Annotated in this window: 55 protein-coding genes (1 of these 55 running past the window's edge); 38 read left to right on the top strand and 17 right to left on the bottom strand. The window is 62.5% G+C overall.

The genetic code is table 11. The annotated features are described in order from the left end of the window. Positions 1-180 precede the first annotated feature (180 nt). Positions 181-1,638 carry a sigma-54 dependent transcriptional regulator gene (locus tag HF955_RS03550; RefSeq protein ID WP_291077948.1) on the top strand — a complete coding sequence of 486 codons (1,458 nt, stop codon included), beginning with the start codon at positions 181-183 and terminating at the stop codon, positions 1,636-1,638. Positions 1,639-1,704: 66 nt separating this feature from the next. Here HF955_RS03550 and HF955_RS03545 read toward each other — a convergent pair whose 3' ends face one another. Both HF955_RS03545 and HF955_RS03540 read right to left on the bottom strand, forming a co-directional pair. Then, positions 1,705-2,685: a bifunctional helix-turn-helix transcriptional regulator/GNAT family N-acetyltransferase gene (locus HF955_RS03545; RefSeq protein ID WP_291077946.1), complete on the bottom strand. Its 981-nt coding sequence runs from the start codon at positions 2,683-2,685 to the stop codon at positions 1,705-1,707. Between the two features lie 84 nt (positions 2,686-2,769). Beyond that, on the bottom strand, positions 2,770-3,669 hold the full coding sequence (locus tag HF955_RS03540; RefSeq protein WP_036263044.1) for a hydrogen peroxide-inducible genes activator: 900 nt from the start codon (positions 3,667-3,669) through the stop codon (positions 2,770-2,772). 122 nt (positions 3,670-3,791) lie between these two features. Here HF955_RS03540 and HF955_RS03535 point away from each other — a divergent pair, with 122 nt between their 5' ends. From HF955_RS03535 to murG, 12 genes are all read left to right on the top strand, one after another. Beyond that, positions 3,792-4,352 carry a peroxiredoxin gene (locus tag HF955_RS03535; RefSeq protein WP_027839552.1) on the top strand — a complete coding sequence of 187 codons (561 nt, stop codon included), beginning with the start codon at positions 3,792-3,794 and terminating at the stop codon, positions 4,350-4,352. A gap of 222 nt (positions 4,353-4,574) precedes the next feature. After that, positions 4,575-5,117: a carboxymuconolactone decarboxylase family protein gene (locus HF955_RS03530; protein ID WP_027839551.1), complete on the top strand. Its 543-nt coding sequence runs from the start codon at positions 4,575-4,577 to the stop codon at positions 5,115-5,117. Positions 5,118-5,537: 420 nt separating this feature from the next. Further along, positions 5,538-6,050: a hypothetical protein gene (locus tag HF955_RS03525; protein WP_253065420.1), complete on the top strand. Its 513-nt coding sequence runs from the start codon at positions 5,538-5,540 to the stop codon at positions 6,048-6,050. Beyond that, positions 6,050-7,078 (top strand): 16S rRNA (cytosine(1402)-N(4))-methyltransferase RsmH, encoded by a 1,029-nt coding sequence (gene rsmH, locus HF955_RS03520; protein WP_291077923.1) that lies wholly within the window; start codon positions 6,050-6,052, stop codon positions 7,076-7,078. The genes HF955_RS03525 and rsmH overlap by 1 nt, the downstream gene beginning before the upstream one ends. Beyond that, positions 7,075-7,422 carry a septum formation initiator family protein gene (locus HF955_RS03515; protein ID WP_036263042.1) on the top strand — a complete coding sequence of 116 codons (348 nt, stop codon included), beginning with the start codon at positions 7,075-7,077 and terminating at the stop codon, positions 7,420-7,422. The genes rsmH and HF955_RS03515 overlap by 4 nt, the downstream gene beginning before the upstream one ends. Continuing rightward, complete coding sequence (locus tag HF955_RS03510; RefSeq protein ID WP_291077920.1) at positions 7,419-9,047, top strand: penicillin-binding protein 2; 1,629 nt, start codon at positions 7,419-7,421, stop codon at positions 9,045-9,047. The genes HF955_RS03515 and HF955_RS03510 overlap by 4 nt, the downstream gene beginning before the upstream one ends. Further along, entirely contained in the window at positions 9,044-10,483 is a 1,440-nt protein-coding gene (locus HF955_RS03505) for a UDP-N-acetylmuramoyl-L-alanyl-D-glutamate--2,6-diaminopimelate ligase (protein WP_291077918.1), read from the top strand. Before HF955_RS03510 ends, HF955_RS03505 begins: the two co-directional genes overlap by 4 nt. Beyond that, complete coding sequence (gene murF, locus HF955_RS03500; protein WP_291077916.1) at positions 10,480-11,913, top strand: UDP-N-acetylmuramoyl-tripeptide--D-alanyl-D-alanine ligase; 1,434 nt, start codon at positions 10,480-10,482, stop codon at positions 11,911-11,913. Before HF955_RS03505 ends, murF begins: the two co-directional genes overlap by 4 nt. After that, the gene (gene mraY / locus HF955_RS03495; protein ID WP_291077914.1) at positions 11,913-13,106 is read left to right on the top strand and encodes a phospho-N-acetylmuramoyl-pentapeptide-transferase; all 1,194 of its coding nucleotides are present in this window, start codon (positions 11,913-11,915) and stop codon (positions 13,104-13,106) included. Before murF ends, mraY begins: the two co-directional genes overlap by 1 nt. A gap of 10 nt (positions 13,107-13,116) precedes the next feature. Continuing rightward, on the top strand, positions 13,117-14,532 hold the full coding sequence (gene murD, locus HF955_RS03490) for a UDP-N-acetylmuramoyl-L-alanine--D-glutamate ligase (RefSeq protein ID WP_291077912.1): 1,416 nt from the start codon (positions 13,117-13,119) through the stop codon (positions 14,530-14,532). After that, entirely contained in the window at positions 14,529-15,680 is a 1,152-nt protein-coding gene (locus HF955_RS03485) for an FtsW/RodA/SpoVE family cell cycle protein (RefSeq protein ID WP_027839544.1), read from the top strand. The genes murD and HF955_RS03485 overlap by 4 nt, the downstream gene beginning before the upstream one ends. Beyond that, positions 15,673-16,770 carry an undecaprenyldiphospho-muramoylpentapeptide beta-N-acetylglucosaminyltransferase gene (gene murG / locus HF955_RS03480; RefSeq protein ID WP_291077910.1) on the top strand — a complete coding sequence of 366 codons (1,098 nt, stop codon included), beginning with the start codon at positions 15,673-15,675 and terminating at the stop codon, positions 16,768-16,770. Before HF955_RS03485 ends, murG begins: the two co-directional genes overlap by 8 nt. Here the strand turns inward: murG and HF955_RS03475 are convergent. Beyond that, entirely contained in the window at positions 16,767-17,255 is a 489-nt protein-coding gene (locus tag HF955_RS03475; RefSeq protein WP_291077908.1) for a DUF3291 domain-containing protein, read from the bottom strand. The genes murG and HF955_RS03475 overlap by 4 nt on opposite strands. Before the next feature lie 190 nt (positions 17,256-17,445). On the opposite strand from HF955_RS03475, the gene murC reads away from it, so the two are divergent. Both murC and HF955_RS03465 read left to right on the top strand, forming a co-directional pair. Beyond that, positions 17,446-18,870 carry a UDP-N-acetylmuramate--L-alanine ligase gene (gene murC, locus HF955_RS03470; RefSeq protein WP_291077906.1) on the top strand — a complete coding sequence of 475 codons (1,425 nt, stop codon included), beginning with the start codon at positions 17,446-17,448 and terminating at the stop codon, positions 18,868-18,870. Positions 18,871-18,962: 92 nt separating this feature from the next. Then, positions 18,963-20,465: an MFS transporter gene (locus HF955_RS03465; RefSeq protein WP_291077905.1), complete on the top strand. Its 1,503-nt coding sequence runs from the start codon at positions 18,963-18,965 to the stop codon at positions 20,463-20,465. Positions 20,466-20,479: 14 nt separating this feature from the next. Here the strand turns inward: HF955_RS03465 and HF955_RS03460 are convergent, their stop codons facing one another. The 3 genes from HF955_RS03460 to HF955_RS03450 form a co-directional block, all read right to left on the bottom strand. Next, complete coding sequence (locus HF955_RS03460; protein ID WP_291077903.1) at positions 20,480-21,082, bottom strand: TadE/TadG family type IV pilus assembly protein; 603 nt, start codon at positions 21,080-21,082, stop codon at positions 20,480-20,482. Positions 21,083-21,087: 5 nt separating this feature from the next. Then, positions 21,088-21,651, bottom strand: coding sequence for a TadE/TadG family type IV pilus assembly protein (locus tag HF955_RS03455; protein WP_291077901.1), 564 nt, complete (start codon positions 21,649-21,651; stop codon positions 21,088-21,090). Between the two features lie 126 nt (positions 21,652-21,777). After that, entirely contained in the window at positions 21,778-22,221 is a 444-nt protein-coding gene (locus HF955_RS03450) for a pilus assembly protein N-terminal domain-containing protein (RefSeq protein WP_291077900.1), read from the bottom strand. Positions 22,222-22,526: 305 nt separating this feature from the next. Here HF955_RS03450 and HF955_RS03445 point away from each other — a divergent pair, with 305 nt between their 5' ends. The 9 genes from HF955_RS03445 (at position 22,527) to HF955_RS03405 (ending at position 31,563) form a co-directional block, all read left to right on the top strand. Continuing rightward, positions 22,527-22,688, top strand: coding sequence for a Flp family type IVb pilin (locus tag HF955_RS03445; RefSeq protein ID WP_291077899.1), 162 nt, complete (start codon positions 22,527-22,529; stop codon positions 22,686-22,688). Between the two features lie 144 nt (positions 22,689-22,832). Further along, positions 22,833-23,348: a prepilin peptidase gene (locus HF955_RS03440; protein ID WP_291077897.1), complete on the top strand. Its 516-nt coding sequence runs from the start codon at positions 22,833-22,835 to the stop codon at positions 23,346-23,348. Between the two features lie 100 nt (positions 23,349-23,448). After that, positions 23,449-24,288 (top strand): Flp pilus assembly protein CpaB, encoded by an 840-nt coding sequence (cpaB, locus tag HF955_RS03435; protein ID WP_291077895.1) that lies wholly within the window; start codon positions 23,449-23,451, stop codon positions 24,286-24,288. Positions 24,289-24,290: 2 nt separating this feature from the next. Next, positions 24,291-25,856 carry a type II and III secretion system protein family protein gene (locus HF955_RS03430; protein WP_291077893.1) on the top strand — a complete coding sequence of 522 codons (1,566 nt, stop codon included), beginning with the start codon at positions 24,291-24,293 and terminating at the stop codon, positions 25,854-25,856. 10 nt (positions 25,857-25,866) lie between these two features. After that, positions 25,867-26,577, top strand: a complete 711-nt coding sequence (locus HF955_RS03425; RefSeq protein ID WP_291077891.1) for a CpaD family pilus assembly protein — start codon at positions 25,867-25,869, stop codon at positions 26,575-26,577. 26 nt (positions 26,578-26,603) lie between these two features. Further along, on the top strand, positions 26,604-27,980 hold the full coding sequence (locus HF955_RS03420; protein ID WP_291077890.1) for an AAA family ATPase: 1,377 nt from the start codon (positions 26,604-26,606) through the stop codon (positions 27,978-27,980). A gap of 19 nt (positions 27,981-27,999) precedes the next feature. Then, on the top strand, positions 28,000-29,505 hold the full coding sequence (locus HF955_RS03415; RefSeq protein ID WP_291077888.1) for a CpaF family protein: 1,506 nt from the start codon (positions 28,000-28,002) through the stop codon (positions 29,503-29,505). A 3-nt stretch (positions 29,506-29,508) separates the two neighbouring features. Continuing rightward, the gene (locus tag HF955_RS03410; protein ID WP_291077887.1) at positions 29,509-30,537 is read left to right on the top strand and encodes a type II secretion system F family protein; all 1,029 of its coding nucleotides are present in this window, start codon (positions 29,509-29,511) and stop codon (positions 30,535-30,537) included. Between the two features lie 9 nt (positions 30,538-30,546). Next, positions 30,547-31,563 carry a type II secretion system F family protein gene (locus HF955_RS03405; protein ID WP_291077885.1) on the top strand — a complete coding sequence of 339 codons (1,017 nt, stop codon included), beginning with the start codon at positions 30,547-30,549 and terminating at the stop codon, positions 31,561-31,563. A gap of 68 nt (positions 31,564-31,631) precedes the next feature. Here the strand turns inward: HF955_RS03405 and HF955_RS03400 are convergent, their stop codons facing one another. Beyond that, a complete protein-coding gene (locus HF955_RS03400) occupies positions 31,632-32,588 on the bottom strand; it encodes a tetratricopeptide repeat protein (RefSeq protein WP_291077883.1) in 957 nt (318 codons plus the stop codon). A gap of 101 nt (positions 32,589-32,689) precedes the next feature. Here HF955_RS03400 and HF955_RS03395 point away from each other — a divergent pair, with 101 nt between their 5' ends. Both HF955_RS03395 and HF955_RS03390 read left to right on the top strand, forming a co-directional pair. Next, a complete protein-coding gene (locus HF955_RS03395; RefSeq protein WP_291077881.1) occupies positions 32,690-34,075 on the top strand; it encodes a M17 family metallopeptidase in 1,386 nt (461 codons plus the stop codon). 14 nt (positions 34,076-34,089) lie between these two features. Further along, the gene (locus tag HF955_RS03390) at positions 34,090-35,019 is read left to right on the top strand and encodes an alpha/beta hydrolase (protein WP_291077879.1); all 930 of its coding nucleotides are present in this window, start codon (positions 34,090-34,092) and stop codon (positions 35,017-35,019) included. Here HF955_RS03390 and HF955_RS03385 read toward each other — a convergent pair. Then, a complete protein-coding gene (locus HF955_RS03385) occupies positions 35,009-35,686 on the bottom strand; it encodes a tetratricopeptide repeat protein (RefSeq protein WP_291077877.1) in 678 nt (225 codons plus the stop codon). The genes HF955_RS03390 and HF955_RS03385 overlap by 11 nt on opposite strands. 61 nt (positions 35,687-35,747) lie before the next feature. Here HF955_RS03385 and HF955_RS03380 point away from each other — a divergent pair, with 61 nt between their 5' ends. After that, on the top strand, positions 35,748-36,602 hold the full coding sequence (locus HF955_RS03380; protein WP_291077875.1) for an SDR family oxidoreductase: 855 nt from the start codon (positions 35,748-35,750) through the stop codon (positions 36,600-36,602). A 67-nt stretch (positions 36,603-36,669) separates the two neighbouring features. Here HF955_RS03380 and HF955_RS03375 read toward each other — a convergent pair whose 3' ends face one another. Continuing rightward, complete coding sequence (locus HF955_RS03375; protein ID WP_291077873.1) at positions 36,670-37,248, bottom strand: type 1 glutamine amidotransferase domain-containing protein; 579 nt, start codon at positions 37,246-37,248, stop codon at positions 36,670-36,672. Between the two features lie 135 nt (positions 37,249-37,383). After that, the gene (locus HF955_RS03370; RefSeq protein WP_291077871.1) at positions 37,384-38,142 is read right to left on the bottom strand and encodes an alpha/beta hydrolase; all 759 of its coding nucleotides are present in this window, start codon (positions 38,140-38,142) and stop codon (positions 37,384-37,386) included. A 56-nt stretch (positions 38,143-38,198) separates the two neighbouring features. Here HF955_RS03370 and HF955_RS03365 point away from each other — a divergent pair, with 56 nt between their 5' ends. From HF955_RS03365 to infC, 3 genes are all read left to right on the top strand, one after another. Then, positions 38,199-39,359: a glycosyltransferase family 4 protein gene (locus tag HF955_RS03365; RefSeq protein ID WP_291077869.1), complete on the top strand. Its 1,161-nt coding sequence runs from the start codon at positions 38,199-38,201 to the stop codon at positions 39,357-39,359. 18 nt (positions 39,360-39,377) lie between these two features. Continuing rightward, positions 39,378-40,412, top strand: coding sequence for a glycosyltransferase family 9 protein (locus tag HF955_RS03360; protein WP_291077867.1), 1,035 nt, complete (start codon positions 39,378-39,380; stop codon positions 40,410-40,412). 97 nt (positions 40,413-40,509) lie between these two features. Further along, positions 40,510-41,049 carry a translation initiation factor IF-3 gene (gene infC / locus HF955_RS03355; protein ID WP_291079299.1) on the top strand — a complete coding sequence of 180 codons (540 nt, stop codon included), beginning with the start codon at positions 40,510-40,512 and terminating at the stop codon, positions 41,047-41,049. A gap of 78 nt (positions 41,050-41,127) precedes the next feature. Here the strand turns inward: infC and HF955_RS03350 are convergent, their stop codons facing one another. Both HF955_RS03350 and HF955_RS03345 read right to left on the bottom strand, forming a co-directional pair. Then, a complete protein-coding gene (locus HF955_RS03350) occupies positions 41,128-42,639 on the bottom strand; it encodes a peptidase S10 (RefSeq protein WP_291077865.1) in 1,512 nt (503 codons plus the stop codon). 102 nt (positions 42,640-42,741) lie between these two features. Then, entirely contained in the window at positions 42,742-42,939 is a 198-nt protein-coding gene (locus tag HF955_RS03345) for a hypothetical protein (protein ID WP_291077863.1), read from the bottom strand. 89 nt (positions 42,940-43,028) lie between these two features. On the opposite strand from HF955_RS03345, the gene rpmI reads away from it, so the two are divergent. The 6 genes from rpmI (at position 43,029) to HF955_RS03315 (ending at position 48,717) form a co-directional block, all read left to right on the top strand. Then, positions 43,029-43,232, top strand: coding sequence for a 50S ribosomal protein L35 (rpmI, locus tag HF955_RS03340; RefSeq protein WP_027839518.1), 204 nt, complete (start codon positions 43,029-43,031; stop codon positions 43,230-43,232). A 37-nt stretch (positions 43,233-43,269) separates the two neighbouring features. Then, complete coding sequence (gene rplT / locus HF955_RS03335) at positions 43,270-43,632, top strand: 50S ribosomal protein L20 (RefSeq protein WP_027839517.1); 363 nt, start codon at positions 43,270-43,272, stop codon at positions 43,630-43,632. Between the two features lie 124 nt (positions 43,633-43,756). After that, complete coding sequence (gene pheS / locus HF955_RS03330) at positions 43,757-44,833, top strand: phenylalanine--tRNA ligase subunit alpha (RefSeq protein ID WP_291077859.1); 1,077 nt, start codon at positions 43,757-43,759, stop codon at positions 44,831-44,833. Between the two features lie 10 nt (positions 44,834-44,843). After that, positions 44,844-45,464 carry a hypothetical protein gene (locus tag HF955_RS03325; protein ID WP_291077857.1) on the top strand — a complete coding sequence of 207 codons (621 nt, stop codon included), beginning with the start codon at positions 44,844-44,846 and terminating at the stop codon, positions 45,462-45,464. A gap of 3 nt (positions 45,465-45,467) precedes the next feature. Then, entirely contained in the window at positions 45,468-47,861 is a 2,394-nt protein-coding gene (gene pheT, locus HF955_RS03320) for a phenylalanine--tRNA ligase subunit beta (protein ID WP_291077855.1), read from the top strand. Positions 47,862-47,892: 31 nt separating this feature from the next. Beyond that, complete coding sequence (locus HF955_RS03315) at positions 47,893-48,717, top strand: ion transporter (RefSeq protein WP_291077853.1); 825 nt, start codon at positions 47,893-47,895, stop codon at positions 48,715-48,717. Positions 48,718-48,733: 16 nt separating this feature from the next. Here HF955_RS03315 and bfr read toward each other — a convergent pair whose 3' ends face one another. The 4 genes from bfr to HF955_RS03295 form a co-directional block, all read right to left on the bottom strand. Continuing rightward, a complete protein-coding gene (gene bfr / locus HF955_RS03310) occupies positions 48,734-49,225 on the bottom strand; it encodes a bacterioferritin (protein ID WP_291077851.1) in 492 nt (163 codons plus the stop codon). A 229-nt stretch (positions 49,226-49,454) separates the two neighbouring features. Further along, positions 49,455-49,655 (bottom strand): (2Fe-2S)-binding protein, encoded by a 201-nt coding sequence (locus HF955_RS03305; protein ID WP_027839511.1) that lies wholly within the window; start codon positions 49,653-49,655, stop codon positions 49,455-49,457. 122 nt (positions 49,656-49,777) lie between these two features. Further along, on the bottom strand, positions 49,778-50,005 hold the full coding sequence (locus HF955_RS03300) for a helix-turn-helix transcriptional regulator (protein ID WP_027839510.1): 228 nt from the start codon (positions 50,003-50,005) through the stop codon (positions 49,778-49,780). 2 nt (positions 50,006-50,007) lie between these two features. Further along, positions 50,008-50,430 (bottom strand): hypothetical protein, encoded by a 423-nt coding sequence (locus HF955_RS03295; RefSeq protein WP_291077847.1) that lies wholly within the window; start codon positions 50,428-50,430, stop codon positions 50,008-50,010. Positions 50,431-51,578: 1,148 nt separating this feature from the next. Here HF955_RS03295 and HF955_RS03290 point away from each other — a divergent pair. After that, positions 51,579-53,171, top strand: coding sequence for a lysine--tRNA ligase (locus HF955_RS03290; protein WP_291077845.1), 1,593 nt, complete (start codon positions 51,579-51,581; stop codon positions 53,169-53,171). Between the two features lie 212 nt (positions 53,172-53,383). Then, the gene (locus HF955_RS03285; protein ID WP_027839506.1) at positions 53,384-53,722 is read left to right on the top strand and encodes a hypothetical protein; all 339 of its coding nucleotides are present in this window, start codon (positions 53,384-53,386) and stop codon (positions 53,720-53,722) included. A gap of 4 nt (positions 53,723-53,726) precedes the next feature. Here HF955_RS03285 and HF955_RS03280 read toward each other — a convergent pair whose 3' ends face one another. Further along, positions 53,727-56,718, bottom strand: partial view of an indolepyruvate ferredoxin oxidoreductase family protein gene (locus tag HF955_RS03280; protein ID WP_291077843.1) — the 3' portion only. 470 nt of this gene lie beyond the right edge of the window; 2,992 of the gene's 3,462 nt are visible here — the last part of the coding sequence; its start codon lies off the right edge, out of view; the stop codon is at positions 53,727-53,729.

The following is a 56,718-nucleotide window of genomic DNA, read 5'->3' as shown; positions in this document are numbered from 1 at the left end:
GCGCTGGAATGGATCGGATTTGCGTCAAATTTCACGCTTCGCTTCAACGGGACTTCCACCCTGATGTGTCAGAACGGGGCGTAACGATACGGCACGAACCTGTTCCGGTTTGTGTCAGGTGCGGCATTCAAGGGGGCGACCCGTCAGGGCGGCCCGGGGCATGGAAGGGTAGTGGTAGACATGGCCAAGACGGTTCTGGTGATTGATGATGATCCGACGCAGCGCCGCCTGCTGCAGGCGGCGGTCGAGAAGGCCGGCTTTGCCTGCCGGACGGCGCCGGATGGCGAGGCTGGCCTGGCGCTGGCATCCGACCCGAAAGACGGCATTGATGTCGTATTGCTTGACCTGACCATGCCCGGCCTGTCCGGCATGGACACGCTGGAGCGGCTGGCCGCGAAACGCGCAGACCTGCCGGTGATTATGCTGACCGCAACCAGCGGCATCGACACGATTGTCCAGTCCATGCGCCGCGGCGCGGTGGATTTCATCGTGAAGCCCGCCAATCCGGAACGCGTGGTTGTGTCGATCCAGAATGCCCTGAAGCTGCAAACCCTGTCGGGTGAGGTGAAGCGCCTGTCCCGCAAGGCGGAAGGCGGCATGAGCTTTGACGACATGATCGCCAGCGCCGCGCCGATGCGCCAGGTGGTGCGTCTGGCCGAACGGGCCGCGAGTTCCGACATTCCGGTTCTGATCCTGGGCGAAAGCGGCGTCGGCAAGGAAGTGGTCGCGCGTTGCATCCAGGGCGCCTCCGGCCGGGCCGGAAAGCCGTTCGTGACCGTCAATTGCGGCGCGATCCCGGAGAACCTGGTCGAATCCATCCTGTTCGGTCACGAGAAGGGCGCGTTCACCGGTGCCGTGTCGAAGGCGCTCGGCAAGTTTGTCGAGGCCGATGGCGGCACGCTGTTCCTGGACGAAGTCGGCGAATTGCCGCTGGACGCACAGGTCAAACTGCTCCGGGCCCTGCAGGAAGGGGAGGTGGACGCTGTCGGCTCCCGCCGTCCGACCAAGGTGGATGTGCGCATCATTTCCGCGACCAATCGGGACCTGTCGCAACAAGTGACCGAGGGCACGTTCCGGGAAGACCTGTTCTATCGCCTGAACGTGTATCCGATCGACATGCCGAGCCTGCGCGAGCGCCGGGATGACATTCCGGCCCTGGTCGAGCATTTCGTCAGCCGGTTCAATGCCAGCGAAGGCGCGAAAGTGGCCGGCGTGGCCGACGACACGATGAAGATGCTGTATGCCTATGACTGGCCGGGCAATGTGCGCCAGCTGGAGAATGCCGTCTTCCGCGCCGTTGTGCTGTGCGATGGCGACCAGCTGCGCCCGCAGGATTTTCCGCAGATTTCCGGTCAGATGCCGGATGTTGCCAGCCTGCCGGCCTCGCCGCTGGCCGCGGTGGCGACGGCCGCCGAGACGGCCGAGGTGACAGGCAGCGGCCCGGTGGCCATCCAGGACGAGGCCGGCGAGCTGCGTACGCTGAGCGATATCGAACGCGATATCCTTCAGTATGCGATTGATTTCTACGAGGGCCATATGAGTGAAGTGTCGCGCCGGCTGGGGATCGGCCGCTCGACGCTGTACCGCAAGGTCCGCGAATACGATCTCGACGTGCGCCACGAGCGCGAGGCGAGCTAGGCCAAGGTCGAAAGGGAGACGCCGGCAAAGACCGGCAGGAAAACCCCGCCGGATGGCGGGGTTTTTTTATTGCGGGGAGGCCGGCATCGCATACGACATCGTCACGTCGCAGCGTTCATAGCGGTGGCCGTAGCGGCGCATGCTGTCATCATCGTGCCGGAACCCGTATTTCTCATAGAGGCGGATGGCGGCGGCGCATTTGGAATTGGTCAGCAGGAAGAGGTCCTGCACCTGCATCTGGCGGGCACGCTTCAGGATCTGGCGCATCAGGAAATCGCCGGCCCGGCGGCCGCGGGCCGATTTCAGCACGCCCATCTTGGTAAGTTCCACGCCGCCATCGGCCATCGGCATCAGGGCGCAGGTGCCGATGATGCCAAGCTCCGGATCGCGCACGAAGAGGATCGTCCCGCCCTTGTCGATGACCCTGGCGCGTGGATTCTCGATCATCGCAATGTCTTCGGCTTCCAGCCGGAACATCTCTTCCACCCATTCGCGGGAGATGCGGTCGAAATGCGGGGCGAGGGCGTCGGTGAACTCCACAATCTCGAGCCCTGCGGGATTGGCCACCTGTTCGATCCGCGCCGAAAGCGGCTGGTCTGCCAGACGGGACTCCACAAGCTGTATCTCGGCCAGAAGGTCATGATCCGGATAGAGGCAGAGCTGCTCGGCGGCCTTGCGCACGGCGGGCCAGAAACTGGCGCGCATCTCGGCGATAAGGGCTTCGCCAGAAGGGGTCAGGCAGATCTCCTTGCGGCGATTGTCCCCCTCAACCGGCCGGGTGGCGGTCAGCCCCATCTCCTGCAGCGCATTGTGGATGCGGGTGATGGCAGGCTGGCTGACGCCGGTGGCCTCGACGGCGGCGGACACGCTGAGCGGGCCATGCGCCTCCAGCGCGGCGATCAGGGGAAAATGGGTCGTTTGGATGGGGTAGGCGCGCGCATCGAACACGCTGACGGCTTCGGCCTGCAGCCGGTCGGCGAGGCGTTTGAGGCGGCTGGCGAGGCCGAGATAGCCGACATCGGCGAGAATGTCCGGGGGCATGGGCATATCCATAATTTGTTATATAACGCGTTATGTATAAGCGCATTCGTCCCGTCAAGGCGGAAACGGACCGGCCCGGCGGGTAAGGGGCTAGTGGCGGGTGGCGGCCTTGACGATTTCGCCGATCTTGCGGGCGTCGGCCTCGCGGGGGCTGCCGGTGCGCCAGGCGATGCCGATCTGTCGGCCGACAACGGGCCGGACGAATTCCCGCACGGCCACATCCGGCCCGATATTGAGGCCATTGTCGGTGGCCAGCTTGGGCAGGAGCGACACGCCGAGGCCGCCGGCAATCATGTTGACCAGCGTGCCGAGCGAGGTGGCGGCGACCTGGTCGGTGGATTTGCCGGTGCTCATCCGGCAGATGGACAGGGCATGATCACGCAGGCAGTGGCCATCTTCCAGCAGGAGCAGGTTTTCGCCGGCCAGGTCTTCCGGGGCGAGGCCGTTCTTCTTCGCCAGCGGATGGGCGGCCGGGGCGGCGAACAGGAATTCGTCGTCGAACAGGGGCAGCATCTCGATGCCGGGCACATCCCAGGGCAGGGCGATGAGGGCGGCATCCAGGGTGCGCGAGCGCAGCTGGTCGATCAGGCGGGGGGTTTTTTCCTCGTGCAGGTACAGTTTGAGCTGGGGGTATTGCTCGCTGAGGGCGCGGACGGTGGCCGGCAGCACGAACGGGGCGATGGTGGGGATTGCGCCGAGATGGAACGGGCCGGTCAGCAGCGCGCCGGCGCTCTGCACCGCCTGGACGAGCGAATGGGCGTCATTGATCAGCGCATTGGCGCGTGACACGGCGAGTTCACCGGCATGTGTCAGCTTGGCGCCGCGCGGTTCGCGTTCGGCCAGTTTGACGCCGAGAAGCTCTTCCAGCTCCTTGATTCCGGCCGACAGGGTGGGCTGGGTGACACAGCATGACTCGGCGGCCCGGGAGAAGGATCCGGTCTCTCCAAGTGCTACCAGATACTGCAGTTGGCGAAGGGTGGGGATAATCATAGACTGCATCTATAACGGGAATGGAAATTATCAATTTTCCTTTTTGCCGCAACTGCGTAAAGGCACGCCATCCGGGCCCACCGTCCCGGCAGCAACCAAACCCCCTACCCAGGAGATTCACTATGCTTGGCATTGGCGAAAAGCTTCCCGATTTCACCGTTACCGGCGTGAAGCCGAAATTCATGCAGCATGAGCAGAACGGCGAAAGCGCGTTTGAGCCCATCACCCAGGATTCCTTCGAGGGTAAGTGGAAAATCATCTTCTTCTATCCGAAGGATTTCACCTTCGTCTGCCCGACCGAGATTGCCGAATTTGCTCGTCTGGCCGGCGATTTTGAAGATCGCGACGCGGTTGTGCTCGGGGGCTCCACCGACAATGAGTTCGTGAAGCTGGCCTGGCGCCGCGACCATGCCGACCTAGCCGAGCTGCCGATCTGGCAATTCGCCGATACGCGCGGCGAGCTGGTTGACGGTCTGGGCGTGCGCGAGCCGTCCGAAGGCGTGGCCTATCGCGCCACTTTCGTGGTCGACCCGCACAATGTGATCCAGCACGTTTATGTCACCAATCTGAATGTGGGCCGCAGCCCGGCCGACACGCTGCGCGTGCTCGATGCCCTGCAAACCGACGAGCTGTGCCCGTGCAATCGTCCGGTGGGTGGAGAAACTTTGGAACCCGCAGCCTAGTTCGCGCATATACCCTGCGCACGCTGATACTCCTGGGAAGATGTCCTTCTCCCTCCCCCACCCAAAAGGGCGTCTTTCCATCAGCGCGGCAAACCAGTCCGGCAGGCCTTTCGTCCACCCAGTTCCGCGGACGTTGGCACTCCCCCCCCTCTAGCCTCAGGGCCTGCCGGACCATTTGCATCCCCGCACATTCACTCAATGAACCCGGAAGGATGAGGATTCATGTCCATCGAATCCCTGAAATCTTCGCTGCCTGACTATGCGAAGGATCTGAAGCTCAATCTCGGCTCCCTGATGAACGAGACGCTGCTGAGCGACCAACAGAAATATGGCTGTTTCCTTGCCTGCGCCCATGCCGTCGGCGAGCCGCAGACGCTGAAGGCGCTGGACGCCGAAGCGGCCGGCAAGCTGAGCCCGGAAGCCGTGCGCGCGGCAAAGGCGGCGAGCGCGATCATGGGCATGAACAATGTCTATTACCGCTCGATCCACCTGGTCAGCAATGAGACCTACCGGACGATCCCGGCCAAGCTGCGCATGAACGTCATCGGCGCGCCGGGCATCGACAAGGCAGATTTCGAGCTGTTCTCCCTCGGCGTGTCGGCCGTGAATGGCTGTGGCATGTGCCTGGACGCGCATGAGGCCGAGCTGCGCAAGCATGGCCTGTCCACCGAGCAGATCCAGGCCGCCATCCGCATTGGCGCCGTGGTGAATGCCGTGGCGCGCGTGTTGGCCGCCGAGGCGGTCACGGCGTCGGAGCCGGCCTGATCCGGCGCGTCCACTGCAATTCCTCTGCAAGGGCCCCGAAGCATTGCTTCGGGGCTTTTTCTTGTCTGTCCAAGCATTCGCAAATCGATGCGCCGCCGAAACGAGCAGAACAGGTGCGCTTTTGAAAGCATCTGTGGAAATCGTGAAAAAATGACATCTGGTCTCTTGGCCGCGAGGGGGCGCCGGGCAGGGCAGGGCAGCGGCCTGATTCAGAACGGAAAATTGACGCGTGCCCATTCCATCCCAATCGGGTGTTCCGGAATGTTCCCGAAAGATTTCCAACATGTTCCGTGGGGCGCGCTGTGTGAATATTGGGATTCATCCACAGCGCCCATTGAGGCCCATACTGTCCCATGATACTCCACGTTAAGACATGGTTTACCCATGTGGGGTTGAGGCATTTCAAGTCAGGGTCTGCGGGTGTTCGTTTCCACCTATGAAAGCGCTATTGATGCAAAGGGCCGGGTATCCATTCCTGCACCCTTTCGCGCGGCGTTGGGTGGCGGAAACCGGATTTTCCTGTGGCTGGCACTCGACGGATCGGGCTGTCTGGAAGGCGGCGGCGAGGCCCTGATGGCCATGTACCGCGCAACGCTGACGCGGCTGGCGCCCCACTCCCCTGCACGCAAGGCCCTGGTGACCCGTATCATCGCCGGATCTGCTGACCTGAAAATGGATGATACCGGCCGCATCAAGCTGACCGACGAGCTGCTGAAGGCCGCCAATCTGACCGACCGCGTGAAGTTTGCCGGCAATATGGACAGTTTCCAGATCTGGAACCCGGATCGCCATGCCGAGCACTTCGACGCGATGGCGGCGGAAGCCGCGAAGGAAGACACGCTGGAAGCGCTGGGCCAGGCCTATTCCGAAGTGTTGCAGCAGCAGGCCGGCGGCAATGCCGCGCTGAAACTGGTGGACGGAGGGGAGGGCTGATGCCTGAGAACGCGTCCCTGCCACTGGAGGCCGATCCCGGACACAAGCCGGTCATGCTGGATGAAGTGCTGGAGTGGCTGGCGCCCCGCGATGGCGACATCCTTGTGGATGGCACATTTGGCGGGGGCGGTTACAGCCGCGCGATCCTGGCGGCGGCGGAGTGCACCCTGCTGGGCATTGACCGCGATCTAGACGCCATTGCACGGGCCGAAGCCATGGCCGCGCAGACGGAACGGCTCGTTCCGTTGCTGGGACGGTTTGGAGACATGGACGAAATCGTCCGTGCAGCCGGATATGAGCAAGTCGACGGCGTGGTGCTGGATATCGGCGTGTCCAGCTTCCAGATCGACCAAGCCGAACGCGGCTTTTCCTTCATGAAACACGGGCCGCTGGACATGCGCATGGGCGCCGCCGGGCCGAGCGCCGCGGATGTCGTCAACCGGATGGCTGAACGGGACCTGGCAAATGTCATCTTTCGCCTTGGCGAGGAGAAGCAGTCCCGCCGGATCGCGCGGGCGATTGCGGCGCGCCGCAGCGAGGCGCCCTTCGAGACCACCACCGATCTTGCGGAAACGGTCGAGACGGCCGTGGGCGGGCGCAAGGGCGCACGCATCCACCCGGCAACCCTGACCTTTCAGGCCATCCGCATGTATGTGAATGACGAATTGGGTGAGCTGGCGCGTGCACTGCACGCAGCCGAACGCCTGCTGAAGCCGGGTGGGCGGCTGGTGATCGTCACGTTCCATTCCCTCGAAGACCGTCTTGTGAAGCAGTGGCTGAAAGGCCGTTCCGGCAAGATGGGGGGCGGGTCCCGGCATATGCCGGTGGCAGAAAAGGGACCGGACAACACGTTCGAACTCCCTGTTTCCAAGGCGGTTTTGCCGTCCGCTAACGAAGTTGAAGGCAATCCGCGCGCACGGTCTGCAAAGTTGCGGGCCGCGATCCGTACCAGCGCGCCTGCCATTGAGGACAAGGCCAGTGACGGCATGAATCTGCCGCCGCTGTCAGACCTGGAGGATGCTCTATGAGCCGTCGCGCATTTCTGTTCGGACTGGTCGTTGTGGGCCTGTTGATCGTCAGCCTGTACCGCGCCAAATACGGCGCCAAGGACACGGCGGCAGAGCTTCTGGCCGTGGAAGCGCAGATCGAGGATGCGCGTCACGAAAAGGCGCTGCTCCAGACCGAGTTGTCCCATATGAGCCGCCGCGAATGGATCGAGGAATATGCCCGCACCGAGCTGGGCATGGCTCCGCCGAAGCCGGAGCAGATGGCATCTGAAGGCGACCTTGATGCGCTGGTGGGCGAACCCAACAGCCTCGTTGTGTCCGCACCGGACGAGGTGGACGTGGAGTCCGGGGAGGCGCCAGAGTGAGCGAAGCCTCCCGGAACCGGACACGGCTTGCTGGTCTTGCGATCGGCGCGCTGTTTGTCGTTCTGGCTGGCAAGGCCGGCTACCTGTCCCTGTCCGGGGGCGGCGCCCCGGCCCATGGCGACGGTGCGCCGGATGAGCGCGTCGTGCGCGCCGATATCGTGGACCGCAATGGCGAATTGCTGGCGACGTCAGTCAGCGCCTATTCGCTGGTCGCAAACCCGAAACTGATCTGGGATGGCGCCGAAGTGGCGAAGGCTCTGGCCGGCGTGTTGCCCGATCTCGATGTCGAGGAAATGAGTGCCCGCCTGTCGGATCAGAGCCGGGAATTTGTCTGGGTGGAGCGGGGCCTGACCCCCCGCCAGCGCAAGGCCGTGTTCGATCTTGGACTGGAAGGGCTGCGGTTCGAGGAAGAGAGCCGCCGGGCCTATCCCCGCGGGACGCTGGCCGGGCATGTGCTGGGCTATACGAATATTGATGGCGTCGGTGCCGGCGGCATCGAATACAGCCAGAATGACCGGCTTGCCGCCGGTGGGGAGCCGGTGCGCCTGACCATCGACAATGGGGTGCAGGCGGCAGTCGAGGCCGAGCTTGCCATTGCGGCTGTGGAGCATGAGGCCGAAGGCGGCGCGGCCATCCTGATGGACGCCCAGACCGGGGAGGTGAGGGCGCTGGCCAGCTGGCCGCCTTTCGACCCGAACCGGTCGGTCGACATTCCGATGAAAGATCCGTCGCGCCTGAACCGCGCGACCGGTGCGGTCTATGAGCTGGGCTCCGTGTTCAAGCCCTTCACCGTGGCCGCCGCGCTGGAAGCAGGCGCCGTGCATCCAAAGGATTTGTTCGATGTCCGCAAGCCGCTTGAAATTCGCGGCTACACGATTGAGGACGATCATCCGCTGTATGGCGATGCGGATGTCACGCACATCATTTCGAAGAGTTCGAACATCGGGACGGTCCGGATCAATGAGGCGCTGGGCATCCGGCGGCAGCAGGATTTCCTCCAGCGGGCCGGCCTGATGGAGCGGGCGCGGATCGAATTGTCCGGTAGCGCCGCGCCGATCCTGCCGGAGCGGTTCGACGACCTGTCTTCCGCGACCGTTTCCTATGGTCACGGGATTGCCGTGTCGCCGATGGCGTTCCTGGCGGCCTTCTCCGCCTTTGCGAATGAGGGCGAACGGGTTCAGCCAACCCTGGTGATGGGACACACCAAACGCCCCGATCCGGTGCGGGTGATGTCTGCCCTGACGGCGGACATGGTGAATGTGATGATGCGCGAAGCCGTGCGGACCGGCACGGGCCGCAATGCCGAAGTGGCGGGGTATCGCGTGGCCGGCAAGACCGGCACGGCCGAAAAGCCGGTCGCAGGCGGATATGATGATGACCGCAATGTCACGAGCTTTGCGGCTGTCTTTCCCTATGATCGCCCCCAATATGCCCTGATCGTGACACTCGATGATCCCAAGGCCGGATCGGATATCAGCGGAACGGCAGCGTTCAATGCAGCCCCGGCAGCCGGGCGGATCATCGAACGGGTCGCGCCGCTGATGGGACTGGCGCCACGGTTCGAGGATATCCGTCCCGCAGGTGCAGCCCTCCGCTCCGGCGAGGAGAAGAGGAGTTCCTTGTGACCAGTTTGAAAGACCTGTTCCCGCTCGCCGAGCAGGGAGACATCGAAATCAGCGGCATGACGGCAGACAGCCGCCGGGTTGCGCCCGGTTATCTGTTCGCTGCCCTGAAAGGCACCGTGTCTGACGGGCGCGATTACATTTCCCAAGCGCTGGAAAAAGGCGCCGTGGCGGTGCTGTCCGAAGGCGGCGTGGAGGTGACCGGCGCGGTGCATGTGATTGCGGACGAGCCCCGCAGGGCCCTGGCGCTGGCCGCCAAACGGTTCCATGCCGCGCAACCGAAGACGATTGCGGCCGTGACCGGCACGAACGGCAAATCATCCACCGTGGATTTCTGCCGCCAGATCTGGGCCAATGCCGGATTGACCGCCGCCTCGATGGGCACGCTGGGCGCGATCGGCCCGAACGGGAAGATCGATGTCGGACATACGACGCCGGATCCGGTGACCATTCACGAGACGCTGGCGACACTGGCCGGGCAGGGCGTGACACATTGCGCGATGGAGGCGTCCAGTCACGGCCTGGAACAGCACCGGCTGGACGGGGTGGACCTGGCCGCGGTCGCCTTCCTCAACTTCACGCAGGACCATCTCGACTACCATGCGACGATGGAAGACTACCTGAATGCGAAACTGCGCCTGTTCCGCGATTTCGGCGGCCAGGGCCTGCCAGCCGTCGTGAATGCCGACAGCGACCATCGGGACATCTTCGAGACGGCCGCGCGGGACCATGGCCTGCAGGTTGTGTCGTTCGGCTGGCGCGGGGAAGACCTCTGGATCGACGAGATCATGCCGCGCGCCACGGGTCAGATGCTGAACCTGTTCTGGCGGGATGTGGAATGGAAGCCGCTGGAATTGCCACTGATCGGCGAGTTCCAGGCCCTGAATGCGCTGGCGGCGGCCGCGATCTGCCTGTCGCTCGGCATGGAGCCGGAACAGGTGGTCGACGGCCTGACGAAACTGAGGCCCGTAAAGGGGCGGCTGGAACTGGTCGGCAAGACCGAGGCCGGGGCGGGCGTGTTCGTGGATTATGCCCACACGCCGGACGGTCTGGATGTATTGCTGCGGGCGGTCCGTCCGCACACAGCCGGGCGGCTGAAGGTCATCTTCGGCTGTGGCGGCGATCGCGATGCGAAGAAGCGCCCGCTGATGGGAGAGATCGCGGCGCGCCAGGCGGACGACGTGATCGTCACGGATGACAATCCGCGAACGGAAGATGCCGACAAGATTCGCCATGCCATCCTTGAGGGCGCCCCGGGCGCACGGGAGATCGGCGATCGTGCCGAAGCCATCCGGACCGTGATTGGCGAACTCAGGAAGGGTGACACGCTGGTTATTGCCGGCAAGGGACACGAGACCGGTCAGATCATCGGCACGGATGTGATCCCGTTCTCGGACCAGGACACGGCGCTGGCCGCGCTGAAAGGCGGTGCCGGATGAGCGCGCCGCTGTGGACCTCTTCCGATATTGCGCTGGTCACCGGCGGTGTGGCGACCGACCCGTTCGCGGTGACGGGCAGCGTGTCGATCGATACGCGGACCCTGAAACCGGGTGATCTGTTCGTGGCGCTGACGGATCAGCGTGACGGGCATGACTTTGTCGAGGCAGCCTTTGCGGCCGGCGCGGCCGGTGCGCTGGTTTCGCGGCAGGTGGGGCAGGGCCCGCAGGTCGTGGTGGAGGATGTGCTGGCGGCGCTGGAGCAGATGGGCGTCGCAGCCCGGGTCCGGTGTGGCGCGCACCGCACGGCGGTGACCGGGTCTGCCGGCAAGACCAGCGTCAAGGAAATGCTGGCGCAGATCTACCGCGCATTCGGACCGGCGCACTGGAATGTCAAAAGCTTCAACAATCACTGGGGTGTGCCGCTGACACTGGCGCGCATGCCGGAAGCGACCAGCCGGGCCGTGTTCGAGATCGGCATGTCGACGCCGGGCGAGATTGCGCCGCGCAGCCAGATGGTCCGGCCGCATACCGGCATCATCACCTGCATTGCCGGCGCGCATCTGGAAGGGCTGGGCTCGCTGAGCGCCGTGGCGCACGAGAAGGCCGACATCTTCAGCGGCATGGAAGCGGGCGGCACGTTCATCCTGCCGGCCGATGATGAATTCTTCGACTATCTGGCCGGGCGCGCCCGGCGCTTCTGCCCGACCGGAAACCTCGAAAGCTTCGGCCGGGGCGCCGGGGCGACGGCGCGGGTGGTTGGTTATGAGACCGACGGCATGGAAAGCCGCATCCAGCTCGACATTGTCGGCAAGCCGGTCCTGGTCACGATCAATGCCGTGGGCGAGCACTGGGCGATGAATGCGGCCGCCGCCGTTCTGGCCGCGAGCCAGTCGGGCCTGGCGGTCGAGGATTGCGCCGAGGCGCTGACCGGCTATGCGCCACCCCCCGGACGGGGGACGGCAGAGCGGGTCGCGCTGCCGCAGGGCGGGACCATCACGCTGATCGATGATGCCTATAATGCAAACCCGGCGAGCATGCGTGCCTCCCTGGCGGCGCTGGTGCGGCGCGGCGGCGGACGGCGTCTGGTCGCCCTGGGGGAAATGCTGGAAATCGGCGAAACGTCGGATGCGGAACATGCCGGGCTGGCCGGGCCGGTGGCCGATACCGGGCCGGCTGCCATCTTCCTGTCGGGTGACAAAATGACTCACCTGTCGGACTCACTTCCGCCGCAGTTGGAGCAGACCTGGGCACGGACTTGGGAAGAGCTGTGGAATCCTCTGCAAAATACGCTGCGAGATGGAGATGTCCTCTTGATCAAGGGGTCGAATGCGTCCGGGATGGCGAAACTAGCTGACCGAATTCGCCAATGGAGCGACTCGGCAACGGGTAAGATGGAAGGCGGGGCAGAAGGCCCTGCAAAGGTTGGGTGATGCTGTACGAATGGCTGGCCGCAGACAGCGGCGTATTCAATGTCCTGAACTATATCACCTTCCGGTCCGGTGCGGCTGTGGTGACGGCGTTCCTTGTGACCGTCCTGTTCGGCGACGCGATCATCAATTTCCTCCGTGCCCGGCAGGGCAAGGGACAGCCGATCCGCGACCTGTCGCTGGAGGCGCAGCTGTCCAAGCAGGGCACGCCGACCATGGGCGGCTTCCTGATCTGGCTTGGCCTGGTCGTGGGCGTGCTGCTGTGGGGCAATCTGAAGAACCCATATATCTGGGTCACCCTGTTCGTGACCCTGTCCTATGCCGTGCTGGGGTTCATGGACGACTATGCCAAAGTGGCGAAGCAGACCGATGCAGGCGTATCGGCCAGGCTGCGCCTGCTGGTCGGCTTCGGCATCGCGGCGCTGGCCTGTGCGTTCATCATGGGCCTGCACGGGGCGCACACGCCGGCCGGACATGCCGAATGGGGCCCGCTGAACGGGCTGGCCCAGACCATTGCCGGCCTTGCCCCGCAAACCAGTGTCGAGCCGGCCGATCCGGCCTTTGCCGGCGGTGTGGCCGTGCCCTTCGTGAATGACTACTTCCTGCCGCTGGGCGCCTTTTTCATCCTGTTCGGCATGATCGTCGTGGTCGGCAGCGCCAATGCGGTGAACTTCACCGACGGGCTGGACGGCCTGGCGATCGTGCCGATGAGTTTCGCGGCCGCCTCCTATGCGCTGATCGCGTACCTGACCGGCAACTTCGTGTTCGCAGACTATCTCGGCATCCAGTTCACGCCCGGCACCGGCGAGCTGGCCGTGCTGCTGGCCTCGATGATCGGGGCGGGCATGGGCTTTCTCTGGTACAATGCCTATCCGGCCAAGGTGTTCATGGGCGACACCGGATCGCTGGGCCTGGGCGGCATGCTGGGCGTGGTGGCCGTGGCGGCGAAGCATGAATTCGCACTGGTCATCATCGGCGGCCTGTTCGTGCTGGAAGCCTTGTCGGTGATGCTGCAGGTCGGCTGGTTCAAGATCACGCGGAAGCTGACCGGGGAGGGCAAGCGTATCTTCCTGATGGCGCCGCTGCACCACCACTTCCAGAAGAAGAACTGGCCGGAGACGCGCGTTGTGGCGCGGTTCTGGATCCTGTCTGTCCTGTTCGCCCTTGCGGGCCTTGCCACACTGAAGCTGAGGTAGGCCGTCTCCGATGATTCCGATTACTGAATACGCAGGAAGGGATGTTGCAGTGTTCGGCCTTGGCCGGACAGGCCTCTCGGCTGCCAAGGCCCTGAAGGCCGGCGGCGCGCGTGTTCACGCGTGGGACGACAATGAGGAGACCCGCGCCAAGGCGGAAGCGGCGGGCCTGACCCTGTCGGACATCAACAAGCGCGACTGGCAGACCTTTGCCGCGCTCGTCCTGTCACCCGGCGTGCCGTACAAATTCCCGCAGCCGCACCGCATCGTGCGGATGGCGGAAATGACCAATGTGCCGATTGTCGGCGACATGGAACTGTTCGCCCGCGCCGTGCAGGCGCTGCCGGAGCGTGGCCGGCCGAAAATTGTCGGGATTACCGGCACAAACGGCAAGTCGACGACGACGGCGCTGATCGGTCATATCCTGAAACAGGCCGGGCGGGACGTCCGCATCGGTGGAAACATCGGCACCGGCGTGCTGGATCTGGCGCCGCTGCACGCAAATGCGATCTATGTGCTGGAGCTGTCGTCCTACCAGCTGGACCTGGTGAAGAGCCTGCATTGCGACATTGCCGTATTGTTGAACATCACGCCGGACCATCTCGATCGGCATGGTGGCATGGACGGCTATCAGGCCGCGAAGATGCGCATCTTCCAGAACCAGACCGAGCGCGATGTGGCCGTGATCGGTTTTGACGACGTGATCACCCAGTCGATTGCCATCGGCCTGTCGGCGAATGGTCCGGCGCGGGTGGTGCAGGCCTCCTCGACCTATGCGCTGGGCCGCGGTGTCAGTGCCGTAGACGGACGGCTTTATGACAGCAGCGGCGGCCAGGCGAACCATGTCGGCAAGCTGGACGAGTGCATCGCGCTGCCCGGTCGGCACAATCACCAGAACGCGTCGGCTGCCTATGCGGCCTGCCGGTCACTGGGCCTCGACCCGCAGACCATCATGGAAGGGCTGCGCACCTTCCCGGGTCTGGCACATCGACTGGAACTGGTGGGCGAGATCGACGGCGTGCGCTTCGTCAACGATTCCAAGGCCACGAATGCCGAGGCGGCTGAACAGGCGCTGAAAGCCTACAAGAATGCGTTCTGGATTGCCGGCGGGGTTGCGAAGGCCGAAGGCATCCAGCCGCTGGCGCCCCTGTTCCCGAACATCACCAAGGCCTATCTGATCGGAGAGGCGGAGGAGACCTTTGCCACCACGCTGAAGGGGCAGGTCGCGATGCAGACCTGCGGGACCCTCGAAAAAGCCGTGGAAGCTGCATTTCGCGATGCAAAAGCCGCCGGAGACGATCATCCGGTCATTCTTCTTTCACCTGCCTGTGCAAGTTTCGACCAGTTCCGCGATTTTGAACATCGCGGAGATGTGTTCCGGAGCATCGTCCAGTCCATGATGCCGCAGGAGATGAAGGAGTTGGCTTGACCTACGTATCGTCCGCCCCATTGCTCGCACGCTCGGACATGTCCTGGCTGACCGAGTGGCGGCGGACGCTCGATTGGGGCCTGCTCGGCGGTGCTTTCTTCCTGATGGCGATTGGCCTGTTGATGTCGCTGGCGGCCGGACCGACAGCAGCGACGCGCATCGGCTATGCCGATGAATACTTCTTCGTGTTTCGTCAGGTCTGTTTCGCCGGACTGGGCGGCGTCATCATGGTGGCAGTCAGCATGCTGGACCGGACCTGGGCCCGGCGGTTTGCGACGCTGGTTTTCGTGGTCAGCCTGACGCTGATGTTCTTCATTCTTGTCTGGGGTCATGAAGCCAAGGGCGCGCAGCGCTGGCTGCGCATTGCCGGTTTCTCCCTGCAGCCGAGCGAGATGGTCAAGCCGGCGCTGATCGTGCTGGGCGGCTGGTTGCTGGCCCAGCGTGAACAGTATCCGGACGGCCCATGGGCCGTGACTGCTTTCCTCTTCTACGCCGTGACGCTTGGCCTGTTGCTGTTGCAACCCGATGTCGGCCAGTCAGTGCTGCTGACAGCGGCCTTTGTGGTGACCTTCTTTGTCAGCGGGCTGCCGTGGAAATGGGCGGCCGGATTTGCCGTGGGCGGTGTGGGCCTGTCTGCGTCCCTGTATGCCCTGCTGCCGCATGTGCGGTTCCGCGTGAACAGTTTTCTCAATCCGGGATCGGCGGACACCTACCAGATCGACCGGGCGGCCGAGGCGATCGGGCGCGGCGGCCTGTTCGGCGTCGGCCCGGGGGAGGGGCAGGTTAAGATCCATCTGCCGGACGCGCACACCGATTTCATCTTTGCCGTCATGGTGGAGGAGTTCGGCCTGATTGCCGCCCTCGTCCTGATGGCAATCTTCGTGCTTCTGATCCTGAGAGGGTTCCGCGCCAGTTCCCGCGTGCATGATGGTTATGCACGCGCAGCCAGTGCCGGACTCTTCACGCTGTTTGGCCTTCAGGCTGCCATAAACATTGCGGTAAACTTGGCCCTTATCCCGCCCAAGGGCATGACACTGCCATTTGTGTCCTATGGCGGCTCGTCCATGATCGGGACGGGATTGACACTGGGCCTTGCGCTGGCACTTGTGCGCGGACAAGGCACGCGCACAAGGGGCCGGTATGGCTGACACGAAAGACAAGCTCGTCATCATTGCAGCAGGCGGTACCGGCGGGCACATGTTTCCCGCCCGGGCCTTTGCTGACGAGATGCGGGCGAGGGGCTGGAAGATCGGCCTGATTTCGGACAAGCGCGGCGCGAAATATGCCAAGGATTTCCCGGCGGACTGGCTGGAGCAGGTGCAGGCGGCCTCGCCAAACTTTCGCAAACCCTGGACGCTGCCGGCCGCGGCGCTGAAGATCAATGCCGGCATTTCCCGGGCCAAGACCCTGATCCGCGAAACACGTCCCAGCCTGATGGCGGGCTTTGGCGGCTATCCGGCCTTTCCGGCACTGGCGGCCGCGCGGCGTATGAATGTGCCGATCATCATTCATGAGCAGAACGCGGTGCTGGGCCGGGTGAACCGGCGCTTTGCCCGTCAGGCCAAGCTGGTGGCCAGCGGGTTCGAGCGCCTCGACAGGCTGCCCTCCTGGAGTGCGCATCTGGCGGTTGGCAATCCGGTGCGCGAAGCCATTCTGGCGCGGCGGGACGATCCCTTTCCGGCGACGGATGACAAGCTGACCATTCTGATCACCGGCGGCAGCCAGGGATCCAAGATCATTGGTGAGACGATCCCGGCGGCGATCGTGGACCATGTGCCACCGCCGTTGCAGGCGCGGCTGCGCGTCATCCAGCAGGTACGCAAGGAACAATATGCCTTTGTCGACAACATGTATCGCCGCATGAAGATCGAGGCGGAACTGTCGCCATTCTTTGCTGACATGCCGGAAAAGCTGTCACAGGCGCATCTGGTGATCGCCCGGTCCGGGGCCGGGACGGTCTCGGAAATTGCGGCGGTGGGCCGGCCTTCCATCCTGATCCCGCTGGCGATTGCCATGGACGACCACCAGGCCGCCAATGCCGAAGCGCTGACCGAGATCGGCGCGGCCGACATGATCCTGGAAAGCAATCTGTATCCGCAATTGCTGGGCGGGCTGATCACAGCCCGCCTGCAGGATGCGGAGGAGTTGAAAGCGCGCGCTGCGACGGCAAAGGCTTCGGCCAAGATCAATGCGGCGAAGGATCTGGCCGACATGGCGGAACGGGTGGCGGAGCTTTAGGCCACCCGCGGCGCGCAGGCATGAGTCTTGTGCATTTTGGCGTCCCGCAGCCACTCCCATCCGAATGCCTCTGCGGTATCGCCATCCCGTTGGCGCAAGGCGAGGCGTTCAAGGGCTTCCTCCAGTGTGGGCGTATGCCCTTCGGGCACCCACCACATGACGAAGTGCATGTCCTGCATCAGGTCGAACCATTCGGCCCGGCGTTCGTAGAATTTGCGGTGGATGGTACCCCAGACAAAGGTTTCGAGGCTTTTGACGTCTTCCCAGACCGTCAGATTCGCCACGAATTGCGGGTCGTCATCTATCTTTGCGTCGGTATTGCCCTGTCCGGGCTCGCCCGAGCCTTCCATCATCCAGACAAATCCCGGCATGGATTTTCCGATTCCGTTGACGAGATCGAGATTGTCCATGAAGTCCTTGACGCGCGGGTCATCGGTCGGGGCGACAAGGCGGCCGACATTCAACTGGGCCAGATGCTTGGTCATGATGGCGGCTCCGGGATGTCGTGAAGCACCAGAATTGCGCCTCATTCCAGTCATGTTGGGACGTCAGGTTCGGGGTTCAAGCATTCGCCGAAAGGTTTCATGATTGCGTCATGCAGAAGCAGCGCTTGCTTCGCGCTCCCGCGTCACGGTATCGCTAGGCGTTCCCGTTTCCCTATCTGGACGATCCTGAATGACTTCTCCCACTCCTTTCGACCTTGGGCCGGCGCATATTATCGGCATTGGCGGCATTGGCATGTCCGGCATTGCGGATGTGATGATCACGATGGGCTATGAGGTACAGGGCTCCGACATCCGCGAGTCGGACAATATCCAGCGCCTGCGCGAGCGGGGCGCGAAAATCTTTATCGGCCACAAGGCCGAAAATGTGAAAGGCGCCGGAACGGTCATCATTTCCTCCGCCATCAAGGCTGGAAATCCGGAAGTGGACGCGGCGCGGGCGGCGGGCATTCCGGTTGTGCGGCGGGCCAATATGCTGGCCGAGATCACGCGCCTGAAATACACGGTCTGTATCGCCGGCACGCATGGCAAGACGACGACGACCAGCATGGTCGCGGCGCTGCTGGACGGGGCAAACATCGACCCGACGGTCATCAATGGCGGCATCATCCACGCCTATGGCTCGAACTACAAGGCGGGCGAGAGCGACTGGATGGTGGTGGAGAGTGATGAAAGCGACGGCACGTTCGCCAAGCTGCACCCGACCTGCGCCGTGGTGACCAATATCGACCCCGAACATATGGATCATTACGGCTCGATGGAAAAATTGCGCGAGGCATTCGACACGTTCGTGGAGAATTTGCCTTTTTACGGCTTTGCCGTGCTGTGCACGGACCATCCGGAAGTGCAGGGACTGGCCGCGCGCGTCACCGACCGCCGACGCATCACCTATGGCTTCAACCGCCAGGCCGATGTCCGCGCCGTGAACCTGACAACCGATTTGTCGGGGGCGCATTTCGACGTGGCGCTGCGCCGGCCGGGATCGGCGCAGCCGCGCATGATCGAGAATTTGACCCTGCCCATGGCCGGCGAGCACAATGTGCAGAACGTGCTGGCCGCAGTTGCCGTGGCGCTGGAGCTGGGCGCGACGGATGACCAGATCCGCAGCTCCATGGGCCAGTTCGGCGGGGTGAAGCGCCGCTTCACGCAGGTGGGGGAATGGCTGCCCGTAGCGGATCAGCCCCCGGTGCGCATCATTGATGATTACGGCCACCATCCCGTGGAGATTTCCGCTGTGCTCAAAGCGGCGCGGGCGATGCAGGGGCAGGGGCAGCTGATCGCGGTGTGCCAGCCGCACCGCTATACCCGGCTGCGCGATCTGTTCGAGGATTTCTCGCGCTGCTTCGACCAGGCCGACCATGTTCTGGTGGCGCCGGTCTATGAGGCCGGGGAGAGTCCGATCGACGGAATCAGCCATGAGAGCCTGGTGGCCAGCATCTCCCGCAACGGGCATCGCGGGGCGGCGACGATTGGTTCGCTGGAGGCGTTGCCGGACGCCCTGAAGGCACTGGCCGAGCCCGGCGCGATGGTGGTTTGCCTGGGGGCGGGGGACATCACGAAATATGCCGCCGAGCTGGCCGGAAAGCTTTCGGCCTGACGCCGGGACAGGGGCAAAACCGCTTTCCCTTTCTCCGCGAATGTGCAGGCTAGGCGGCAGATGCCGGCACGCGGCACATGGGAGGATACCGCATGACCGAGACCTATATTTCGCCCGGGCAGGACGAGGAGGCGGCGATTGTGGAGTCGCAGGTCACGCCGACGGCGGGCGAAGGCGGCGTGCTGGGCAAGACAGGGCTGGCCTGGGCCTGGTTCGAATGGGCCCGCAATCCCTATTACATCCTGATCATCATCTATGTCTTTGCGCCCTATTTCGCGCGTGACATCATCGGCGCGGACATCCTGGCCAGTGGCGAACTGGAGGGCATGGACCCGGAAACGGCCCGTCAGGTGGCCGGTGCGAAGGGCCAGGCGGTGGTCGCCTCCCTGTCGAAATGGGCCGGCGCGATTGCCGCGCTGACGGCCCCCTTCCTGGGCGCGGCGTTTGACCGGGGCCTGAGGCGCAAGCCATTGCTGGTGCTGTTCCTGGGGGTGCTGTCGGTCCTGAGCTTCCTGCTCTGGTGGGCGGTGCCGGGCGAAGCCGGCTTTTCCACGGGCACGGTGATTGCCATCCTGATTGCCGCCTATGTCACCTATACGTTCAGCGAAGTGACGCACAATTCCATGTTGCCGGATGCGGCCCGTCCGTCGGCCCTGCCGGGCGTGTCCGGGCTGGGCCTGGCGCTGGGCAATGCGGCGGCAACCCTGTTGTTCGTGGCCATCGTGTTCATGTTCGCCCTTCCGGACATGCTGAGCTGGCCGTTTGCCGAGCCGCTGTTCGGGATCGACACGACAAAGTATGAGCATTTCCGGATTTCCGGCCCGATCTGTGCGGTCTGGCTGGCCGTGATGATCATTCCCTTCTTCCTGTATTCGAAGGATACCGGGGTAAAGGGCACGCCCTTCCTGCCATCAGTGAAGACCGGGGCGGAGGGCGTCATCCGCACCGTGCGCAAGGCCGCGCAGTATCGGGAAGCGTTCAAATTCCTGATCGCCCGGACAATCTATGCCGACGGCATGTTCGCGCTGCTGGCGCTGGCGGCGGTCTATGTCAGCCTGTTTCTCGGCTGGGGCATTGTCGAGCTGACAGTCTATGCCATCTGGGCCTCGATCTGGGCCGCTGTGGGCGGGGTGGCCGGTGGCTGGTTCGACTCAAAGCTCGGTCCGAAGAATGCCCTGCTGATGGAATTGATGGCCATTGTGATCATCCTGTTCTTCGGCCTGTCGGTGACGCGGGACTCGATCCTGTTCGGCCTGTTCGAGAACCGGCAATTGTGGGAGGCCCCGGTCTTCTCGAGCCTGTCGGACGTCACCTATCTGCTCAACGGCGCCCTGATCGGTGTGTTCGCGACGGCCAATATCTCGTCCAGCCGGTCGATGCTGGTGCACATTGCGCCGACCCATATGCGGGGCGAGTTCTTCGGCCTGTATGCGATTGCCGGAACCGTGACCGTCTGGATCGGCCCGCTACTGATCGAGCTGTTCACGACCTGGTCGAACAGCCAGCGCGTCGGCATGTCGGCCATCGCGCTGTTGTTCTTCCTGGGCTTTGCGGTGCTGACCACGGTGCGGGTCGGGCGCACCCCGGCAGAATAGGGCAGGGCCCTGACCTAGCTGGTCGGTCCGAACGGGCTGCCACCCTTGGTGACCCGGGTGATCTCGTCGACCCGGCGCGGGCGGAGATAGAATTTGTCGCTGATTGTCCGTGAGGACTTCAGAAAGCCGCCCAACTTGCTGTCATGCTCGTAGACGACTTCCGCCATGATAATGGATCCGGGCGTGGACACGATGCCGTCCGGCAGATCGATCGAAGCGCCCTTGGCATAAGCTGTCATCATGTAGGCATCCGACCAGTCGACGACCGGCTTGCCGTCGCCCTTGTCGACGATGCTGGACAGCCGCATCGTGGCGCTCTTGGCGTCATAGGGCTGCATCATCACTTCGGCTGCGGCGAACATTTCCTTCATGTCGTCATCGGTGACCGTGGCCAGACGGGCCGTCAGGTCACCGAGGCTGGCCGTGGTCGAGGTCACGCGGCGGTCGACGCGCATCAGCAGGCTGAGCTCGACTGCGCCGAGATAGATCAGGATCAGGACGGGGGCGATCAGGGCGAATTCGACCGCCGAGACACCTTCCTCATTGTAGCGGATGCCGCGCACGCCACGCCATTTCAGGCGGGGGTTCAACCGGGAAAGAATCGATTTCACAGACATGGTCATCAGTCTCCGAAAGGTTCGTTGCGGAACACCGCGTTCGATTGCAGCAGGTGGCGGTTGTTCGGAAGATTGGACAGCGGCGCGGAAATCCACGGCGTCAGCAGTTTCCATTCATACAGAACACGGATTGCGACCACATCGTTTGCAGACCCCGGATCGTAGCGGAAATCGGAATCGTCGATCTCGCCATCCTTGTCCAGCGGCGTGGTGATGTCGGCCGAACTGAAATTGTCGAGCGAACGCACGTCAATATAGAGATGGTCATCGCAATTCAGCAGATTGTAGAATTTCGAGCAGACTTCGGTGCGGAATTCGACCTTGGTGAAGCCGCTGTCCTGCGCCTGGCCCGTGCGGATCTTACGGGACGCTTCTGCCAGCGCGTGTTCCAGGACCGAAGCCATGATGAAGACCAGGCAGACCTCCATCAGGCCAAAGATCAGGAAGAAGAAAGGCACGGACACCAGTGCGAACTCGACCGCGGCAATGCCGCGCCGGTCTTCACACCATTGTTCAAACTTGCGGCGCAGCCTTGGCGCAACAATTCCGTTCTGTGTCGTCAGTATCATGACCCAAACCACCCTCATGAGTAGAGGGTCACCCTAGCGGATCTGGGTTGTCATGCCGTTGCAGCGATATGTTGAATTTTATCGATTTCGGCGTCTGGACCGCGCCGGGGCGCGGTTTCTGCGCGTCTAGCGTGTGTCGGTTGTTTCGCGCACACCCTGCTGCTGCTGGAGCTGCTGGTCGAAATGGCCCGGATTGTCACCCGGATTCAGGGTGGGGCGGCAGGTCGGCGCACAGTCATAGGTAAAGCTGGATCCAGACCGGTTGACGGTGACCAGGTTTGCTTCATCCGCTGTCACGACAATGTCGGACGAGAAGATCTGACGGCCGGACTTGTCAAAGACCAGCAGATTGGTCGTGCCGAAGGACTTTCCGGTCAGGAAAAGGAGCTGGTCATCATGAACGGAGACGTCCGCAATTGCCGGATTGCCGAGCACGATGCTGGCCGCCTCGCTGCGCAGGTGCAGCGGAATTGTCTTGTTGAGCTCGACGGAAATCGGTCCGGCAAGGGCTGCCTGGGACAGGGTTGCCGCAATCGCCGGCAGGGCGCAGAACTTCGCGAACAGGTTCATCAGGCTGGCTCCAAGGATCAATCAGCATCGGCACTTTCCCTGAAGAAGGTTGCGCGTTTCCTAACCGGGTTACCCCTGCACGGCATTTTACACAGACTGGTCTTTATAATAGGGAAGGGGCCATGGGACCGAATCACCTGAACGCCTGATTTTGCGGGCATACAGATGGTAAACAAATCCCTCACCCGCCTTCATGGATTTTCTCTTTTCTTTCATGTGATGTTGAGAATGATTGGGTAGGTTCCATCATGTTCCGGGTAGAGGATTTTGCCGGGGCAAAAACAATTGCATGATGGGAGTTTCCAATGTTTGCACGTTTTCTGAAAGACGAGTCTGGCGCCACGGCTATTGAATACGGCCTGATCGCTGCTCTGATCGCTGTTGCTATCATCGGTGGTGCTACCGCCCTTGGTAAGTCTGTGAACGACAAGTTCCAGAACGTCGCTACGTCGATGAACGGCGCCTAAGTTCAGGCTACAAGCCTAGACTTTAGCAATGAGGCCGCCTGGGCAAACCAGGCGGCCTCTTTCGTTTGGGGCGGCGCGTTTAAAAACTTCCTTCAGTCTTTTGGGGCAGGTTGGCCCGCGAAAACCGACCTGAAGGACGTATCCATGATCTTGTCCCTGCTCGCCGGCCTGTTCCTGGCCCTGTGCGTATTCGCTGCGTTGCACGATGTGAACCGGCTGACCATTCCGAACTGGCTGAACCTGACGCTGGCACTGCTCTTTGTGCCGGCAGCCGCCGTGTCCGGTGTTCCGCTGGAAATCATCGGGGGGCATGTCATCGCGGCGGCCTGTGCGCTGCTGATCGCGTTCGGCCTGTTCGCCTTCAACATTTTCGGGGGAGGGGACGCAAAGATGATCCCGGCGGTGATGTTGTGGGTCGGGCCGTCAGCCAGCATCACCTTCCTGTTCACAATGGCCGTAGCCGGTGGCGCCTGCGCCGTGATCATCATCCTTGTGCGCATGACGATGCCCGCCGAGGCGGTGCCGGGTGCCATCCGGGCCCCGTTCGAGGAGAAGGCCGGCGTTCCCTATGGCGTGGCCATCGCCGCGGGCGCGTTTGCCGCCGGAGCCCAGTCGCCGTTTCTTGCCGAAGTATTAAGCCGGATCAGCAATTTCGGTTAACGATGCTTTAGGCAGCATATGAAATTGTCATCCCTGATCGGACATCGCTGAGTCGAACACGATTTTCCGAGGTGTCGTATTTCCGGAGGAGTGGGGCCTCATGTCGCCAATTCGTCTAATCATCCTGATCGGAGCTGCCATTGCCGCCATCGCGGCGGCATTCCTGGTCCGGAACCTGGCCCAGCAGGGTCCGTCCGCACCGGCGCAGCCGACGACGGTGATCGAGCATATGGAGATCACCGAGATCAAGGTGCTCGTCGCGCAGCGCGACCTGTCAATCGGCGACTATGTTTCCGTGGATGACCTTAAATGGGCCAACTGGCCCGAGAACAGCATCGTGCCGGGGTTTCACACAGATGAAGACTCCCCGGATGCGATCGAACTTGTGGCCGGCAGCGTCGTGCGCGTGCCGATCTTCCAGAACGAACCGATTCATCCGCGCAAGCTGGTCAAGAAGGGCGACACCGGCACGATGGCGGCGCTGATCGAGCCGGGCATGCGCGCCATATCGGTAGAGATTTCAACCGAGTCAGCCTCCGGTGGCTTCATCCTGCCGAATGACCGTGTCGACGTGATCCTGACCTATGAAGTCACTGTGCAGACGGGTGATGCGATGGTCGACAAGACTGCCACCAGCACCATCCTGCAGAATGTGCGCGTTCTGGCGATTGACCAGGTGTACCTCACCGAGGAGGGCGATGGCGCCGCACAAGTGGGCAATACCGCCACGCTGGAAGTTGACAGCAAGGAAGCTGAACTGATCGCCATGGCCCAGCGCAAGGGCGAGCTGATGCTGGCGCTGCGTCCCTGGTCGGATGTCGGTGATACGTTTGATCGCGACGCCCGGATCGATCTGCTCGAGAATGGCGGCAGCAACAATGGCGGCATCCAGGTCTATCGCAGCGGCAAGCAATCGACTGCCGGTGTGGGGGGAAGTTGAGTATGAAGACGTCGCACATTCTTCCGGGCCTTCTGGCCCTGTCCACAGCTCTGTCCGCCGCGCCTGCCGCGCTGGCTGCGCCGGACACGATCGGGGCCCGGATCACGCATCCCGGCGAGTCAGCCTATAGCGAACAGGTCACGATCAACGTCAACAAGTCGATGGTGGTCGAACTCGACACGCCAGCGGCAGACGTGGTGATCACCAATCCCGAGATCGCTGATGCGGTGGTCCAGACGGCCAAGCGCATCATCTTCCGGGGGGTCAGCTTCGGCCAGACAAATGCGTTTGTCTTCGATCGTGCCGGGAACCAGATCCTGAACCTGGAAATCGATGTCGAAATGGACATGGCGGCGCTGCAGCAGCTGATTGCGCGCCACGTGCCGAATGCCCGTGCCCGGATCGAAAGCGTGAATGGAAATGTCGTTCTGACGGGAACGGCGGACAGTCTCTCTGCGGCGGACGCTGTTGAGCGCCTTGTTTCGGCCTATGTCCGGGCAGGGGACGACACGCAGGTCATCAACATGATGAACATTGCGGCGAAGGACCAGGTCCTGCTGGAAGTCCGTATCGTCGAGATGCAGCGCAATGCGGTCAAGCAGCTGGGCATCAATCTGACCGGATCGCCCGGCTTTGGTGATCTGGCCGCCCTGGTCGAGCGCCAGCTGTTCGTCGACAATGGCACCGGCGTTGTGGTCGATGCCGGCACGACGACACTCGCGCCCGGCCTGCCATATTCCCTGAACGCCGATGTCGGCAGCTCGCTGAGCTTCCCGGTGCAGGGCCAGAGCCTTGGCGGGTTTGGCGGCACGATCGGCTATCAGAATTATGTCGGCACAGACCTTCAATCGAGCATCGGCGCGGACATCAACGCCCTTGAGCGGATTGGTATTGTCCGTACGCTGGCTGAACCGAACATTGTCGCGATCTCCGGCGAGAGCGCGCAATTCCTTGCGGGCGGTGAATTCCCCGTTCCGGTTGGCCAGGACAATAATGGCCGCATCACGGTGGAGTTCAAACCCTATGGTGTGGGGCTCGGCTTCACTCCGGTTGTGCTGTCGGAAGGGCGGATTTCGCTGAAAGTGTCGACCGAGGTTTCCGAACTGACCTCCGAAGGCGCCTATCAGGGCACGAGTTCCACCACGATCGATGACGAGGGCAATGTCATCACCGTCGAGGGTGCGACCCTGCCGGCCCTGTCGGTGCGGCGGGCCGAGTCGACCATCGAACTTCCCTCGGGCGGCTCCATGATGATGGCGGGCCTGATCCAGACCCGGTCCCGCCAGACGCTGGACCAGGTGCCGGGCCTGAAGAAGCTGCCGATCCTGGGCGCGCTGTTCCAGTCTCGCGACTTTGTGCAAGAAGAGACGGAACTGGTCGTGATCGTGACACCCTACCTGGTCGATCCGACATCGAAGGACCAGCTGCGCACGCCGGCAGAGGGCTTTGCCAATGCCTCGGATGCGAAGACGATCTTCTTCGGCAAGCTGAACGAACAATACGGCAAGAACGGCGCCAAGGTGGATGCGGAAGACTATCGCGCACCTGTCGGCTTTATCGAGGAATAGGGGACGGATCATGAGCAAGCTGACCACTTCATCTCTCGCCCTCGCAGCGGCTGTTGGAGTCCTGACGATCACGGCCTGTTCGAGCGCTGCGCCGACGGCCGTGCCGCAGGCCTACCTTCAGGGCACGCCGCTGGACCGCAATCCGATCGGTGTGGCGAAGCGCACTGAATTCCTGGAAATCGACATTCACCCTGCCGCCAGCCAGCTGAGCCTGAGCGACAAGGCGCGGATCCGCAACTTCGTGGCCGACTACCGGTCTGTGGGTCATGGTCCGCTGATCATGTCGCTGCCAATGTCGAGCGCGAACCCGCAACTGGCCGTGCAGGCGACCGCTGAAGCGCGCGAGATCGCCTGGGAGAATGGTGTCGCCTATGAGGAAATCGCCGGCGGAACGCATGGGGAAGAATCGGACGTGTCCGAGCCCCTGATCCTGGCGTTCCAGTCCTATGAGGCGATTGCGCCCGATTGTCCGTCTCTGGCATCGCTCGATATGGGCGACATGTCCTCGAACAATGAGCTGCCGACGCTTGGTTGCGCGGTGCGCACCAATCTGGCGGCCATGATTTCCGATCCCGGCGATCTGCTGGGACAGCGGTCCCTGGATCAGGGTGATCCGGTTCGCCGCGCAACTATTCTCGACAAGTTCCGCAAGGGTGAAGTCACCGGGGCGGAACGGGGCGAAAATGAATCCGGCACGGTGTCGACGGCAGTTGGCAATTAGGGCCGGTGAGAGAGGTTTGGTAGATCATGTCTAACGAGAATGCACTGTTCGATGAAGACTTCGAAGATGTCTTTTCCGATGATCCGCTGGCTGACCTTGTGAGGCCGGCCGCCGAGGCGGAATCCGCTGGTGAAGCGGATGTCGAAGCCGCCCCGGATGGTGTGGTGGCAGACAATGATGCCGGCATGATCAGTCCGGCAGAGCCAGCCGGCGGGGATGCAATGCTGCCCGCAATCTCGATCAAGCTGTTCTATGAGCGCCAGGAAACACGCGGCCTGATGGAAGTCTGCGCGCACGACCGCCGCATGGGCCGCGCGACGATCGAGTGCATTCCGGGCGGTATTCCGGCGGCCATCGCCTATATGAGCGAAAATCCGACCCCGAACCTGTTGATGATTGAATCCTCGGATTCCGCGGCGCAGGTGCTGAGGGAGATCGACGCGCTGGCAGAGCATTGCGACGAGACCGTCAAGGTGATGGTGATTGGCGCGGTGAACGATATCATGCTGTATCGCCAGTTGATGGCGCGCGGCGTCAGCGAATACCTCGTGCCGCCCTTCCAGCCGCTGCAGATCATCCGGTCCATCGGCGATCTGTTCATCAATCCGGATGCGCCGTTCGTCGGCAAGCAGATTTCCATTGTGGGCGCCAAGGGCGGGGTAGGGGCGTCGACCATTGCGCACAATCTGGCCTGGGCCCTGTCGGAGAATGTGAAGGTCAACACGACCCTGGTCGATCTCGACCTGTCCTTCGGGACCACCGCGCTCGACTTCAATCAGGAAACGCCGCAGACCGTGGCCGATGCGCTTCTGGCGCCGGAGCGGGCCGATGATGCCGTGATCGAGCGGCTTCTCGCCAAGCCCACCGACCGCCTGTCCCTGTTCACGGCGCCGGCCACGATCAACCAGATCATGGACATTCCGGACGAAGCGTATTCGGTCGTCATCGAGGGCGCGCGGCGCAATGTGCCGTATCTCGTTCTGGACCTGCCACACATGTGGTCAAGCTGGATGCTGAACACGCTGGTCGCGTCCGACGAGGTCATCATTGTGTGCCAGCCGGACCTGGCTTCCCTGCGCAACGGCAAGAACATGATTGACCAGATGAAGGCCAAGCGCCCGAATGATCATCCGCCCCGCCTCGTGCTGAACATGAGCGGCGTGCCGAAGCGACCCGAGATTCCCGTGAAGGACTTTGCCGCGGCCATCGGGGTGGAGCCGGAGATCATCCTTCCCTTTGATCCGGAACTGTTCGGTACGGCAGCCAATAATGGCCAGATGATTTCCGAAACCGATGCGACCTCGAAATCGTCGCAGGCAATCGATCATCTCGCCTCGACCCTGACCGGCCGCACCATCGTTCCGCAGGAGAAGTCGTTCCTTAAGAAGTTGCTGGGAAAGTGACCCATAGGGGGACCCTTGAATGGCATTTGGAAAACGATCCGCTTCCAGCAGTCCGGTAGCCGCGCCGGCAGCGCCGGCCCCCAAGCCGGCCGCGCCTGCGCCGAAGCCGAAGCCTGTCTCGAAGAAGCCGCCCGTGCCGGATCCGGTTCCGGTCAAGGGCGCACCGAAACCTCCTTCCGAAGGGGGCAAGCCTGTGCGCGTTCAGGCGCCGGAGGCCAAGCCGGAACCCGTCCGCAAGGTGGTTCAGCAATCTGACCAGTACTACGCGACGAAGATGACCATCTTCAACGCGCTGATCGACACGATCGACCTGTCGCAGCTGGCGCAGCTGGACGCCGAAAGCGCGCGCGAAGAGATCCGCGACATCGTCGTGGAGATCATCAGTATCAAGAATGTGGTGATGTCGATCTCCGAGCAGGAGCAACTGCTGGACGACATCTGCAACGATGTGCTGGGCTATGGTCCGCTGGAGCCGCTGCTGGCGCGCGACGACATCGCGGATATCATGGTGAACGGCGCCGACACGACCTATATCGAGGTCAACGGCAAGATCGAACGGACCAATATCCGGTTCCGCGACAATGCGCAGCTGATGAACATCTGTCAGCGGATCGTGAGCCAGGTTGGACGCCGGGTAGACGATTCCTCGCCGATCTGTGACGCTCGCCTTCTGGACGGGTCTCGTGTGAACGTGATCGCGCCGCCCCTGGCGATTGATGGTCCGACACTGACCATTCGTAAGTTCAAGAAGGATAAGCTGCGCCTTCAGGACCTGGTGAACTTCGGGTCGATTTCCGAACCCGGCGCAGACATCCTGCGCATCATCGGACATTCGCGCTGCAACGTGCTGATCTCCGGCGGTACGGGTTCGGGGAAGACGACGCTTTTGAACTGCCTGACCGGATTCATCGATCCGACCGAGCGGGTCATCACCTGCGAAGACTCGGCCGAATTGCAGCTGCAGCAGCCGCACGTTGTCCGTCTCGAGACGCGCCCGCCGAACATCGAGGGATCGGGTGAGATCACGATGCGGGACCTGGTGAAGAACTGTCTGCGTATGCGTCCGGAGCGGATCATCGTGGGCGAGGTGCGTGGACCGGAAGCCTTCGACCTGTTGCAGGCCATGAATACGGGCCATGACGGGTCGATGGGCACACTGCACGCCAACAGCCCGCGCGAGGCCCTCAGCCGTGTCGAATCCATGATCACGATGGGCGGTTTCTCGCTGCCGGCAAAGACGATCAGAGAGATGATCGTCGGTTCCATCGATGTCGTTGTGCAGGCTTCGCGCCTTCGCGACGGGTCGCGCCGCATCATGAACATCACGGAAGTCATGGGCCTGGAAGGGGACACGATCGTCCTTCAGGACGTGCTCAAATATGAAATCGAGGGCGAGGACGAGGATGGCAAGGTGCGTGGTGTCCACCGGGGCACCGGCGTTGGCCGTCCGCGCTTCTGGGAGCGCGCGTCCTATTACAATCTCGAGCGTGACCTTGCGGTTGCGCTGGATGCGCTGGGAGCCTGATGCATGGATGGGAACATGATCATCTATGTCATTGCCGGCCTGGCATTCCTGACCATTGCCGGGCTTGGCCTGGCGTTGACCGGCGGGCAGAACGACAATGCGCGCAAGCGGGCCAAGGCCATCGGGTCCGGTGGGACAGGGGCCGGCAAGCGCGGAAAGGTGATGGACGAGAACGCCAAGCGCCGCCAGAAAACCCAGGAAATGCTGGAGAGCATGCGGAAGCAGGACAAGGAGCGCCGCAAGTCGATCCAGCCCCAGAACCTCAAGGCGCGCCTGACGCAGGCCGGGCTGGACGTTCCGGTTTCGGCTTTCTGGATCTTCTCCCTGATCCTCGGCATGGGGCTTGGCGGTCTGGTCTATGTGCTGGGCTTTGACGGGCTGGTCATCAGCGGCATTTCGTTCAAGAGCCGTCCGGCGCTGGTCGGCGGCGCGTTCTTCGTCGGCGCATTCGGCTTGCCGCGCGTGCTGCTCGGCTTTCTCACCAATGGCCGCAACAAGAAGATGATCAACCAGTTTGCTGATGCGCTGGACATCATCGTGCGCGGCGTGAAATCAGGCCTGCCGCTGAATGAAAGCGTCCGGATCATTTCCCGCGAATCCCCTGAGCCGCTGCGTACCGAATTTGCCATGCTGTCGGACAATCTCGCCATGGGCGCCGGGCTCGAGCGGTCCCTGGGCACATTCTACAAGCGCGTGCCCCTTCAGGAAGTGAACTTCTTCATGATCGTGCTGATGATCCAGTCCAAGGCGGGCGGTAACCTGTCCGAGGCGCTGGGAAACCTGTCCAGCGTGATCCGGGCTCGCAAGATGATGCGGGAGAAGGTGAAGGCAATGTCTTCCGAGGCGAAAGCCTCCGCGATGATCATTGGTGCGCTGCCCTTCGTGGTCGGGTTCCTGGTCTATCTGACGACCCCGGCCTATATCATGCAGCTGTTCACTACCGATACCGGTCATCTGTTCCTCACCATTGGTGCCGTGATGATGTCCATGGGCATCTTCGTGATGCGCAAGATGATCAATTTCGACCTTTAGGAGACGGCGATGACGGACATTCTGACATCGCTGGCCAAGCCTGACGCCATTGCCGCCCTGCTCGTGGCGCTGGCCGTGTTCGCGACGGTGATCTCCATCCTTCTGCCCTATCTGCAGACGGACAAGCTGGAGACCCGCCTGAAGGCGGTGACCGAACAGCGCGAGAAACTGCGTAAGCAGAGCCGCGCGGCCATGGAGAACAAGGGCCTTCGGCGCACGGATGATTCCATGGTCGGGAACATCTCGTCGAAGCTGAACCTCGCCAAGGCCCTGGAAGACCCGAACATTGTGGACAATCTGGCGAAGGCGGGACTGCGTGGACCAGCACCGCTGGCTGCGTTCTATTTTGCGCGGATGACCCTGCCCTTTGCCGGCGCGCTGCTGACGTTTCTGTATATCTTCTTCGTCAATGATCACGGCTTTTCCATGCCGCTGAAATACGGCTCGCTCCTGTTCGGGGCCGCGGCCGGCTTCTATGCGCCGAACCTGTATGTCAGCAATGTTGCGCAGAAGCGCCAGCAATCGATCATGCGGGCCTTTCCGGATGCGCTGGACATGCTGCTGATCTGTGTTGAGGCGGGCATGTCCATCGAGCTGGGCTTTTCCAAGGTCAGTCAGGAAATCGGGTCCGCCTCACCGGAACTGGCGGAAGAGTTCGGCCTGACCGTCGCCGAGCTTTCCTATCTGCCGGAACGGCGCCAGGCCTATGAGAATCTTGCAAAGCGAACCGGGAATGAAGGTATCAAGGCCGTCTGTATGGCACTGGGCCAAGCCGAACGTTACGGTACGCCGCTGGGCGACGCCCTGCGCATCATGGCAAAGGAAAACCGGGACATGCGCATGGCGCAGGCCGAGAAGAAGGCCGCCGCCCTGCCAGCGCAGCTGACCGTGCCGATGATCCTTTTCTTCCTGCCGGTTCTGTTTCTGGTGGTGCTGGGGCCAGCCTATATCGGCTTCAAGGCATCGCAGGGGGACGGCTCGTTCGCACAGGCACCGGTCGAGCGGAGTGACACGAACAGGGGCTGAGGTCCGGGTGACTTCAGTAAGGCGCGCCCGTCGGCTGGACCGGCGGGCGCTGCCGTTTCTGCTGGCGATCAGCCGGGTGTGCGGCGCAGCCGCAGGCCAGACCCGGCCGGAGACGGGGCAGGGTCTTCGGCTTCTGCATCCGCAGACGGGCCCGCCAGGGCAAGACCGCCGCTGTCGACCGGGACCGATGTGCTGGGGGAGGGGGTGACCGCTTCGGGCGCCGGGTCCGGTGCGGCTTCCAGCGCTTCCCAGGACCGGACCGGCTGTACCATGGCGCGCAGGAGGTCGGTGTTCTTCTGCACAATGCTTTCCGGTGCGAACCGGCTGGAAACTTCCGCCATCTCGTCATATCGGCCCTGCAGGCCCAGGATGAGCGCCAGATTTTCGGTCACGCGCAAATCGGCGTCAGGCTGGGCGGCTGCCGTGCGAAGCTTTGCCTCGGCGCCTGTGAGATCCCCGCTCAACGCCAGCGAGAGGCCGTAATTGGTAAGGGTTGTGGTGCGGCTCGGATCCAGTGCCAGCGCCTTGTCATAGGCGGCCTGTGCCATGTCGTGGCGCTCCATCTTGTCCAGCGTAACGCCGAAAGCAGACCAGGCTTCCGGGCGGTCTGGAGCAAGAACTGCAGCCTTTTCGTATGCGCGGGCGGCGCCCATCATGTTGCCTTCTGCGGAAAACACCCGGCCCAGCGCCATCAGCGCTTCCGTGTTTTCCGGGTGTTCGACCAGTGTCTTGGACAGAACCTCGATGGCCCGTTCATTGGAGCCAATTCCGCGCAGGGCCGCCACGAAGGTCATGGCCGTATCGAGATCTTTCGGATTCTTGTTGTACTCATTGGACCAGAAATTGGCCTTGGTGAGCGGATCGGAATTGTTCGCCGCCTCGATCTCTTCCGGCGTGGCCGGTTTCATCGCATCTTCAATGGCGCGGGCAAGTTCTGCCTGTGCTTCCTGTTCCGGATCCGGCGCGGAGGCGCATGCGGCAACCGCCAGACACAGCGCAGTCAGGGACGTTTTGGCTCTGGACATCGGAAAGCTCCGGGTTTGTATCTGGTGCACTGCCAGTGAGTCTGGACCTGAGGGCGTCAAGGATCAGTTAACGCCTCACCAGATTCCATTAACTCTTCGCCGTGAAAGGCCCCGTTTCCATGCACAAGAGCTTCACCGCCGACCCGAAGGGCGCCGTTGACGTCTTCCTCTACACTGCCGCCGAGTTCAAACTGTTGGAGAACGATCCGTTCCCCTCTGCCCGATCCATTGCCGAGGGGCAGGATTTCACCGGTGCGGCAGGTCAGATCGTGCTGGTGCCCGGCGACAAGGGTGATCTTGCCCGGGTCCTGTACGGCCTCGGCAAGGGCAAGGACGCCCTGGCCGTCGCAGGCCTGTCTGCCAAGCTGCCGAAGGGGACCTACCGCGTCCTCGCTTCAGGGGGGCTGCGCTTCGACCAGATCGCAGCCGGATGGGCCGACGGCGCCTACCAGTTCGATCGCTATCTCAAGGACAAGGCTGCGCCACCGCAATTGCTTCTCCCCGAAGGGCAGGATGCCGACGCGCTGAGCCGGGAGGCGGATGCGTGCACCCTGCTGCGGGACCTGGTGAACACACCCGCTGCCGATATGGGACCCCAGGACATTCAGGCGACCATTTCCAACATGGCGGAACGGTTTGGCGCAACGCTGACCACCATTATCGGGGATGCGCTTCTGGAGCAGAACTATCCGATGGTGCACGCGGTCGGCCGCGCGGCGGTTTATGAGCCGCGCTTCATGGAACTCGAATGGGGCGACCCTTCCCATCCCAAACTGGCGCTGGTGGGCAAGGGGGTCACCTTCGATTCCGGCGGGCTCGACATCAAGCCGGGGTCCGGCATGCGAATCATGAAGAAGGATATGGGCGGCTCGGCCCATGTGATTGCCCTGGCGCAGCTGATCATGAGCGCGAACCTGCCGGTGCATCTGAAACTCTATGTCCCGTCGGTGGAAAATGCCGTGGCCGGCAATGCCTTCCGTCCGGGGGACGTGCTGTCCAGCCGCAAGGGCCTGACCGTCGAGATCGACAATACCGATGCTGAAGGCCGCCTGATCCTGGCGGATGCGATTGCCCGGGCCTGCGAGGAGAAACCGGACCTGTTGATCGATTTCGCGACCCTGACAGGGGCCGCACGCGTGGCGCTCGGACCGGACCTGGCGCCATTCTATACGGATGACGAAGACATTGCAGACGCCATTGAGGCAGGCTCGAAGGCCTCCGGTGATCCGGTCTGGCGCATGCCGCTATGGGATCCGTACCTGGCCGATCTGAAAAGTCCGATTGCCGATCTCGTCAATTCAGGAGGACGCTTCGCCGGATCGATCACGGCGGCCCTGTTCCTGAAACAATTCGTGGATGTTCCGAGCTGGATGCATTTCGATGTCTGGGCCTGGCGGCTCGGAAAGTACGGGCGGCCGGAAGGGGCGGCGCCTTGCGGCCTGCGGGCAGCCTGGTCCATGCTGCACACCCGATTTGGCGAGGATTGAGACGAGGAAAGCGGATGGCGCGGATTTGGCTGCTTGTTCTGACGGGCGTGCTTCTGGCCGGGCAGGGACTGGCGCAGGCACCGGAGATGGTGCGGGTTCCGGCGCCGGAAGACACGGCATCCCTTCCGCTTTATGAAGACAATGGAGCAGGCCTGGCCGATACCGAAATCTGGACCGATACCGGCACGGAACGCTGGGCACGCAATGTCTCCCATCCGACCCTGCTGCCGGTCTTGCCCGATCCTGAAGTGGCCACCGGCGCAGCCGTGATCGTTGTGCCCGGCGGCGGGTTCCAGTTCGTCTCGATGGACAATGAAGGCTATCCGATTGCGCACTGGCTGGCCGAACAGGGCGTGGCTGCTTTTGTCCTGAAGTATCGCGTCATGCAGACGCCGGAACCGGAAGCGGAGTTTGATGCGCACATGCAGCGCAGGTTCGCCCCTACGCCCGACATGACCCCGATTGATGTGCGCCCCGGCATTCCGCCGGCTGTGGAAGATGCCCAGGCGGCCCTCGCCATGGTGGAGGCCCGCGCTGCGGAATGGGGCATCGACCCGGACCGTATCGGCATGCTGGGATTCTCGGCCGGAGCAATCACGACCCTCGGCACCGTTCAGGCCGAGGACGGCGCGTACCGTCCGGATTTCATCGGCTATATCTACGGCCCGATGACAGCTCCGACCGTGCCCGAGACGGCGCCGCCCATGTTCGTGGCCCTGGCGGCCGATGATGCGCTGTTCGGGCAACAGGGATTCGGTCTGGTGGAAGCCTGGCAGTCTGCCGGCAAGCCGGTGGAGCTGCATTTCTATGACAGCGGCGGACACGGGTTCGGGTCATATCGGCGCGGAAACCCGGCGGATGGCTGGTTCGACCAATTCCTGCGCTGGATGGATGGGCGCGGTCTGCGCGAGGCAGAAGCCGACCAGGAGCCGGTCAGTCGATGATATCGGGACTGAGCACGCGCACTTCCGACAGCCGGATGGCCTCACGCACACGGCCCCGCAGGACCAGCGTGTCGATGTTTTCGGGATCGGATATCATCGCCGCCTCGACATCGGCCATGGCGGCGTCCAGCTGATCGAGATTGAGATGCGCTTCTGCCCGGAACTGGCGGGCGATGGACATGCCGGGGGCAAGCGCGAGTGCGAGATCGAGATCCTTCTTCGCGTCTGACCATTGGCCGAGCATCAGATGGGCGCTGGCCCGGTCCACCAGCAGGTCCGGCGTGTCCGGCTTCAGCTTCAGCGCGTTGGTGAATGTGACAATGGCCGCTTCGGGAGCTCCGGCCTGCAGCCAGGCATTGCCGGACTGGACGAGGTATTCCGCGCGTTGGTCGATGGTGCCGCCATCGACCGAATTGGCCAGTTGTTCCAGGCGGGCGGCGCCTTCATCCTCGCGGCCGAGGGCAATCAGCGCCAGCGCCGTGCATTGGCGCGCACCGGGCCGGTTGCCCTGATAGGTCCAGGTCAAACCGTCCTCATAGGCTTCTTCGGGATCGATCTCGATCTTGGCAACGCAGGCTTCCAACCGCTCGGCCTCACGCGCATCAATGGTCGCGCTGGCAGACTGCGACAGGGCCAGGGAGGCGACGGCGAGGGCTAGGAGAGACATGGATCAAAGGCTCCGGAGACGGTATCAGGGGTGTTAGACCCGACAGGAGCTGCCAGCGCAAATGACAGATACGACATCTCTGCTTTTTGTCTTCGGGCTCGGCTATAGCGCGTCGCGGCTGGCTGAACGGCTCAAGGCGCGCGGGACAACCGTCGCTGGCACGGTGCGGAGCGAGGAGAAGGCCGCCGCCCTGCGCGCCGACGGGGTCCGGGCCGAAGTGTGGAACGGACAGGGGCTGCCGGACATCCCGGACGGAGCACACTGGCTGGTGACGCTGCCGCCGGATGAGGCCGGATGTCCGGCGGCGCGGGTCGCGACCTGTGCCGAACCGGGGGCGGCCAGCGTGACCTATCTGTCCACGACGGGGGTGTATGGAGACCTTGGGGGTGGCTGGGCGATGGAGTGGAGCCCGGTCAATCCCGGCTCTGACCGGGCCAGGGCGCGGGTTCTGGCGGAGCAGCAATGGATGGATGCGACGGATGGTGCGGCGCGGATAGTGCGCCTGCCGGGCATCTACGGTCCGGGCCGCTCGCCCTTCGGGAAGCTGCGTGAAGGCAAGGCGCATCGCGCGGTCAAGCCGGGGCAGATTTTCTCGCGCGTGCATGTCGACGACATTGCCCGCGGCCTCGAGGCCCTGTTGGACCGGCCCGACCTGCATGGCATTTTTCATCTGTGTGATGACCTGCCGGCTCCACCACAGGATGTAACGGCCTTTGCCGCCGACCTGCTGCAGATGACGCCGCCCCCGGAAGTGGCGTTCGAGGCGGCGGGACTCAGCGCCATGGCGAAGAGTTTCTATGCCGAGTGCAAGCGCGTTTCCAATGCGCGCGCCAAGGCAGCGCTTGGCTGGCGGCCCCTGTACCCGACATATCGGGAGGGTCTGCGCGCCGTGCTGGCGGCGGAGGACGGCCGATAAAAAAGCCCCCTCCGGTCAGGAGGGGGCAGGTATCGGGGATAATTTCTCGTATTATTGTGTTTTCGGATTATGCGGTCACGGAGTCGCGCTGGCGGGCATGCTTGCCTTCGCAGATCTCTTCCACAATCTTGGCGTTGAAATCGCCCAGATCATCCGGTGAGCGGGACGTGACCAGGCCACCATCAACGACAACGGACTGATCCTTCACGATGCCACCGGCATTCTTCAGATCCTGCTGGATGGCGGGGTAGCCGGTGACCTCGCGGCCATTGACGAGATTGGCCGAAATCAGAACCTGCGGGCCGTGGCAGATCGAGAAGACCGGTTTCTTCTGTGCAAAGAAGTCCGATACAAAGGATTTCGCCGTCTCATTGGTGCGCAGGGCGTCCGGGCTGAACAGGCCCCCCGGGATGAGCAGGGCGTCGAAATCGTCGGCCTTGGCCTCGTCCAGGGACAGGTCGACCTTGTATTTGTCGCCATGTTCACGATGCTGGTTGGCATGAATGAAGCCTTTTTCGGTCGAGACGATCATGGTCTCGCCGCCTGCGGCCTCGATGGCTTCTTTCGGGCTGGTCAGTTCGATTTCCTCGAATCCGTCAGCTGCGAGGATCGCCATTTTTCGGCCTTGTGCGCGTTGGTTTGACATGGGGCATGTCTCCTTGATCTGGTGTTGTCACCGCGCTGCAACCCATGGTGAGGGAGCGCGGGCGGACGGATCATCCCGTCCTGCACCAGATCAATGGCCGGGCAGGGCCATCGTTCCGATTAAATCGGGGAAAGGTCAGGCCTTCGCCGCATGCGCAATGTCGGCGCAAGTCGCCTTCAGCCGGGCGATGTCCTGATCGCGCGACAGACGATGGTCACCATCCTTGATCAGGGTAAAGATCAGATCGCTGGAGGTGATCGTGTCGACAAGCCGTTCGGCATGCCTCCACGGCACATCCGCATCCTCTTTGCCCTGAAGAATGCGCACGGGCACATCGATCTGGATGGGAGCGTCGAGAATTTGCCAGGTCCGGCCATCTTCGATCAGGTTCCGGGTGATGGTGTAGGGTTCGTCATAGTCCGATGGACGCAGCGTGAATCCCTTTTCCATGATTTCCGCCTGCGCGTCAGGTGAAAATTCCGGCCACATCAGCTTTTCGGTGAAGTCTGGCGCCGGGGCGATCAGCACGAGCCCGGCAACGCGCGCCGGCCGGGCGAGCGCCGTCAGCAGCGCCATCCAGCCCCCCATGCTGGAGCCGACAAGGATGACAGGCCCGGATGTGTGCGCGTCAATGGCGGCCAGCGCGTCCGCCCGCCAGGCGGATATCGTGCCATCTTCAAAGGCGCCGTCTGACTCGCCATGCCCGGAATAGTCGAAGGCGAGAAAGCCATGCCCGGCCGTTCTGGCCCAGGCTTCGAGTTCGGTGACCTTGGTGCCGCTCATGTCGGACTTGAAGCCGGACAGCCAGACGAATGTTAGCGGCGAACCGGTCGGCGCCGACGCCCGGTAGGCCAGGCGGCGTCCGTCGGGAGAAGTGAAATAGGACGTTGTCATTCGTCTCCCGTTCCTTCATCTGTTTCGCCTGTCAAGCGAGTGGGAGAATTTTCGTCTTGCCCGATTTCCCGGACCTGACCGGCAGGACCATCCTGCAGGTGGCCCCCGAACTGTCTGCGGGGGGCGTCGAGCGGACCGTGCTGGAGGTGACCGAAGCCATCGTGGCGGCAGGCGGGCGCGCCTTGCTGGCGAGCCGTGGCGGACGCCAGGAAGCGGCATTCGAGGCATTGGGCGGCGAACTGTTTCGCATGGATGCCAAGTCCAAGAATCCCGTCGTGCTGAAACTGAATGAAGGCAAATTGAAACGCCTTATCGCGCGGGAAGGGGTGGATCTCGTCCATGCCCGCTCGCGGGCGCCGGCCTGGAGCGCCTATTGGGCCGCGCGGGCGATGGGCGTGCCTTTCGTGACCACGTATCACGGGGCCTATTCCGGCAAGACGAAGCTGAAGAAGCGCTACAATTCCGTGATGGCAAAGGGCGACCTTGTGATCGCTAATTCGCAATGGATTGCCGAGCATGTGAAGACAGAACATGGCGTGCCGTTCGAGAAGGTCGTCACCATTCCGCGCGGCGTCGATCTTGTGGCGTTTGATCCATCAGCGGTTCCGGTTGAACGGGTGCGGGCGATCCGGTCTGCGCTGGGCCTGGCCGAGGACAGCCGGAAGATCCTGCTGTTGCCGGGCCGCCTGACGGAGTGGAAGGGCCAATTGGTGGCGATCGAGGCGATGGGCCTCCTGTCACCGGAAGAGCGGGACGGGCTGGTGCTTGTGCTGGCGGGCGATGCGCAGGGCCGGAGAAACTATGTTGAGCGGCTGGAACAGGCGGTGGTGGCGCATGGCCTCGACCGCGGTGTCATCATGTCCGAGCACATTACCGACATGCCGGCCGCCTATCTTGCCAGCGACATCGTGCTGGCGCCGTCCGTCCGCCCGGAAGCTTTCGGCCGGGTGGCTGCGGAAGCGTCTGCCATGGCGCGGCCGGTCATCGTCTCCGATCATGGGGGAGGCCGCGAAACGGTGATCGATGGCGAAACCGGAGCCCGTGTCGAACCGGGCAATGCGCAATCCCTGGCAGGGGCCATCCGGGCCCTGTTGTCGGTCGGCGCGCTGGCCCGGGACGGCATGGGACGGGCCGGTCAGCTGCATGTTCGGCAGCATTTCTCCAAGCGGGGGCTTCAGGCGGCGACGCTCGGCGTCTATAAGACCTTGCTGGACTAGGGGAAATTCGAGGCGCAGATGGCAAAACCCGGCAAATCGGCCAGTCCCGTAAACCCGGGCGAGGCGGCCGAGAAAGTGCTTGTGATCAAGCTGAGCGCGCTCGGCGACTTCGTGCTGGCCCTGGGGGCCATGAAAGCCGTTCGGGTGGCCCATCCGAAAGCCCGCATCACGCTTCTGACTACGCCGCCCTACAAGGACTTCGCCGAACTCTGCCCCTATGTGGACGAGGTCGAGACCGATGGCCGGCCGGACACGATGAAGGCGACGGCGGCGCTGATCTCGCGCATTCGCAAGGCGAAGTACGACATTGTCTATGATTTCCAGACGAGTGGCCGGACAAAGAACTATTTCACTGCCCTCAACAAGACAGGAAAGGCGCCGCTCTGGTCCGGACATCACGAGAAGGCGGCCTTTTTCCACGACAATGCCGATCGGGCGACAATGCATTCCATTGACCGCCTGGCCGAACAGCTGGAAGTGGCCGGCGTGGCACCGGGGGGGCGCTGGCTGGGCAATTCGGCGCCGAAGCCCGATTTGTCCTGGGTGCGCCCGAAACTTCTGGATGCGCCCCGCCTTCAACCCGCCTATTTCAGTATTGAAACGCCCTACATGCTGCTGATTCCCGGCGCATCGGCGCACCGGGAGGCCAAGCGCTGGCCTGTCGAGAATTATGCCGAACTGGCCAAACGCGTGGCCGATGCAGGTGTGACGCCGGTGATTATCGGCGGAAAGGCGGAAGGTCAGCTGGCGCATGAGATCGTGCGCAAGGAGCCGCGCACCAAGAGCCTGACAACGCGGACCGACCTGTTCCAGATCGTGACCCTGGCGGAGAAGGCGTTGTTTGTCGTGGGCAATGATACGGGCCCGATGCATATGGCGGCCATTGCCGGGGCCCCCGGCGTCGCCCTGTTCGCGCTCACGGAGAGCAATCCGGACCATGCAGCGCCCCGCGGCGCACAGACCATCATCATCAATTCAGCCCCGACCCTGGCCGAATTGAGTGTGGATGATGTCTGGCAGTCTGTCCGGGCGCTGGGTGTGCTGCCGTCTTGACGTGTCGCCTGAAGTGTAGAATGGCCGTGCGCCTTGAAGATGCCTGCAATAATGGGCATATTCGCCATATTCGAAACAGCGAAAAAGGAGATTCGCCATAGCTCGCAGACCAGACACCGGTGGACCGCAGAAAGCCACTGGCCCACGTATCAATGATGACATCCGCGCCGCCAAGGTTCTCTTGATTGATGAGAACGGCGAAAAGCAGGGCGTAATGCCCCTGATGGCCGCAATGGATGCCGCCCGTGAAGCGGGTATGGACCTGGTTGAAGTGTCACCGAACCAGGAAGTGCCCGTGGTCAAGATTCTCGACTATGGCAAGCTTCGGTTTGAAGAGCGCAAGAAGAAGGCCGCAGCGAAGAAGAAGCAGAAATCTTCGGAGCTGAAGGAAATCAAGATGCGCCCGAACATCGACACGCATGATTATGGCGTGAAGGCGAAGGCGATGGCGCGCTTCTTCGAAGCGGGCGACAAGGTGAAAGTCACCCTGCGTTTCAGGGGCCGCGAAATGGCGCACCAGCATCTGGGCATGGAATTGCTGCAGCGGGTGAAAGAGGATTTCGAGGAAACGGCAAAAGTGGAACTGGAGCCGAAACTCGAAGGTCGCCAGATGACCATGGTGCTCGCGCCGCGCTGATCGCGGCGGACAGACGACCAGAAAAAAGCCGGACGAGCAGGGCGCTCGTCCGGCTTTTCATTTTGGGGCGATGCGGACCTACTGCCCGGCGCGGATGAAGTCCCGCACATCCTCCGACAGTTTTTCGCCATCACTTTCGGCGAGATACATCATGTGACCTGAATCGTAATAGTCGAACTGGACGCGGTCGAGCACGACGCCATTCTTGCGCAGGGACATTTCCGCGCCGAAGAAGGGCGTGGCCAGATCATACCAGCCGGAAGCCAGCAGCACGCGCAGGTCCGGGTTTTCCCGCATGCCCTTGCCGAGCCAGGGCGCGACATTGACATAGGATGGCCAACCCCGCTGGTTCACACTCCAGTTCCATTGCGAACCGGGTTCGCCGGTCAGAACCTTGTAGGGGCGGGTGAAGTCCACTTCGAGTTCGCGGGTCAGATAGTCATTGATCGCGGCGACATAGGCGACGTCCATGCCGTAGCCGGATGGATCATTCTCCGGCGTCTCGCCCGTGCCCTCGCTGTCGACGCCCTTGTAGCGGCTGTCGAACCGGCCGACCGTATAGCCTTCGCGGCGCAGGAGTTCCTTGCGGAAGCGATGCGGATCGACACGCAGATTGGCGAGACGAATCCATTCCGGAGACAGGCCGATGAAGTCACTCATTTCCTGGGCGATGCGGATCTCGTCGGCCTCGCTGAGGGTGGAGCCCCGGATCAGGGCAGGGGCCAGCGTGTCGGTGGCGTAGGTGCGCGCAGCTTCGACAAAAGCGTCGAAATCATTGTTCCATTTCGCCTTGTTGGCCTTGCCATGATGCCAGGCGGTAGCCGCTTCGGTGGGGAAGAAGGCGAGATGGGCGGTGTCATTGCCCGGGGCGAACCGCGCAGTCTGGAAATCGAGGATGGCGGAGATCAGGATCACGCCATTGAGGCCGATGCCGTTCCAGCCACCTTGAAGTTTCTCTGTCAGCGCTGCGGCGCGCGTCGTGCCATAGCTTTCACCGGCGAGGTATTTCGGGCTGTTCCAGCGGCCGTTTTCGGTCAGCCAGATACGGATGAATTCGGCAATGCTCTCGGCATCCTCGTTGACGCCGTAGAATTCCTTGCCCTCGGTCTCGCCGAGCGGTCGGGAATAGCCGGTGCCGACTGGATCAATGAAGACGAGATCGGTGACATCAAGCAGGGAATTGCGATTGTCTCGGATCGTGTAGGGCGGGGCGCCGACATCCGAGGCATCGGAGGGGGTGATGACCTGTTTCGGGCCGAAGGCGCCCATGTGCAGCCAGAGCGAAGCCGAGCCCGGCCCGCCATTGAACACGAAGGTCACCGGACGCGCCGCCGGATTGGTTGTGGCCGTGTCGATATAGGATACTGAAAAGATGGCGGCGGTCGGCTCGTCCTTCGCGTCACGCAGATAGGTTTCGCTGGCGATGGTCTTGTACTTCACCGTCCTGTTGCCGAGGCGGAGGGAGTGATCGGACGTGAAGACCTGTGCGTCTGGAATGTCGGCGGTGTCTTTCTCGCCATTTGCGGCATCTTCGGCGAGGCCCGGCAGGGCGAGCACCGCCATGCAGGCGGCAAGGAGGAGTGTGCGCATGAAATGTACCCCTGAAACTTTATAACAAGGCTGGACCTTATTTCCGGCAGGAAGCGAGGGCAATAGCGATGTCGGTCCGGTTGATAGGGGTGCAATCACGGGTTAATATTCGTTATGGATATCGCGCTCCTGATCGCCTTGCTGGCTTTGCCATTCCTGTTCTGGAGGGCCTGGGTGGGCCTGAAAATGCCAAAGCGGCGTGCCGAGCGTGAGGCGCGGCGCAGAGCGATGCGAAATCGCCCGCAGTAACAGCATATCGGCCTCTTGATTCTCCGCCCGTGATCCGTCATAAGCCGCCACTTCCGAGCGGTTTGGGCGAACGGCATGCCCTCCAGCTCATGAACCCTGGGCCGCCTTCATGGTGAGAGCTCGCATACAGGAGAGATGAAATGCCGAAGATGAAGACGAAAAAGGCCGCTGCAAAGCGGTTCAAGATCACGGCAACCGGAAAGCTGAAGCACGGCGTCGCGGGCAAGCGTCACCGCCTGATCAGCCACAATTCCAAGTACATCCGCCAGAACCGCGGCACCAAGCTTGCTGCGAAAGCCGATGTGGCTCGCGTTGTGAAGAAATTCCTGCCCTACGGCCTCTAGGCCCGTTTCCGTTCAGATCTTGACTTAGGAGGCCTAGATGCCCCGTTCACGTAACAAAGTTCCCGCCCACGCCCGCCACAAGAAAATCCTGAAGCAGGCAAAGGGGTTCCGTAACCGCCGCAAGAATACGTTCCGCATTGCGCACCAGTCTGTCTGGGAAGCCGGTCAGTACGCCTATGTCGGCCGCAAGGTGAAGAAGCGGAAGTTTCGTTCGCTCTGGATCCAGCGTATCAACGCCGCTGTGCGCATCCATGATGACGAGATGAACTATTCCCAGTTCATCAACGGCCTGACGAAAGCCGGCATCGAGGTCGACCGCAAGGTCATGGCCGACATCGCCGTGCGCGAGCCGGAAGCGTTTGGTGCCCTGGTCAAACAGGCCAAGGCTGCCCTCGCTTAATCTGCCTGAAAGGCACAAGTGACAAAGCCCGGCCGTCAAAGCCGGGCTTTTTCTTTAAGGGCGTTTGCATGCGGGCCCGAAGCGCCTAAAAAGCCCGCTCGAACAGCAAAGGGAAGCGACCCCCGTGTCCGATATCAACACGATCGAAAAAGAGGCCCTGGCGGCAATTGAAGCGGCAGGGGACCTGGCCACACTGGACGAGGTGCGCGTGGCCGAACTTGGCAAGAAGGGCAGGGTCTCCGGCCTGATGAGCTCTCTCGGCAAGATGAGCCCGGAAGAGCGCAAGGAGAACGGCCCGAAGCTGAATGCGTTGAAGACCCGCGTCGATGCCGCCGTGCGCGCCCGCAAGGAAGCGCTGGAAGCCGCCGCGCTGGAAGCGCAGCTGGCGAGCGAGACGGTGGACCTGTCCCTGCCGCCGGCCCCCGGGCCGAGCGCCGGCGCGTTGCACCCGGTCATGCAGGTGTTCGAGGAAATTGCCGCCGTGTTCGGCGATATGGGCTTCACCGTCGCCGAAGGGCCGGACATTGAGGATGACTGGCACAATTTCACGGCGCTGAACTTCCCGGAAGGCCATCCGGCGCGCGAGACGCATGACACCTTCTTCATGCATGCGCTGGAAGGGGATGACCCGAAGGTGCTGCGCACGCACACCTCGCCGGTGCAGATTCGCACGATGATGAGCCAGAAGCCGCCGATCCGCATTCTGGTGCCGGGCCGTGTTTACCGCAATGACTGGGACGCGACGCACACACCGATGTTCCATCAGGTCGAAGGGCTCGTGATCGAGAAGAACATCCATATGGGGCACCTGAAAGGCTGCCTGATCGATTTCGTGAAGGCCTTCTTCGAGGTGGATGATGTGGAAGCGCGCTTCCGCCCGCATTTCTTCCCGTTCACCGAGCCGTCGGCCGAGATGGATGTGAAATACACCCGCAAGGGCGAGACGATCGAGATCGGCGCCGGCGACAGCTGGATGGAGATTCTCGGCAGCGGCATGGTGCATCCGAACGTGTTGCGCAATTGCGGCATCGACCCGAACGAATATCAGGGCTTCGCCTTCGGCATGGGCGTCGACCGTCTGGCCATGCTGAAATACGGCATGCCGGACCTGCGGCCCTATTTCGAGGCAGACCCGCAATGGACCCGTCATTATGGCTTCGCGCCGTGGAGCACGCCGAGCGTCAGTGGCGGCTTGAGCTGAGGACACGCCCATGGGCAACGGCAACAAGGTAGAGATGCTGATCGCGATCTGCGCGGTGATCACCAGCGTGATCGCCTTGTTCGTGGCGTGGGACCAGGGGCGCGTGATGCGGGCCCAGCAACATGGCGCAGTGTATCCGGTGATTCAGATTGACGGGTTTGTTTCCAAAACCGCCGACACCGCGTCGATGGGTATCCGTATTTCGAACAGTGGGGTCGGGCCTGCGCTTATCGAGCAGGTGCGTATGCTGAAGGATGGTGAGCCGATTGCGACCCTCACGCCGAAAGTCGAGCGTTTGCCGAAAGGTTATGATTTGTCCTGGGCGAGCCTTGTCGGTCGTGCCGTGGCGCCGGGCTCGGACGTGGTGCCTTTCCGGGTCGACTGGCCCCGTGACGGCATTTCGGATGACCAGCTTGACACAATTGCCACAGAGTGGAGCCAGCTGGACGCCGAAATCTGCTATTGCTCTGTATTCGAGAGATGCTGGACAACGCGGGGGCTCGGTATGGGGCGCACTATGGGCCGCGCGAAGCGCGTAAAAAGCTGCGAACGCAGCGAGGTGGACCTTTTTGAAGCCGTGGCGAATGCGTCGCGCACTTCAGACACCGAAACAATTTCGGAAGTGGAATAGACGATGAAATTCACCCTGTCCTGGCTGAACGACCACCTCGCCACAAAGGCGACGCTGGATGAGATCCTGGCCCTGATGCTGAAAGCGGGGCTGGAAGTGGAAGAGGTGGAAGACCCGCGCGACAAGCTGTCGGCATTCTCCGTCTGCAAGGTCAAGGCGGCCGAGCCTCATCCGGATGCGGACAAGCTGCGCGTGTGCACCGTCGACACGGTGGATGGCGAGAAGCAGATTGTCTGCGGGGCACCGAATGCCCGCGCCGGCATGACGGCGATTTACGCACCGCTGGGCGCCTATATTCCGGGCCTCGAATTTGCCCTGGACAAGAAGCCGCGCAAGATTCGCGGTATTGAGAGCCATGGCATGATGTGCTCGACCCGCGAACTGGAAGCGGGCGAGGATGATGACGGCATCGCCGATCTCGACGATGCGATCCCGCTGGGCACGCCCGCTGCCGATGCGTTGGGGCTGGACGATCCGGTCATCGACTTCGAAGTGACCCCGAACCGGCCTGACTGGCTGGGCGTACAGGGCATTGCACGTGATCTTGCGGCGGCCGGGGCAGGGCGGTTCCTGCATGCGGACGTCAAGAAAGTGGTCGGCAGCGGCGACTGCCCGGTGGACATCCGCCTGGACGCGCCGGACGCTTGCCCGGTGTTTGCCGGTGCCGTGATTGTGGGCGTGAAGAATGGTCCGTCACCAGACTGGATGCAGCAGCGCCTGAAAGCGGTGGGCATCCAGCCGAAATCGCTTCTCGTGGATGTCACGAACTATATCTCGCTGGACCGGGCCCGTCCGCTGCATGCCTATGATGCGGCGAAACTGTCCGGGACCGTCGTGGCGCGTCTGGGCCGCAAGGGCGAGAAGCTGGAAGCGCTCGACGGGAAGACCTATGAACTGACGGAAGAAATGTGCGTGATCGCCGATGACAGTGGCGCCATCGGCCTCGGCGGCGTGATGGGTGGCCAGTCGACGGCTGTGTCCGACGAGACGGTGGATGTGTTCCTGGAGAGCGCTTGGTTCGATCCGCTGCGGACGGCGCGCACGGGCCGCGCAACCGGTATCCACTCGGATGCACGCTACCGGTTCGAGCGCGGCGTGGATCCGCATGGTTGCGTGATGGGCCTCAATCTGGCGATTGCCCTGATCGTGGAATATGGCGGCGGCGCCGTATCGAAGCCGCGTCTGGTGGGGGAACCGCCGGTCGACACGAAAAAGGTGACATTCTATCCGGCCGATGTCGAGCGGCTGACCGGCCTGTCGGTCAAGCCGGCGGAGATGCGCCGGATGTTGAAGGATCTGGAGTTCGGCATCGAGGATGCAGGCGATGCATGGTATCTGACGCCGCCGAGCTTCCGGTTCGACATGGAACAGTCTGCGGACATCGTGGAAGAGATTGCCCGCCTGGTCGGCTTCGACCAGTTGCCGACGGCGTCCCTGCCGGCGCCGGAAGGCGGTGTGAAGGCGATCACCACACCGATGCAGGCGCGGGTGCGCTCTGCGCGGCGCGTCATGGCCTCGCGCGGCTTTCTGGAGACCGTCACCTGGAGCTTCATGTCGAAGGCGCATGCTGCCCAGTTCGGAAAGATCAATGACGCGCTGATGGTGGCCAATCCGGTGGCCAGCGAGTTGAATTACATGCGCCCGTCCGTGCTCGGGAATTTGGCGCAGGCCGCCCAGCGTGCCGCCAATCATGGCGAGCGGGGCGTACGCCTGTTCGAGGCCGGGCCGATCTATCTGGGCGATGGACCGAAGGACCAGCGCACGGTCGTGGCTGCCCTTGTCCGCCCGCACAATGAGCGCCATTGGCAGGGCGCCCCGGCCCCCTATGATTCCTTTGCCGCCAAGGCGGATCTGTTTGCCGTTCTGGACGCGCTGGGCCAGCCCGGCGAGCGGTTCCAGGTGGCCGCCCCGGCGCAGCCGCACTGGCATCCCGGACAGGCCGCAAGCCTGAAGCTTGGCCCGAAGGTGACGGTGGCGCATTTCGGCCAGCTGCACCCCGGTGTGCTGAAGGCGCTGGATGTGGATGGTCCGCTCTATGGGTTCGAGCTGAACCTGAATGCCCTGCCGCAGATGAAGGCCCGGGCGACCAAGACCAAGCCGGTATTCCAGCGCGCAGACCTGACGCCGATCCGTCGGGATCTGGCCTTTCTGGTCGACCAGTCGGTGCCGGCGTCAGACCTCGTGCGGCATGCGCAGGGCGCCGACAAGAAGCTGATCAGCCGTGTGGATGTGTTTGATGTCTATGAGGGCACAGGCGTGCCCGAAGGGCAGAAATCGATTGCCTTCGAGATGACCCTGCAGCCGCAGGAGAAGATGAAGGATGATGAAATCCAGGCGCTGATGGACAAGGTGGTTGCCTCTGTCGCCAAGGGCACGGGCGGCGTGCTAAGAGGGTAGGAGACACCAATCCCGGTGACAGGGGACACGCATGGGGCTGTATCGCTGGTTGCACAATGAACTCGTGCCGGAGGCCCGCAAATCCGGCATTTCTGTCACCAACTGGTTCATCATCAGCCTCGTCCTGGCAAGTTTCCTGTTCCTGGCGCTGGAGACCGAGCCGACCCTTGTGGCGATTCCGGAATGGCGGCGGGCCTTTGACTGGTTCAATGTCGCCGTTGTCGTCATCTTTGCCATCGAATACGTGCTGCGCGTCGCTGTGGCCGGATTGAGACCGGAATATGCGGGATTTGTCGGTCGCATCCGGTACATCACCCGCTTCTATTCGATTGCGGACCTGCTGGCCTTCCTGCCGGAGCTGATCGTGATGGTCGTGGGCGGCGGCATCCCGCTGATCGCGCTGCGTGTGTTCCGCCTGTTCCGATTGATCAAGATTGCCCGGTTTGTCCCGGCCTTTGACGTGCTGGGCGCAGCCATGCGGCGGGCCGGGTCACAGCTTCTCACCACGCTCGCCATGGCGCTGGCGCTGGTCTATGTGGCTGCCGTGCTGCTGTACTTCATCGAGGGCGTGGGGCAGGGGCGCGAGGAATTCGGCTCCATCCCGCGGGCCATCTGGTGGTCGATCGCCACGCTGACCACGGTGGGCTATGGCGACATCTATCCGGTCACCACGCTGGGCCGGATTGCGGCCTCGATCATCGCGATTGCGGGCATCGGCGTGGTCGCCCTGCCGGCCGGCGTGTTTGCCAGCGCATTTTCGGATGAGCTGCGCGAGCGACAGCTTCAGAAGCTGCAGGATCGCGTCGAGGAGGCCGAAGCCGAGGCGGGCGCTGCCCCCGAGGAGAGCAGCGCCTAGAGGGGCCTGAAAGCGCCTAGTCCTGCGCCTTCGAGCCGTTGGCTTCGGACTGGAGCATGGTGTAGCGCTCGATGCCGATGCGCTCGATCAGGTCGAACTGGGTTTCCAGATAGTCGACATGTTCCTCTTCATTGCTGAGGATCTTGCCGAACAGGTCGCGGCTGCCATAGTCGCGGACGCTTTCGCAGTATTCCATGGCGTCGCGCAGGAGCGGGATGGCATCGTTTTCCAGCTTCAGGTCGCATTCGAGGATTTCGTGCACCGATTCCCCAATGCGCAGCTTGCCGAGATCCTGCAGGTTCGGCAGGCCGCCGAGGAACAGGATGCGCTCGATCAGCCAGTCGGCGTGCTCCATTTCCTCAATGGATTCCTTGTATTCATAGTCGCCGAGCTTGCTGACGCCCCAATCGTGCAGCATGCGCGAATGCAGGAAATACTGGTTGATCGCCGTCAGCTCGTTCTTGAGGCATTTGTTGAGGAATTCGATGACCTTCGGGTCGCCTTTCATGGGGAGCTCCTGCGTGGATTGTGGATATGGGCAGCACCTAGGGTGATTGTGCCATTGGATCAAGAAAAAATCCAATAAAAACAATTGCATATGAAAGTGCGACACACTTGCAGGGCGCCGTTCCACACCATGTCAAAGCGTTTCAGGCCGTGTCAGAACGTTCCAGAACCGTGCCACACAGGGTGCGGAAGGTGCCAAAAGCACTGCGATTTCAAGGGCGGGTGTGGGCCTATTCGGCGGCGACCAGGGCCGGGGCGGCCGGACGGCGGTCCATCTCCTCGGAGATGATCTCGCCGATCGAGCAGCTGCATTTTCCGCACTGGAACTTGCAGCCATGATGCGCCTGCACGGCTTTCGGGCTGCGCGCGCCAGCATCGACGGCGGTGCGCACGCTCTTGCAGTTGATACGGTTGCAGACGCAAATGATCATGCGAACCATTTGCACGAGAATGCGAATGATTGTCAATCAAGTTTTTGCGCTTTGTTGCACATGCGGAATGGCCCGGACGGGGGCGCCGCCGGGCCAGTCTCATCTCAGCCCGCAGGCGGGGCTCAGGCTTCGGCGGTCTCGTCCCACTGGAACACGTCATCGAGGCTGACGCCGAAGACCCGCGCGATGCGGAAGGCGCTTTCGAGGGAAGGGGAGTAGCGGCCCTGTTCGATGGCGATCACGGTTTGCCGCGTCACGCCGATCTCCTTGGCGAGGGCCGCCTGGCTCATCCCGTCATGGGCCTCTCGCAGGGCCTTTACACGGTTCAGAATAGGGGGGCGTTTGGCCATGCTTACACGCCCCGGCGATAGAACAGGATGGTCAGGGCATATTCGGCCACTTGCGACGCGATCAGGCTGGCCACCGCAATGTGGAACAGCATGTTGCCATCGGCGAGGAAGTAATAGTGCCAGAGGCCCGCAAAGATGCCGAAGCCCAGCACATAGCCGGAGATATTGCCCGCGCGGCGCAGCACCTGCTTGTCGCGTTCATCCTCTGCGTCATTGGCCTCTTCGGGGTTGCTGGCTGCGATGATGATGTGGCTGATGATGGCGCCGAAGACCAGCATGCCGGTCGCCACGGCGATCAGCACGATGTTGGGGCCAATGGTCTCGCCCAGCGCCTCAGACCGGCTCCACACCTGATTGATATACCAGAGCCCGGTGAGCGAGAGCAGCAGGCCCATGATCCAGGCCGATTTTTCGTGAAAGGACATTTGATGTCTCCATGTCAAAAATTTCTTACATGACCCATATGGTCAAAGATTTTTGACATGTCAAATATTTTTTACGCTTTTGAGTTTGACATAATTGGAGAAAAGGTGACTTATTTAAGTTGAAAGCGATAAATGTTCGCGGAGAAGTGCGATGGCCCATAATTTGTTCATAGCCTACGACCTTACGAAACCGGGGCAGAACTATGATGCAGTGAGAGATGAAATTCAGTCTCTAGGACAGTGGTACCAATTTCAGTACTCGCTCTATTACGTTCATACAGCCTTAGACGCGCGGCAAGCGTATGATCGGGTGGCGAGGCATCTAGATCCGAACGATAGGCTCGCAGTAATAAACGCCGCAGAAGGGATCGTCAGCAATTGGGATCATCCGCCTATAGATGAAATAAACGCTATTTGGTTCTCGAGTTAGACAAGCGCAGTAACCGAGAATTAGGTCGACTGAGTTTTGGCAGAAACACTGCTACCCCCATTTCAGAAGTTCCGGAAGGAGGCTGCTATAGTTGGCCGTTTGCTGGCTGGATATGGAGAACTCGAGTATGAGTTAACGCTGTGTATGGGAGAAATAATAGGGAACGATGATCTGGCGAAACGGGTGCTTTACCGAATACGTGGAGAGCTGGCGCGGCAGCAAATTGCTGACGCGCTAATTTCCGGTCAGTTTAAGAAGAAGTCTCTAGATTTATATTATTTTCAGGTTGTCGAGCCTGCTTTGGGTCATTGTCGAGTAATAAGAAACCAATTTGCCCACGCACATTGGAACGTTAGCGAGGACGGTTCTTGTCTCTGTTTTGCGGATCCGGATAAAGCGGCAAAATCGAACCGCCATTACTCCCCAAATTTCCAGCGTGTGACGCACGATCTTCTCAAGCAACAAGAATCGTACTTTCTATTCACGCTTAAGGCACTTCGGTACTTGCGGTACGAGAACCAACTACAGTCCGGAAAAATTGTCGAACATTCATTTGTAAAACCGCGAAAGCGGTCAAAACCGCCTCGATGGAGTTAGTGTTCTCCCCCGTCACTCACTGTTGGGGAGATGTTTACAGGTGCAGCGCCGCTTGACCGCGCCCCCCGTGGCCTCTAGGTCCGGCGGACCTGTTTTCACTCAAGCATGACTGACATTCCCGATGACCGATCTTTCCGCGCTCGCCCAATCCGCAAAGGCCTGGCCGTTCGAGCTTGCCCGCAAGCTGGAACAGCGTGTGGAGCAGCAGATCAAGGCCGGCCAGCGGACAGTGGATGACCCGGTCACGTTCGAGACCGGCTATGGCCCGTCGGGCCTGCCGCATATCGGCACGTTTGGCGAAGTGGTGCGCACGACGATGGTGCGCCATGCGTTTGAGGCGCTGACTGGCGGCAAATACAAGACGCGGCTGATCTGTGTGTCTGACGATATGGACGGGATGCGCAAAGTGCCGCCGACCGTGCCGAACCCGGAAAGCCTGGAAGCCTATCTGCAACAGCCGCTGACGGCTGTGCCGGACCCGTTCGGCACGCACGCTTCCTATGGCGCGCACATGAATGCGCGGCTGTGTGCCTTCCTCGACCAGTTCGGCTTTGAGTATGAATTCCTGTCGGCCACGGAATGCTACAAATCCGGCCGGTTCGACGACATGCTGCGGGAGGCCGCGCGCAAGTATCAGGACATCATGGATGTGATGCTGCCGACGCTGGGCGAAGAGCGGCAAGCAACCTATAGCCCGTTCCTGCCGATCCATCCAGAGACGGGGCAGGTGCTGTATGTGCCAATGAAATCCGTTGACGGAGAGAAGGGCACGATCACGTTTGACGATGAAAGCGGCAAGGAATTCACGCTGCCGGTGACGGGCGGCCATGTGAAGATGCAGTGGAAGCCCGATTTCGGCATGCGCTGGGCCGCGCTTGGCGTCGACTTTGAAATGTTCGGCAAGGACCATCAGGCGAATGCGCCGATCTATTCGAAGATCACGCGCATCCTGGGCAAGCGCCCGCCGGAACAATATGTCTATGAGATGTTCCTGGACGAGAAGGGCGAGAAGATCTCCAAGACCAAGGGCAATGGCATCTCGGTCGAGGACTGGCTGAAATATGCCCCGGATGAGAGCCTCAGCCTGTTCCAGTTCCAGAAGCCGCGCGTGGCGAAGAAGCTTTACTTCGACGTCATCCCGAAGGCCGTGGACGAATATCTCACCTTCCTTGAGAAGTATCCGGCCGAGGCACCCGAGCGGCAGATCGAGAACCCGGTCTGGCACATCCATTCCGGCAAGCCGCCGGCCGAGACGACGCCGGTCAGCTTTGCGCTGCTGCTGAACCTCGTGGCCGTGGCGAACCCGGAAGACAAGAGCCAGCTCTGGGGCTTCATCTCGCAATATGCGCCGGAAGCCTCACCGGAGACGCACCCCCTGCTAGATGACCTCGCGGGCTATGCGATGAGCTATTATCGCGACTTCGTCCTGCCCCAGAAGACCTATCGTGCGCCGACGGAGGCCGAACGCGCCGCGATGGAGGATCTTTCCGCGCGGCTGAAGGCGTTTGACGGGGAGCGGAATTCCGAAAACCTCCAGACGCTGACCTTCTCGGTCGGCAAGGATCACGGCTTCGAGAATCTGCGTGACTGGTTCAAGGCGCTGTATGAAGTCCTGCTCGGCCAGAGCCAGGGTCCGCGCTTCGGCAGCTTTGCGGCGCTGTATGGCGTGGAGAATACCGCCCGCCTGATCGATGAGGCGCTGGCGCGGGGGTAGGGCGCAAGCGGCGAGTCCGGTGGCCCCCCCTCTAACTCCCCCCTTTCAGGGGGGAGAACAGCCCTCAAGCAAGGCTGGTGCTGTCTGGGTTCCTCCCCCTGGAAGGGGGAGGACAGGTGGGGGTCTGGTGCGGAGCTGAGCTGACCGAACCGTAACCCCGCTTCAACACTCCTCTGGTCTAAGGTGGGGCAAAGCCTTGAGGAGACTTTGCCATGCCCGCCCTTCGCCTTGTTCTTGTTGCGGGCCTGCTGGCCTGTCTTCCGGCCTGTCTTGCCACCAAGGTCGTGACCGTGCCGGTCAGTGTCGCCGGGGATGTGGTAGAAGGCACGGCCAAGGGCGCCTATGCGGTCGGGTCCGGCGTGGTCAGCGCAACCGGGGACGCGCTGGACGGGCCGGAGCCGGATGTGAAGCTGAAGGTGAAGGTCAAGAAATTCGGCGGCGGCACGAAGACCTATACGCGCACGGTCGAGTCCGACGACATCGAAAAGACGCTCGAAAAGATCGGCAAGAAGGGCACCATCATCGACGTGCAGGTCGAGCCGGCAGAGTAGGGGCCTACTCCGCCGCCGCGATCAGCGTGGTCTTTGCCCTGGGCAATGCGCCGTCCGGCCAGCCTTTCCAGAGGTCGGCTTCCTTCGCCTTGGCGGTTTCGACGGCCGCTTCCTTGACGTGGCCATAGCCGCGGATCTCGTCCGGGATTTCGGCGAGGGCGATGGCGAGGTCGTGGTTCTTCGCGGTGAGTTCCTGGGCGATGCGGGCGAGGCCGGCGAGATAGTCATCGCGCAGCTGGCGCTCCATTCGGCGCTCTTCGGTATAGCCGAACAGGTCCAACCGCGTGCCGCGCAGGCCCTTGAGCTTCGCCATCAGTTTGAACACGTGCAGCATCCACGGGCCGAAATGCTTTTTCTTCAGATGGCCGTGGGCATCCTTTTTCGCGATGATTGGCGGGGCCAGCATGAGGCGCATCTTGCCGCCCTTGAACTGGCTGGCCAGGTATTCGGCAAACTTGCCATCCGTGTAGAGACGGGCGACCTCGTACTCATCCTTGTAGGCCATCAGCTTGTAGGCATAGGTGGCGGCGGCGCGGGTCAGCTTTTCGCCGAGGCCGGCGGCATGTTCGGCCGCGCGGACCTGCGCCACGATGCTGCGGTATTTCTCCGCATAGGCTGGGTCCTGATAGGCAATGAGGCGGCTGGCGCGATCCTCGATCAGTTCGTCGAGCGTCTTCTCCTCGATATGGCCGCGCGGGTCATGCTGGGGCAGGAGACGTTCAGGGCTGGCCGCAGCGATCCGGCCGATATTGAAGGCGGACATGTTGTCCTCGACCTTCGTGCCGTTCAGGCGGATGGCGCGGTACAGCGCGCGCAGGCTGACCGGGACCTGGCCCTTCTGCCATGCATAGCCGACCATGATCATGTTCGTGTAGATCGCATCGTGGAGATAGCCGACGGCGAGGGCCTCGGCATCGAAGGCGCCGAAATCGCGGGCCTGGCGCTTGACGCGCGCGGCCAGCAGGTCGCTTTCAAACCGCTTTGACCGATCCCGGATGAATTCGCTGGTCGGGGTGACGTCGGAATTGGCATAGGCGGCGGTGCGCCCGGCATCCATCATGTTCAGCGCGTCACCACCCGCCGCGACAACGAGGTCGCAGGCGATGATCAGGTCGGCGCTGGCGGGCGGGACCTTGCCGGTGGAGATCATTTCCGGCTCGCGCGCGAAGCGGATATGGCTGAGCACCGGGCCGCCCTTCTGGGCCAGGCCGGTCATGTCGAGGCTGGAGGCGGCATTGCCGTCCACATGGGCCGCCATGGCCAGCACGGCGGCAACCGTGGTGACGCCCGTGCCGCCCACGCCGGTGAACAGCACATTCCACGGCTCGGCCAGGCTCGGCGTTTCCGGCATCGGCAGGCCGGCATCATCGAATTCCGGGCGCGGCTGGTCTTCCCAGGCCGGCTCACCATCCTGGATGGTCACGAAGCTGGGGCAGAAGCCGCGCAGGCAGGACAGATCCGTGTTGCAGGTCGACTGGTTGATGCGGCGCTTGCGGCCGAGTTCGGTCTCGACCGGCTCGACGGACAGGCAGTTCGACTTGATGGAGCAGTCGCCGCAGCCTTCGCAGACCTCGGTATTGATGACGACGCGGGTCCGGTCCGGCGCGCGCAGGCCGCGCTTGGAGCGGCGGCGCTTCTCGGTGGCGCAGATCTGGTCATAGATCATGACGGAGACGCCCGGCGTTTCGCGCAGCATTACCTGCACGTCTTCCAGCTCCTCGCGATCATAGATCTTCACCCGGCGGGGCAGGTGTTTGACATTGGCGTAGCGGGTCGGGTCCTCGGTGACGATGACAATGGTCTCGACGCCCTCGGCTTCGACCTGCTGGGCGATCTGGGCCGGGGTCTGGCCGGATTCCACATGCTGGCCGCCGGTCATGGCGACGGCGTCATTGTAGAGGATCTTGTAGGTCATGTTGGCGCCGGAGGTGACCGCGGCGCGGATCGCCAGACTGCCGGAATGGGAATAGGTGCCGTCGCCGAGATTGACGAAGACGTGCTGCTCGTCGGTCGCCCAGTGCTGGCCGACCCAGGCGATGCCTTCGCCGCCCATCTGGCTGGTCATGTCGGTTTTGCGGTCCGGCATGAAGTTCGCCATGTAGTGGCAGCCGATCCCTGCCAGCGCGCGCGAGCCTTCCGGCACGACGGTGGAGGAATTGTGCGGGCAGCCGGAGCAGTAATGCGGGGTCCGGACGGTGGCGGTGGCATTGGTGCGGGCTGCTTCCCCGGCGCGTCCGACGCGGTCGAAATAGGCCTGGGCGCGGCTGGTGTCCCAGCCCTCGGGCAGGATCTTCATCAGCGCGGCGGCCATTTCCGGAATGGAGATGGAGGCGATGTCGGAGAGGAGCGGGCGGCCGTCGCGGTCCCGCTTGCCTTCCACGGCCGGACGCTCCGCATCCGCCAGATCATACAGGACCGAGCGCAGCTGGTCCTCGATCAGGGGGCGCTTGTGCTCGATCACGACCACGCGGTCGAGGCCCTTGCAGAACGCCCGGATCCCTTCGGGCTCAAGGGGCCACGGCATGGCCACCTTGTACACGGAGAGACCCAGGCGCCCTGCATCCTGCGGTGACAGGCCAAGCGCCGCGAGTGCCTCGAACACATCGCGGGCAGCCTGACCGGTCACGACAACACCGACACGGGGTTCCGGCGCGGGCAGGATGACATGATCCAGTTGGTTGGCACGCACATAGGCCTGTGCGGCGGGGAGCTTCACCTGGCGCAGGCGGCGCTCCTTGTCGAGCGGGCTGTCGCCCCGGCGCATGTGCACGCCGTCCTCTGGCAGCTGGAAAACAGGGGGAACGAAATTGAACCGGTCGAGGTCGACATTGACCACGGCGCCGGAATCCATCGTGTCGGCCAGCGCCACGAGACCGGCCCAGGCACCGGAAAACCGGCTCATCGCCCAGCCATGGATGCCATAGTCCAGCACATCCTGGATCGAGGCCGGGTTCAGCACCGGTATCTCGGCATCGGCCATCGCATATTCGGACTGC

It is taken from the genome of Hyphomonas sp., assembly GCF_017792385.1.
Classification (GTDB): Bacteria; Pseudomonadota; Alphaproteobacteria; order Caulobacterales; family Hyphomonadaceae; genus Hyphomonas.
This window is presented reverse-complemented; position numbering and strand designations above follow the sequence as displayed.

Coding starts and splice junctions, on each gene's coding strand:
- HF955_RS03420 (WP_291077890.1), top strand. CDS start 26,604: ATGTCTAACGAGAATGCACTGTTCGATGAAGACTTCGAAGATGTCTTT.
- HF955_RS03385 (WP_291077877.1), bottom strand. CDS start 35,686: ATGTCTCTCCTAGCCCTCGCCGTCGCCTCCCTGGCCCTGTCGCAGTCT.
- HF955_RS03540 (WP_036263044.1), bottom strand. CDS start 3,669: ATGATTATCCCCACCCTTCGCCAACTGCAGTATCTGGTAGCACTTGGA.
- pheT (WP_291077855.1), top strand. CDS start 45,468: ATGAAATTCACCCTGTCCTGGCTGAACGACCACCTCGCCACAAAGGCG.
- HF955_RS03300 (WP_027839510.1), bottom strand. CDS start 50,005: ATGGCCAAACGCCCCCCTATTCTGAACCGTGTAAAGGCCCTGCGAGAG.
- rplT (WP_027839517.1), top strand. CDS start 43,270: ATGCCCCGTTCACGTAACAAAGTTCCCGCCCACGCCCGCCACAAGAAA.
- cpaB (WP_291077895.1), top strand. CDS start 23,449: ATGTCGCCAATTCGTCTAATCATCCTGATCGGAGCTGCCATTGCCGCC.
- HF955_RS03325 (WP_291077857.1), top strand. CDS start 44,844: ATGGGCAACGGCAACAAGGTAGAGATGCTGATCGCGATCTGCGCGGTG.
- HF955_RS03530 (WP_027839551.1), top strand. CDS start 4,575: ATGTCCATCGAATCCCTGAAATCTTCGCTGCCTGACTATGCGAAGGAT.
- bfr (WP_291077851.1), bottom strand. CDS start 49,225: ATGAAAGGCGACCCGAAGGTCATCGAATTCCTCAACAAATGCCTCAAG.
- murG (WP_291077910.1), top strand. CDS start 15,673: ATGGCTGACACGAAAGACAAGCTCGTCATCATTGCAGCAGGCGGTACC.
- HF955_RS03350 (WP_291077865.1), bottom strand. CDS start 42,639: ATGCGCACACTCCTCCTTGCCGCCTGCATGGCGGTGCTCGCCCTGCCG.
- HF955_RS03475 (WP_291077908.1), bottom strand. CDS start 17,255: ATGACCAAGCATCTGGCCCAGTTGAATGTCGGCCGCCTTGTCGCCCCG.
- HF955_RS03550 (WP_291077948.1), top strand. CDS start 181: ATGGCCAAGACGGTTCTGGTGATTGATGATGATCCGACGCAGCGCCGC.
- HF955_RS03410 (WP_291077887.1), top strand. CDS start 29,509: ATGGATGGGAACATGATCATCTATGTCATTGCCGGCCTGGCATTCCTG.
- HF955_RS03430 (WP_291077893.1), top strand. CDS start 24,291: ATGAAGACGTCGCACATTCTTCCGGGCCTTCTGGCCCTGTCCACAGCT.
- HF955_RS03545 (WP_291077946.1), bottom strand. CDS start 2,685: ATGCCCATGCCCCCGGACATTCTCGCCGATGTCGGCTATCTCGGCCTC.
- HF955_RS03360 (WP_291077867.1), top strand. CDS start 39,378: ATGGCAAAACCCGGCAAATCGGCCAGTCCCGTAAACCCGGGCGAGGCG.
- rpmI (WP_027839518.1), top strand. CDS start 43,029: ATGCCGAAGATGAAGACGAAAAAGGCCGCTGCAAAGCGGTTCAAGATC.
- HF955_RS03425 (WP_291077891.1), top strand. CDS start 25,867: ATGAGCAAGCTGACCACTTCATCTCTCGCCCTCGCAGCGGCTGTTGGA.
- HF955_RS03290 (WP_291077845.1), top strand. CDS start 51,579: ATGACCGATCTTTCCGCGCTCGCCCAATCCGCAAAGGCCTGGCCGTTC.
- HF955_RS03455 (WP_291077901.1), bottom strand. CDS start 21,651: ATGATACTGACGACACAGAACGGAATTGTTGCGCCAAGGCTGCGCCGC.
- HF955_RS03460 (WP_291077903.1), bottom strand. CDS start 21,082: ATGTCTGTGAAATCGATTCTTTCCCGGTTGAACCCCCGCCTGAAATGG.
- HF955_RS03440 (WP_291077897.1), top strand. CDS start 22,833: ATGATCTTGTCCCTGCTCGCCGGCCTGTTCCTGGCCCTGTGCGTATTC.
- HF955_RS03305 (WP_027839511.1), bottom strand. CDS start 49,655: ATGATCATTTGCGTCTGCAACCGTATCAACTGCAAGAGCGTGCGCACC.
- HF955_RS03535 (WP_027839552.1), top strand. CDS start 3,792: ATGCTTGGCATTGGCGAAAAGCTTCCCGATTTCACCGTTACCGGCGTG.
- HF955_RS03405 (WP_291077885.1), top strand. CDS start 30,547: ATGACGGACATTCTGACATCGCTGGCCAAGCCTGACGCCATTGCCGCC.
- HF955_RS03515 (WP_036263042.1), top strand. CDS start 7,075: ATGAGCCGTCGCGCATTTCTGTTCGGACTGGTCGTTGTGGGCCTGTTG.
- HF955_RS03315 (WP_291077853.1), top strand. CDS start 47,893: ATGGGGCTGTATCGCTGGTTGCACAATGAACTCGTGCCGGAGGCCCGC.
- HF955_RS03380 (WP_291077875.1), top strand. CDS start 35,748: ATGACAGATACGACATCTCTGCTTTTTGTCTTCGGGCTCGGCTATAGC.
- HF955_RS03390 (WP_291077879.1), top strand. CDS start 34,090: ATGGCGCGGATTTGGCTGCTTGTTCTGACGGGCGTGCTTCTGGCCGGG.
- murF (WP_291077916.1), top strand. CDS start 10,480: ATGAGCGCGCCGCTGTGGACCTCTTCCGATATTGCGCTGGTCACCGGC.
- murD (WP_291077912.1), top strand. CDS start 13,117: ATGATTCCGATTACTGAATACGCAGGAAGGGATGTTGCAGTGTTCGGC.
- HF955_RS03450 (WP_291077900.1), bottom strand. CDS start 22,221: ATGAACCTGTTCGCGAAGTTCTGCGCCCTGCCGGCGATTGCGGCAACC.
- mraY (WP_291077914.1), top strand. CDS start 11,913: ATGCTGTACGAATGGCTGGCCGCAGACAGCGGCGTATTCAATGTCCTG.
- murC (WP_291077906.1), top strand. CDS start 17,446: ATGACTTCTCCCACTCCTTTCGACCTTGGGCCGGCGCATATTATCGGC.
- HF955_RS03400 (WP_291077883.1), bottom strand. CDS start 32,588: ATGTCCAGAGCCAAAACGTCCCTGACTGCGCTGTGTCTGGCGGTTGCC.
- rsmH (WP_291077923.1), top strand. CDS start 6,050: ATGCCTGAGAACGCGTCCCTGCCACTGGAGGCCGATCCCGGACACAAG.
- HF955_RS03415 (WP_291077888.1), top strand. CDS start 28,000: ATGGCATTTGGAAAACGATCCGCTTCCAGCAGTCCGGTAGCCGCGCCG.
- HF955_RS03285 (WP_027839506.1), top strand. CDS start 53,384: ATGCCCGCCCTTCGCCTTGTTCTTGTTGCGGGCCTGCTGGCCTGTCTT.
- HF955_RS03295 (WP_291077847.1), bottom strand. CDS start 50,430: ATGTCCTTTCACGAAAAATCGGCCTGGATCATGGGCCTGCTGCTCTCG.
- HF955_RS03465 (WP_291077905.1), top strand. CDS start 18,963: ATGACCGAGACCTATATTTCGCCCGGGCAGGACGAGGAGGCGGCGATT.
- HF955_RS03370 (WP_291077871.1), bottom strand. CDS start 38,142: ATGACAACGTCCTATTTCACTTCTCCCGACGGACGCCGCCTGGCCTAC.
- HF955_RS03445 (WP_291077899.1), top strand. CDS start 22,527: ATGTTTGCACGTTTTCTGAAAGACGAGTCTGGCGCCACGGCTATTGAA.
- HF955_RS03375 (WP_291077873.1), bottom strand. CDS start 37,248: ATGTCAAACCAACGCGCACAAGGCCGAAAAATGGCGATCCTCGCAGCT.